This is a genomic window from Enterococcus sp. DIV1059_2 (assembly GCF_051713685.1).
Taxonomy (GTDB): Bacteria; Bacillota; Bacilli; order Lactobacillales; family Enterococcaceae; genus Enterococcus_D; species Enterococcus_D casseliflavus.
The window spans coordinates 3,211,803-3,269,473 of the sequence record NZ_JBIOQK010000001.1 but is presented as its reverse complement, the minus strand read 5'-3'; the positions used below and the strand labels follow the sequence as shown (position 1 = coordinate 3,269,473).

The window sequence follows — 57,671 nt, the reverse complement described above, 5'->3', positions numbered from 1 at the left end:
AGGGATCTACGATATTGCGATGCGTCTGAAGAATGACTATCAAAACATGCCATGGTTTATTTCCGAAAATGGCATGGGGGTGTCAGAGGAAGAACGGTTCATGGATGCCACGGGGCAAGTCAATGATACGTATCGGATTACCTTTGTTGAAGACCATTTGTGTCAGCTGCATCGCGCGATCAAAGATGGGTCACCTTGTTTCGGCTACCATATGTGGACCTTTATGGATTGCTGGAGCTGGTTGAACGCTTATAAAAACCGCTATGGTTTTTATCGAGTAGATTTGAAGAATAACTTCGAGCGTTATCCTAAAGCGTCCAGTTTTTGGTTGGCAGAAGTAGCTGCTAGAAATGCCATTGATTGATCAAAGTGTCCGATTAGAAGCAAAAATACCGCAGGAACATATTCCTGCGGATTTCTTTTGGGTATGAACATTTTACAAATACTTCTCACGAAAATCAGCGATGGCTTGGCGTGACGCGTAGATATTGCGTGCCAGCTTTTCATTTTTACTTAAAAAGACATAGAAAAGGACATCGACCGCTAATAGGTGGGCGATGATTGAATTGGTAGCGGCACTCCGCTGGTTGGCTTCTTTGGAACGGGACACTTGCAGGGGAACATCCGCCAACTTCGTCAACGGGTTGCTGCCAAAGCGGGTGAGTGACAGGATCGGAACGCCAAGATTTTTAGCGATTTCGGCTAAGTGAACCATCTCAGGCGTGTGTCCACTGTTGGAAATGACCCAGACCAGACTTTTTTTCTCGTTTTTGACAAGTTGCGGCAACAAGAGATTGTAGTCATTTTCAAACACGACGATCTTGCCTAAACGAGTCCATTTTTGCTGGATATCTTGTGCGATCAATGAGGAAGCACCGATTCCGCAGACAAAAATGCGTTCACGAGTCGCGATCAGTTCAGCGGCAGCCAACATCAGCTGTTCTTCTAATAATTGGGCCGTCTCATTCATGGTCACCTGGGCATTGTGGCTCAATTTTGAGGTGATGGCATGAAAGGGCTCGTTTAATTCAACATCGGCATAGCCTAAATGCTCATTGGCATTGTGGCGCAAGCCGGATTCGGCAGATAATTGTATTTTTAAATCTGTCAAACTAGCAAAGCCGGTTTTTTTCGCAAAACGTACAACGGTTGGTGCACTGATCCCAGTGGCTTCTGCTAATTGACTCGCAGTCATCGACGGCACTTTTTCAGGATTGGCCTCCATGAATGCGAAGAGTTTCTTCTCAGAAAGCGATAATTCATTTTTCATGCTCTCGATTCGGGAAAGAACGCTCATCCTTACACTTCCTTTAGATAGAGTAGTATCCTAAGTATAACATAAGTTTTGGAGGAGCTTTCAAAAGAAACGAAAAGAATAGGTAGATAAACTTGCTTTTTTACTTAGAATCAAGTAAAGTAATTACGTGTGAAAAGCACAGTACCTGTTACTTGGTTTAACGAATCACCAACGTTTTACTCAGTCGCAGGGGAAAAAGAAAAAGAGGTGAAAAACATGGCAATTTCAAAAGAACGCAAAAACGAAATCATCAACAAATTTGCACGTCATGAAGGAGATACTGGTTCTCCAGAAGTTCAAATCGCTGTTTTAACAGAAGAAATCAACCATTTGAACGAACATGCACGTATGCACAAAAAAGACCACCATTCATACCGTGGGTTGATGAAAAAAGTTGGACATCGTCGTAACTTATTAGCTTACCTACGTCAAAAAGACGTACAACGTTACCGCGAATTAATCCAAGCTTTAGGATTACGTCGTTAATCAAACAAAGAAAAGTGAGGTTCAACCCGAATCTCACTTTTTTGCTATGAATCACTGCGACTGGGCGGCGCAAGCCGCACAGAGCAGATGATGAATAGTACTAGGCGAGAGCAGCGAGCGTAGTGACCAAGCAGCGGAATCACTGCGACTGGGCGGCGCAAGCCGCACAGAGCAGATGATGAAAACTACTAGGCGAGAGCAGCGAGCGTAGTGACCAAGCAGCGGAATCACTGCGACTGCATTGTCGGCTAAAACAGCTGATGCAGTCTGACAGGTAAGCTCGAGCCATCTAAAAAGTGAAACACCGAAATAGCGGCCTTTTGACTGGTGAATCAAAAAGCGCAGCCAAAAAGAATTTTGGGTCCTTGTAAGCAGCATCCTACTAACCAAATGAAAGCAGCGGAACGACATTCCGATTTTTTCATTTGTTTAGTAGTGACTTGCTGGGATCCGATGAAAAGGAGCAGAACATGACAGAAAAACAAGTATTCAAAACAACTTGGGGCGGCCGCCCATTAGAAGTAGAAGTTGGCCAATTAGCCAAGCAAGCAAACGGAGCTGTATTGGTTCGTTATGGCGACACGGTTGTCCTAAGTGCAGCGGTTGCATCTAAGGAAGCAAAAGATACCGACTTTTTCCCATTAACGATCAATTACGAAGAAAAAATGTATGCCGTAGGGAAAGTACCTGGTGGCTTTATCAAACGTGAAGGACGTCCAAGTACGGAAGCAACATTGACTGCCCGCTTGATCGACCGTCCGATCCGTCCAATGTTTGCGGAAGGCTTCCGTAATGAAGTACAAGTTACAAACATCGTAATGAGCGTTGAACAAGATTGTACGCCTGCAATGGCAGCAATGTTAGGTTCTTCTTTAGCGTTATCTATTTCAGATATCCCGTTTGACGGACCGATCGCTGGTGTCGATGTCGGTCGGGTCAATGGCGAATATGTCTTGAATCCAACAGTAGAACAAGCAGAACAAACCGATATCGAATTGACAGTAGCTGGAACGAAAAAAGCCATCAACATGGTTGAATCAGGAGCGAAAGAAGTTTCTGAAGAAGACATGTTAGGTGCGTTATTATTTGGTTTTGATGCTATCAAAGAATTGGTTGCCTTCCAAGAAGAAGTTGTCGCAGCTGTGGGCAAACCAAAAATGGAAGTCAAATTGTTACAAGTAGATGCTGACTTGAAAAAAGAAATTTTCGACGGCTACTACCAAACAATGAAAACTGCTGTTATGACGGAAGAAAAATTGGCTCGTGAAGACGAGATCGATAAAGTCAAAGACACAGTGAAAGAAGTATATGCAGAAAAATTTGCTGGACATGAAGAGGAAGCACAATTCTTGAAAGAAGTGAAACAAATCGCAGAAGATCTTGAAAAAGATGTGGTTCGCGAATTGATCACCATCGACAAGATTCGTCCGGATGGCCGTCAATTAGACGAAATCCGTCCATTGGCATCAGAAGTTGGCTTATTGCCACGTGTTCATGGTTCTGGTCTATTTACTCGGGGACAAACCCAAGCCTTGTCTGCTTGTACGTTAGCACCTTTAGGTGAACACCAAATCATTGATGGATTAGGGGTTGAAGAATCAAAACGATTCATCCACCATTACAACTTCCCTCAATTTTCTGTTGGTTCGACTGGTCGTGCTGGCTCACCAGGACGTCGTGAAATCGGTCATGGTGCATTAGGCGAACGTGCTTTAGCACAAGTGATTCCTGATGAAACAGACTTCCCTTACACAATCCGTCTAGTTGCAGAAGTATTAGAATCAAATGGTTCTTCTTCTCAAGCAAGTATTTGTGCAGGAACCTTAGCGTTGATGGATGCAGGGGTGCCAATCAAAGCACCAGTTGCAGGTATCGCAATGGGACTTGTATCTGATGGTGAAAACTACACGATCTTAACGGATATCCAAGGCTTAGAAGATCACCTTGGCGATATGGACTTTAAAGTTGCTGGAACCAAAGATGGGATCACTGCGTTACAAATGGATATCAAGATCCAAGGAATCACTGAACAAATCTTGACAGAAGCATTAGATCAAGCGAAAAAAGCACGGATGGAAATCTTAAATGAATTGACATCAACATTGGCTGCTCCTCGTGAAGAGTTAAGCCAATACGCACCGAAGATCGAAATGATCCAAATCGATCCTGCGAAGATCAAAGATGTAATCGGTAAAGGCGGCGACACCATCAATGGCATCATTGATGAAACTGGCGTGAAAATCGATATCGATCAAGACGGAAAAGTTTCGATTGCTTCTGCTGATGCAGAAATGATCCAAAAAGCCATCAAGATCATTGAAGAATTGACGAAAGAAGTAAAAGTTGGCGAAGTGTACCTTGGGAAAGTTGTCCGTATTGAAAAATTCGGTGCGTTTGTCAACTTGATCAAAGGCAAAGACGGCTTAGTTCATATTTCACAACTTGCGAACGAACGGGTCAACAAAGTGGAAGACGTTGTCAAAGAAGGCGACGAAATCTTAGTGAAGGTTACAGAAATCGACAAACAAGGTCGTGTGAACCTTTCAAGAAAAGCACTATTGAACGAAGACAAAGCAGAAAAAAAATAAGCTGCTACTTCTAAATCATAAGCAAAGTCTAGGAAACTGGACTTTGCTTTTTTTGTGTCTAAGTAGCAGCTCTTCAAAAGGGTCTTACTTGACAGGAGTTATTTTTTGCGTTACCGCGAAAAATAAGAGATAATTCAGAATATTGTCTTTGCCATGCAAGCAATAATTCTAAGATGCCAAACGCATCTTATTTAGGATAAGGAGTACGATATGAAACAGACATTTCCAACCGATTTTTTATGGGGAGCATCGATTTCCGCGCACCAAACCGAAGGGGCATATCAAACCGACGGCAAGGGGCTGAGTGTCCAAGATACTCGTCCAAGAGACAACCACGAGATCGCTGATTTTACAGTGGCTGTCGACCATTACCACCAGTACAAAGAGGATATCGCCTTGTTAGCAGAAATGGGGATCAAAATTTTCCGCTTTTCGATCGCTTGGTCGCGAATTTTTCCAGAAGGGCGCGGTACCGTCAATCAAAAAGGATTGGATCATTACAGCGATGTCATTGATGAATTGCTGAAACACGGGATTCAGCCCTTTGTGACGTTGAACCATTTTGACTTGCCGCAAGCATTGGAAGACGAAGGCGGCTGGACAAAACGCAGCACCGTTGAGGCATTTACCGCATATACCAAAACGCTGTTTACGGCCTATGGGGATCGAGTGACGCACTGGCTGACGATCAATGAACCAAATATCATGCTGCTGGTGGATCAAAAAATATTAGGGAAAAAGATTCCATTATCAGAAAAATACCAGCAATTTCATCACCTGATGATCGCTGAAAAATATGCCTTCGAAGCGTGTCATGAAATCGTTCCAAATGGCAAAATCGGACCGGTGCCGAATATTTCGTTGGTCTATGCGGCGACTAGTCGACCAGAAGACAACCAAGCAGCGTTGTACTTCAACAGTGTCCGGAACTGGGCTTACCTTGATTTTGCCTGCTTCGGTCGTTACAACACGGTCTTTCAAGATTATTTGAACCAAAATGGGCTCACGATTGACTTTGGGCCTGAGGATGAGGCGTTGATGAAACGGGCTCTGCCTGACTTTGTCGCGATGAACTTCTACACCACAGTGACAGTGGAGCAGCCAACGGAAGCTGGGGATATGAAAAACGGTATCAGCGATCAGCAAAGTGAAGACATTATGGAGCGTGGTTTTTACAAAGGGTTCACCAATACGTTCTTGAAGAAAAATGCCTTCAATTGGACCATCGATCCCTTGGGGCTGAAAACGACGTTGCAGACTCTTTATGATCGTTACCACTTGCCGATCATCATTACCGAAAACGGCTTAGGGGCAGAAGATCATCTAGAAGCAGATGGCACGGTTCATGATCCGTACCGTATCGATTATTTGTCGCAGCATATCAGCCAATGCTTAGCCGCGATCAATGCTGGGGTGGATCTGATCGGATACAGTCCGTGGTCTGCCATTGATTTGATCAGTGTACATGAGGGGATTCGAAAACGGTATGGCTTCATTTACGTGGATCGCAATGATGCACAGGAAAAAGAACAAAAACGAGTGAGAAAAGACAGCTTTTATTGGTATCAAAAGCTGATTGAAGAAGGGGCGATCCCTTCGTTGGAGGAGTAACGATGACAAGTGTTTTTACCTTTTTAGAAACGCGTTTGATGCCGCCTTTGAATAAGTTGGCGAATTTACGCTTTATTCGCGCAATCATGCAAGCAGGGATCATTACGGTCCCTTTTACGATCGTCGGATCGATCTTTTTGATCATCAATAATTTACCGCAGATCATTCCACCACTGGCTGGCTTTTTCGAACAAACGATTTTACGATTTTCACCGCTTTATAGTGTCGTGACCACGATGTCTGTCGGCTCGATTGCTGTTTTTTATTGTTTAGCAACAGGGTATTATTTAACTGAGATTTATCATAAAGAAGATCATTTGACTATGAGCAGTTTTGTAGGGGCGTTATTAAGTTTGTTTGCCTTTTTAATGACGATCATTCAAGTCGACATTACCGATGGGGCAGCTCAATTGCTGCAGTCAGAAAGCGAAACCGCCATTGTTTACAATGGGATCGCCATAGGCGGTTGGATCACACGCTTTAGCGGGGTAGGCATCTTTATTGGGATCATCACCGCAGTGCTTGCTACGTCGGTCTATCGTTTTTGTGTAAGAAGAAAGATTACCATCCAGATGCCTGAAGGAGTTCCTGATGGAGTCAGCAAAGCATTTGCGTCATTGATCCCAGCGATTTTGATCGCCTTTTTGATGGTGGCGATCAACGGGGTACTGGCGGTTTTCCACACGGATCTTCACGGATTGCTGTCCAAACCATTTGAATTCGTGAAAGAGTTGACGGGTTCTTGGTTAGGAATCATCGTGATTATGCTCCTTATCCATCTCTTATGGGCAGTGGGGGTTCATGGGACGGCTGTTATTAAAAATAGTTTCATCAATCCCATCCTGTTGGTGGCTCTAACAGAAAATATCGATGGTGCCAATAATATTTTTGCTGGGGATTTCGTGAACATGTATATTTTTATGGGCGGCGCAGGCAGTACGCTTGGATTGGTTTTATTGATGCTGTTTGTGGCAAAATCACAACAGCTCAAAGTCTTAGGAAAAGCAGCGATCTTACCAGGACTTTTTAATATCAATGAACCAGTGATCTTCGGGGCACCGATCGTCTACAATCCGTATTTGATCATCCCCTTTATCATAACCCCTTTGATCAACGTCACGATTGCTTACTTTGCTAGCTCATTTGGCTTTGTCGATAAAGTCATTACTGGCATTCCCTGGATCTCACCAGTCGGAATTGGGGCGTTTTTAGGAACCGGTGGTGATTTCCGAGCCATCCTGATCGCTTTGATCAACTTAGGGGTTTCCATTCTCTGCTATTATCCATTCTTTAAGATGTACGATGGCAAACTCTACACGGAACAACTTGCCAATCACGCATAAATAGGAAAAAACAGCAAAACGCCCGTTGATGGACTTCTAGTGAAGTGCCAACAACGGGCGTTTTTCTAATGCAAGTAGTGATCACGTATGCAAAGACTGTTGATACAAGACGCAATCATCACAATCTTTGCGAGTTGGTTTGGCTTGATGGGGTGTTTCTTTGTGTAATGGCAAAAGCATACGCAACCCGTTTAAGATAACTAAGATCGTGCTTCCTTCATGACCCACGATCCCTAGAGGCAGCGTGAGAAATTCAAGGAAGTTTGAAGCAATCAGCAACAAGATGACACTGATAGAAAAGACGATGTTTTGTTTGATGATCCGCTGTAATTTTTTAGCCAAACGGTGACTGTCGACCAAGCGCAGCAAATCATTTTTCATCAAGACGATGTCCGCCACATCCATTGCGACGTCAGTTCCTTCGCCCATCGCGATTCCTACACTTGCGGTCGCTAAGGCGGGGGCATCATTGATCCCATCACCGACCATCGCATTGATTTTGTAGGTTTCTTTCATTTCTTTGATCCGAGTGGTTTTCTCATCAGGCAGGCAATCACTTTCGTAGTCAGACAAGCCGATTTCTGCTGCGATCACTTTAGCAGTACCTAAATGATCACCCGTCAGCATCGTCGTGTGAATTCCCTGCTCATTGAAGTAGGCAAGACTCTCGCGAGCTTCAGGACGGGGCTGATCCAATAGCGCTAAATACCCTGCTAACACACGGTCACGATTGATATAAATCAAGGTTTTTCCAGCTGCTTTCAATTCGTGGATGCGAGTTTGCTCACTGGCAGCAACAGAGGTTAGATCGACTTCTTTTCCAATCGTCCAATGGGCAGCTTGGTAAGTGGCGGCTAGACCGACCCCCGCTTGTTCTTCCACGGCTAATTCCAATGGCTTTTCATCATGAAAATACGCCAAGATCGCTTCAGCCAATGGGTGATTTGATTGTTTTTCCATCCCGACGATCAGTTGGGGAATAAAGGGTTCATCCAGCAACAGATGGACATCAGTGACAGCAGGTTTGCCACGAGTCAGCGTTCCGGTTTTGTCAAAAGCGATCGCTTTGACATTGGCAAAGGCATCCAAGGCTTGTCCGCCTTTGCATAAAACGCCCAAACGAGCAGCGTGAGAAATGGCTGCTAAGGTCGCAGGAGTAGCAGAGGCGACTAAGGCACAAGGAGATGCCACCACCAGTAAAACCATGCCGCGATAAAAGCTTTCTTGGAACCCCCAATTCGTGAAAAACGTACACAAAACGATCATTAGCGGAACGGCGATCAAGACGATCGGCACATAGATCCGTTCGATTTTTTCAATCAGGGTCGCCGTTTGACTTGGCATTTGCTGTGCTTCTTCCACCAATTGAATGATTTTTGCAAAGCGAGTGTTTTCACTCGTTTGGGTAACTTCAATGTACAATGGCTGCCCGAGGTTGATGGTTCCGCTAAAGACTTCACTGCCTAAACGTTTCTCGACAGGAATGGATTCGCCACTGATGGCCGCCTCATCAACGCTGCTGTTTCCTTGGATCACGATACCGTCGATCGGGATCGCACTGCCTTTTGCCACCATAATCGTATCTTTTAACTGAAGGGCTTCCACTGGTACTTCGACGAGCTCGCCACTTTCAATCATTTTTAAGGCAGTCGTTGGTTGCAGTGCCATTAATGAACTAATTTCTCGCGTACTTTTGTTGGTCGTATATTCCTCAAGGGCACCGCTCAAACAAAAGATAAAGGTCAACATCGCCCCTTCAAACCAATGACCAATGATACAGGCACCAATGGCGGCTAATGCCATCAATAGATCGACGTTTAACCGTTTGTCGTGCACCAATTCTTGCGTGCCTTCCCAGGTTTGTTTCCAACCACCAGCAAGAATCGCTAACAGATAAGGGACAAAGCTATAAGGAATGGAAAAAGATGCCATAAGAAAGCCAGTTGCCATCAATAGCAAACAAGCGATCGTTGAAAAAACAGCCGACGATTCTGATTTACTCATAAGAAACGCCTCCTTTTGAATGTAGTCTAGGAATGAAAAAACCGATCCTTTTCTCAAGAAATAATCGATTGTTCCTCCCTCAACTTGAGCATAGCACATTCGAAAACAAGATGGTAAAAAAACAACGTACCTGATAATGAAAGTGATTATCAAGTAGCGATTAAATAACATTACTATCCAAATGATAAATGGAAACTTACTATTATAGAAAAAAGAACACAAAAAAAGCAGTACAATAAAAAACGAATTGTACTGCTTTTGCTTATTCGATGTGGTAGTCAGCGATTGGATCGCTTAACGCAAACTATACGTTGCTAAGGGAATCTGACGTGCTTCACACCACTCTTTGACAGCGCCAGAAAAAATCAGCTGAACCTTGGTAAGGTCTTTGGTGCTTGTCTGTCCTGCCATTGTGTAGAGCAGCTGCAGCTGTTCCTTCCATGATTGTAAGGTGGCGATGGTTTCTTCTTTGCCTTTTGACAAAAGCAGCACGAGGATCGTGGCGGATAGTCCTACGCTATCGGCACCAAGGCAAAGTGCTTTGAAGATATCGTAAGCATCCCGAACTCCGCCTGAAGCGATGCGGGTAAAGGGCTGTTGGATCTCATTTGCTTCCAGCAAGGAAATCACGGTGGATTGACCAAAGGTGTCTAAATACGCCAATTCACGTTTTTTTCGACGAGCATTTTCGATTTGCGTAAAACTTGTGCCGCCGCTGCCAGCAACATCAATCGTTTGTACGCCGATCGCCAGTAACTGCTGGATCGTTTCTCGGGACATCCCAAAGCCGACCTCTTTTACGACAACCGGAACGGCAACAGAAGCCATCGTTTTTTCCAATAAGGACAGCCATTGGCTGAATTGACGATCGCCTTCTGGCATCACTAATTCTTGCGGTGCATTCAGATGGATCTGCAAGGCATCGGCACCAAAGAGCTCCACTGCCCGTTGTGCATTTTCAACGGGACTGCCCGCACCAATATTGGCTAGTAAGAAGCCGTTAGGATTGGCTTTGCGGACGATACGGAAAGAATCGGCGACACTTGGGTCTTTTAAGGCAGCCGAAACGGAGCCGGTTGCCATCATCAACTCACAGGCTTGTGCGATCTCTGCTAACTCTTGATTGATTTTTAAGGTTTTTTCACTGCCGCCTGTCATGGCATTGATGAAAAAAGGGCTGGAAAATGAGCGGTCAAAGACAGTCGTCGCAATTGACACATCAGCCACGTCAATTTGTGGAAACGACTGGTGAACCAAGCGAACTGCATCAAAATCGTTGCTGTGTTCTTTATGGAACGCTTTTGCTAAGGAAACATGTTCATCTTTTCGATTCATGATAGGTCCTCCCGGTAATGGTAAACATGCAGCGGCAAGGGGGTGATCTCGGCTTTTTCCCACGCACTCATCAATGGTAAAATACCGGTTTTTTGGTCAACGATCACGATACCGCAATCGCCGCCGCCGGCACCGGAAGATTTGGCTGCACCACAATAATTTTCTGCTAGATCACAAAGCTTTTTAAGTGCTGGAGTTTCAATCGGCACACCAGTCAGTGCGGACAACTCCCGCAGGAGCTTTCGATTTTCCGTGATCATTTTTTTGATCGTGCGACTGTCTTCATTTAAGAAGCCGTCGATCAATCGATTGACGCAGTCTTTGCTGGCTGCTAAAAAGGCCGCATAGGCGTTTTCTTTTTCTTCTTTGGATTGATAGACTTGATCCACTAAATCAGAGGTGGAGGCAGGAGAGCCTGTCCAGCCAATCAGCAGTCGAAGAGATTTCGGAACCGTCAAGGGACGGATCGATAATCCTGGCCAATCGAAAGCGATCAATTCTGTTAAGGTATGGTCTTTTTGTTTGGCTAAGACCCAGTCGTGATCGAAGGTTGAAAAAGCGATCCAGCCGCCATAACAAGAGGCCGCAATATCACCGCACGACCCATTGCCTTGAACAGCGAGATGGGCAAGAGCCGCAATTTTGAATTGGGTCAACCGATCCATTTCCATTTGATAGTACAGATTCAATGCTTTGACCGTGGCAACAGTCACGGCACCGCTGGAACCGAGGCCGTATTTGCGACCATTCGAGTTATCCAGTTCACTGGTCACTTTTAAATCGTAAAAGGAAAGGGGAATGCCTTTTTCTTGGGCATATTTTTCCGTCAGACGAATGGCTGCCAAAATATAGTGGAACGGGTTATCCCGGTGGTCTAAGACTAATTCGCCTTTGCGACGCGTCCAGCGAATCGGCAGGTCGCTGTATTGGGCAGACTGGATGCTGCCGTTTTTACGGGCCTCTTCAACAGTGACCGTGATAAATTGGTCAACGGCAACGATGATTGCAGGATGACCAGGTTCGACAACCGCATATTCACCAGCAATAAATAGTTTTCCAGGAACGGATAGTTCAATCATTTCGACACTCCTAATCGATGGCTTCTTAATGGCTTCTTAGTTGATGGCAGAAGATTCTTCCACCGGTAAAAAGGCTAATCCTTTGCCCGCATGAGCAGTTACTAATTGTTCTGAGGCAAAGTGAGCACTTAATTCACGTAAAATCCTTTGTTCTTCTTGTTTTTGGCATAAAACTTTGACATTGGGACCAGCATCCATCGTGAAATAGCAAGCCAATCCTTTTTTTCGCAGCATTCGGACACATTCCATAGCTCGTAAAGATTCAGAAGACCAATAAGTAAAAGGTGGTTCGGCGGCTAAGGTCGTTCCATGCATTTTCAAGGCGTTGGCCTCGGTCGTTTCACCTAAAGCAGTAAAGTCTTTTTCGGCAATCGCTTGTTTCATTTTCACGAGATCGCTCGCAGTGGCAGAAAGCCAGCCTGGATAAAAGCTCGAGGTTTCAACGGTTCGGCGCATCCCCTCACGACTGGAGACTTCTTTGGCTTGTGCATTGATCAAAATAAAGATCATACTCAATTCTTCTTCCCAGCCATTCGACGGCACTTGGGTGGCAAAAGAAGTCTCATCGGTGCCTTGATGCCATTCAGCAAAGCCACCGTAGATACTCCGACAAGCCGAACCAGAACCGCGACGGGCCAAACGGGATAGCTCTTGCTCCGACAAGTTTAAGTCCAGTGCTTCACTACAGGCACCCGCCAAGGCCGCTAATCCGCTGGCAGAAGAGGCAAGTCCAGCAGCGGTTGGGACGAAGTTTTGACTTTCCACCGTGGCATACCACGGGCAGTCCGCTTTTTTTCGTACCAGATCCAAAAAGTCCGCAACTTTTTTGGTGGCAGCGTCTGTTTGCACCACGCCATCCAGCGTAAAGCGATCCTGTGTAAAATCGGGTGAAAAAGCCACCGTTGTTTCTGTGTAAAAAGCATCGAGGGTCAGGGACAAACTATTGTTCATCGGTAAAATGAAGGTTTCGTCTTGTTTTCCCCAATACTTGATCAATGCGATATTCGTGTAGGCACGAGCCTTTCCCTTATACATGTTCATAAACTCCTAATCCTTGTATCCATGCCGCACGAGCGCCATCGGACAATAAAATACGGCTGATGTTCTCAGCCTGTTCCTTCGTTTTGGTTAGTGCGATCATACAGCCGCCTCGGCCCCCGCCGGTCAGCTTCGCCCCATAAGCCCCGTGTGCCAATGCTGAGGAAACCAACTGATCCAGTTGCTGATTGCTGACCCCTAACTGCTGCAGCGCCTGATGGGCATTGTTCATGCTTTCGCCTAATATTTCTAATTGATTGGCAATAATTGCCTCTTTGGCTCTTTTGGTTTCGATCCCTAAACGCTGGATCGCTTGACTGGCCAGCTGCTTGCTGGTTTCAAAAAGATGGGCGACACTTTTGACAGCTTCTCTCGTTTGCCCTTTGATACCAGTATCAGCGACGAGCAAATAACCGTCGATCGTGAGGGGAAACGAAGTGATGGGATGTCCTTTGATAAAGTAAATGGCATCCGTCCCGCTAGCTGCCGCAGCATCGATCCCGCTAGGATTGCCGTGAGCGATTTTTTCAGAAAAGTTGACATAGGTCATCAATTCTTCTTTTGTAAAGTCTTTTTTGATCCAATCAAAAAAAGCGCGAGTCAGTGCAACAGCGACCGCCGCGCTAGAACCCATTCCCCGTTCAGAAGGGATGGTGCTGACGATGGAGGTTGCAAAAGGACCCGTGTGGAAATCTTGTTGCAGACGATGCAGCAAGTCTTTGACATTTTTTAAGTGGCTGGGGACTTCTTCAAGCAGACCGTGATAGTAACTTGAAATCAAGGTGTTTGTTTCATTTGCTGTGATCTCGACTTGTACTTTTGCTCCCGCAAAAGGGAAAGCAATTGCTGGTTCACCGTAAACAACTGAATGTTCACCCATTAAGATGATTTTTCCTGTAGCTATGCCAGTACCAATTGACATTATTTTCCTCATTTCTCTAGGGAGCTTACCCCACATGATTCATTTATCGTTTGTCAGTCAATTGTAACTATCTCCTGACAAAAACACAATTTAATTAAAGATCCTTTCCTATTTTACTAGAAGAAGGCTCTTTCGTTAAGCATTCCGTATGAGATTTCAAAAAAAAGCAAAAATCTTTAAACTTTTATTGAAAAACTTCTTGATCTGTGCTTCAAAAGTTTCAGTTGACGGCACAAGATATAGTATTGTATAGTTGATATCGCAAATGCAACATACAATATTTAGTGATGAGTGAGTTGGGGGATATGAGCGTGATCGTATTAGCAGGAACGATTGGTGCCGGTAAATCAAGTTTGACCGCATTGATCGCCAATCATTTTGGCAGTCAAGCCTTTTATGAATCGATCGATGACAATGAAGTGTTACCATTATTTTATGCAGATCCAAATAAATATGCGTTTTTACTGCAAATCTATTTCTTAAATAAACGATTTGAAAGTATCAAGCAAGCTATGAAAGACGACAATAACGTCTTGGACCGTTCCATTTATGAGGATTCACTGTTGTTCCATTTAAATGCGGACCTTGGGCGAGCAACCGATACCGAAGTCAAAGTCTATGATGAATTGTTAGCCAATATGTTGGAAGAGCTGCCGTATGCAGCCCACAAAAAGCATCCAGATCTTTTGGTGCATATTCGCGTTTCTTTTGAAACGATGCTAGAGCGTATTGAAAAACGTGGGCGGGAATATGAGCAGTTGACCTTTGATCCTTCGTTATACGACTACTACAAAGAGTTGAACAAACGCTACGATCAATGGTACGAAGAATACAATGAGAGTCCAAAGATCCAGATCGATGGCGATCAATTCAATTTTGTCGAAGACCCGCAAGCGGCACAGGCCGTTTTAACAATGGTGGAAGATGCTTTGAAAGACGCCCGTAAATAGCAATAGCCGATACAGCCAGAAAAGTCCTTTGATTGGGCTTCTGGCTGTTTTCTTTTATAATAGAAGAAAGCAAGAGTGGAGGATGGACTGTGGAAAACAAACATGTCTTTTATGATGGAAACTATGAATGGATTCAAGTCGACCAGCAAGACGCAAAAAGCGTGATGGCACTACAAAAACAATATCATCTTTCGGATGAGATGCTTACGTATTCTCTAGATAAAAACGAACGCGCACGAGTCGAATACGATGCCGAAGAAGAAGCATTGCTGCTGGTTTTCAACGTACCTCAGCAAGAAAAGCGAGACAATCATTTTGAGACCAGCCCAATGACGTTTATTTTGAAAAAGAAGCAGATCTTTACTTTTGCCTCTCATGATACCCGTTATGTGATTCCGATGATGGAGCGCTTGATCCTGCAAAAGCCGCAGCAAACACCGCTGCACTTTTTGTTTCAAAGCTTATTCTTGATTTCAGGCACGTTTTTTCCGCTAGTCGAAGAAGTCAATAGTGAACGGATTCGCTTGAATCAGCGACTACGGGAAAAAACCACCAATAAAAACCTGCTGCAAATGTCCGATTTGGAAGTCGGTTTAGTCTTTTTAGTGTCTGCTACGAAACAAAATGCGGTCCTCTTGGAGCAGATCAAAGCGTTATCCATTTATCGCTTGATGGATGATGACGAGCGGGAACAGCTGGATGATGCCCTGATCGAAGCCAAACAGGCAGTGGAAATGACGTTGCTGGCTTTTCAAATTTTAGAGCAACTATCTGGAACCTATAATAATCTGTTAAACAATAACTTGAATGATACCATGAAGTTTTTGACCGTTTGGTCTCTCTTATTGACTGTGCCTTCCATCGTCACCAGTTTCTTTGGCATGAATGTTCCACTGCCTTTTACCAATAGTATTTTCGGTTGGGGGATTGCCTTATTGATCAGTTTAGTGTTATCCATCTGGATGTTGATTGCTTTATGGCGCAGAATTCGTTAATCGATCACCAAACCAAGACCGGCGGCGATGACCAAGGCTTGTTCTTGATCGACCGTTAGCCCCCGCAATTGTTCAAAGGACAACGCGATCTTTTGAAATTGATTGGTCCGAAAATCTAAAGTTGCTAATTTTGTGTGAAACCAGTTGCTATTGTTCAACTGGTTTTCTTGTAGCGTCAAGTGTTTCCAATCCATTTCATAAAACTCACTGTCGTTTAGCTGGCACTGACGAAACAGCATCGTCCGTAAATTGGTGTTGCTAAAAGAAGCAAAGTTCGCCACGCAATCTTCAAAGGTGCAGTCACGGAAATAGCTTTCCGCAAAATTGGTGCCAGTCAATTTACATTGTTTAAAGTGAACCCGATGGAAGCTGGCGCCAAAACATTCCAGATTAGAAAAATCGCAATTCTCAAAAAGAACGTTTTGGCATTCCCATTGACTCAAGCGTGTTTTTTGCATCGTCACTTTCTTGAAATGACATTGCTTCAAGATGAGATTTTTGCAAGCATCATAGCTATAGTCACCGCCTTCGAAGAAAGCACCTTCGAAAAGCAGTTCTTCTTCTAAATAAAAATCCTGTGGCTCTAATGCCGACAATAAGGGCGGTAGTGGCAATACGATTTTTTTCTTCATCAAGATCCCATCCTATCTGTTTTTCTCTTCAGTATAACACGGCGAATCGCTGCCGCAATAGGTACGAAAAAGCAGTAGAATATTGTGAAATTTATTCAATCGGTTTGCAGAATGCTTTTATAACAAGGAAAATCCTTGGGTTTAAATACATAATTTTTCACAATCTTTTTGCTTGCAAGACGAAAATAATTTTGATATAGAAAATTAACCCGCTGAAAGTGACGTATATCAACGAAAAACTGTCATAAATTTTTAAAATCGCGAAAAAGTTGATAGTTTTCAAATTCACAAGCAAGCTATAATGACAATGTAAACAAAAGGAGGAAATTTTCCATGACAAAAACAGTTATTATCGGTGCAAACCACGCGGGGATTGCTGCTGCCAATACACTATTAGATAACTACAAAGACCAAGAGGTCGTAATGATCGACCGTAATACAAACTTAAGCTACCTAGGTTGTGGGACTGCTTTATGGGTTGGACGTCAAATCGATTCATATGAAGGCTTGTTCTATACAAAACGTGAAGATTTTGAAGCAAAAGGTGCAAAAATCCATATGGAAACAGTGGTTGACCATATCGATTTTGAGAAAAAAGAAGTGCACGCTGTAACCAATGACGGTGAAACGATCGTTGAATCTTATGATAAAGTTGTCATCGCAACTGGTTCGGTACCGATTTCACCAAAAGTACCTGGACGTGACTTGAAAAACATCCATTTCTTGAAAAAATTCCAAGACGGACAAACGGTTGATAAAGAGCTAGCATCAGAAGACGTGAAAAACGTTGCCGTTATCGGTGCTGGTTACATCGGTGTTGAAATTGCTGAAGCAGCAAAACGCCGTGGCAAAAATGTGTTGCTTTTTGATGCAGCGACACGGGCATTGCCAAACTACTATGACAAATGGTTTACAGAAGATATGGACAAAAACTTAGCTGACAATGGCATTGAATTGCATTTCGGTGAATTAGCACGTGAATACAAAGGAACAGAGAAAGTAGAAGCAGTTGTAACAGACAACGGCGAATACCCAGTTGATCTAGTGATCAACGCGATCGGTTTCTTACCAAACAACGAGCTAGGCAAAGATCATTTGGAATTGTTTGCTAACGGCGCGTACTTAGTGGACCGCCATCAACGGACAAGCGATGCCGATGTTTACGCAGTCGGTGACTGTGCAACGGTGTACTCAAATGCTTTGCAACAAACAACGTATATCGCATTAGCAACGAATGCCGTACGTTCAGGGATCGTCGCTGCCCATAATATCGGCGGAACGTCTCTAGAATCAACAGGTGTTCAAGGATCAAACGGGATTTCGATCTTCGGCTACAACATGGTTTCAACGGGCTTGTCAGTCGAAGCTGCCGAACGTAATGGCATGAAAGTGAAATACTCTGATTACGAAGATACCCAAAAACCAGGCTTCATGAAAGAAAATGCGACAGTTAAGATCCGCATCGTCTATGAAGAAGAAACACGCCGCATCGTTGGTGCACAAATGGCGTCACGTACATCTGAAATCGCAATGGGCATCCACATGTTCTCACTAGCGATCGAAGAAGGCGTAACGATCGACAAGATGAAGCTATTAGATATCTTCTTCTTGCCTCACTTCAACCAACCATACAACTACATCACGATGGCTGCATTGAAAGCAGAATAAGAAACACGAAAGTCGGAGCGTATGCTCCGGCTTTTTTTTGAAACAATCATGAAAACTGTTGACAATAAGAGAAAAAAGCAGTATACTATAAAAGTTGAGAAATAAAAGCAGAAGCACCCGCTTCTCGCCTGAGTGAAGATATCGCTGGGCAGAATAGGATTCCTACCATTTATTTGTGTGGAGTACGTGCGGGTTCGTGAAGAACTCGTTTTTTTATTGTCTGATTTCGAATCGACAAGCTTTTCTTTCTCTCAAAAAACTCGGAGGTGAATGACCATAGCAAAGGATATGATGGTAAACGACGGCATTCGTGCACGTGAATTGCGTTTGATTGATCAAAACGGCGAACAACTTGGTGTAAAGAGTAAAGCTGAAGCATTGCAAATTGCAGAACGAGCAAACCTTGATGTGGTATTGGTGGCACCAAATGCTAAGCCGCCAGTAGCAAGAATTATGGATTACGGGAAATTCCGCTTTGAGCAACAGAAAAAAGACCGTGAAGCTCGTAAGAAACAAAAAGTAATCAACATTAAAGAGGTTCGTTTAAGTCCAACGATCGACGTCAATGATTTCAACACAAAATTGCGTAATGCACGTAAATTCCTTGAAAAAGGGGACAAAGTGAAAGCTTCGATCCGTTTCAAAGGCCGTGCCATTACCCATAAAGAAATTGGTCAGAAAGTGTTAGATCGTTTGGCGGAAGAAACTGCTGATTTGGCAACTGTTGAGCAAAAGCCAAAAATGGATGGCCGCAGTATGTTCTTAGTATTAGCACCAAAAAACGATAAATAATGACTCACTGAGTTTCAGTTTAAAGTCAGATAACGAAAGATTTTGAGGAGGAAATTAGTTATGCCAAAACAAAAAACACACCGCGGATTAGCAAAACGCGTAAAACGCACTGGCGGCGGCGGATTGAAACGCTTCCGTGCCTTTACCAGTCACCGTTTCCACGGCAAAACAAAAAAACAACGTCGTCAATTGCGTAAAGCTTCAATGGTTTCAGCTGGCGATTACAAACGTATCCGTCAACAACTAGCACGCATGAAATAATTGCGTAACCCAAGCTTCACGTATACAAACAATTATCGATTTTCATATTAGGAGGAATTATACATGGCACGTGTTAAAGGTGGAACAGTAACTCGTAAACGTCGTAAAAAAGTGCTTAAATTAGCAAAAGGTTACTACGGTTCTAAACACACTCTATTTAAAACAGCAAAAGAACAAGTAATGAATTCATACAACTACGCATACCGCGATCGTCGTCAAAAGAAACGCGACTTCCGCAAATTGTGGATCGCTCGTATCAACGCAGCGGCTCGTATGAATGGCTTAAGCTACTCAAAATTGATGCACGGCTTGAAATTAGCTGAAATCGACATCAACCGCAAAATGTTAGCTGACTTGGCTGTAAACGATGCAGCAGCATTTACTGCATTAGCTGACCAAGCAAAAGACGCTTTAAACAAATAATCAATCGTTGGCAACAACGTTAGCCCCGCTCTTTGAGCGGGGTTTTTTTATAAACTTTTTTACAAAACAGTGCGATCCTTTACTGATGTACTTTCTTTAGTACGCAAATCAAAGGAATAAAGCGTGATTCTTGATTAGAAATTTTTTATTAAACATAGAAATCAAGCGGATAAATATATAAAGAAACTGATCGATTTTTTCGCATAATTTAAGGTGTCGGAAGTAGTTTATTGTTAATAAATAGGTCGTTATTTACTGTAAAAAATAAAAATAAAAGTATTTTTTGACAAATAAATACCGAAATAATATAATTATTGTGAATATTGGATTAACATTAAGTCATTATCAGCAGTCGATGTACAATGTTTTATGGCTGTGTCAATGGCTTTCTTAGTTCGAAAAGAGGATGATACAAGGAGGTTATGGAAAGAACATTGGATAATCAATGTGATTCGGGTTTTGCAAAATATATGGAATACATAGAAAATTAGAATTTTTAATAGGTACATTTTTCAGAATATTCAAAAAAATACTCGCCATAGGAATAGGACAGGATGAATAAACTGATTCAAAATGGGAGTAGATGAAAAATGAAAAAGCGTTTGTTGGTTTTATGGAGTGTATTGGGGTTATTGATTCCTTATTTTTTACCAGCATCCATCGTTGTAGCAGAGGAAATTGAAACAAGCAGAGGAATTTACTTTTTATCTGAGCCAACAGAACAAGTAGATTTCTCGACTGAGAAAGAGCAACTGTCTGAGATTTTTCAAGAGGAAGACTGGGTATTTTTAAATCCAATCAATATTCACTTTTATGTAGAAGGACAGTTGGATTACCAAAAATATTTCCCCGTTTTTAAAGATGGGGACTTTCATCAATTGATTGATGAAAGCAGTTGGCAACTGGCACCATCAGAAGTAGCTGACTTTATCCAAAATCATAGTAAAACGACAAAACCAACCTCACCTATGACCTTTATTATTGTCAACTATGCTTGGTATGGTTTTTTTGATGAAACTTGGTACGACCTGTATTTGAACGAACCAGCTGATTTATCTGAATTGCTTTCCGATTTGGAGGAAACGATAATTATTCGAGATTTATTTACTGATTATCAGGACCAAGTAAAGCAAGAACAGTCAATTCAAAAAGCACTTGAATCTTCACAACAAAGTACATCCTCTAGAGAAGAAACCAATCACGATTTTTCGACTAGTACAGAATCGCAGGAAAACAAACAATCGGAAGAGTCAAAAGAAAATGTTGAAGGGGTTAGTATGGATGAAAATTCTGAGGATGCGACATCTAGTGATTCTGATAAAAGTGACAAAAAATCGGAATCTGATGAAGAAGTATACTCAGAACCAAATGAAGTAAATGGTGAAAATTCTTATACCACAATAAGACACGCTGATTTCGATGAATTATTTAGAAGTAATTTGCAGAGTGAATGGGGTGATAAGGATTATACGAATAATTTGAACTTAGAAACAGACATACGCTCAGAAAGAAACCAACATACTCTTTTAAAACAAGAAGCATACTTCCTAGTTCTGTCTAAAGACGGGAAATATTCATATGGAAAAACTGTGTATCTTCCTTCTTCAGGTGGAAGTATTTCTAGCTCACGATTTTCGCTTACAGGGGGAGAGCCTGGAGCAAATCGAGTAAGATACAAATTGAGTCAAAGCTATTTTTTTACAATGCGACCAGAATTCCACGAGTTTTATAAAGACATTCCAAGAGGCTATGACCCATGTGCAGATAAAGATATAAACTACTTTTTAAATTGGATCAATTATTGGTCGGAAGATGAAATCACTATTATAGAAAAAGAGTTTATGGCGCTTGATCACTATGTGAGAAGATTGAATAAAGGAATAGATGACCGTTTTGAAGAAAAAGATCATACGAAGGATTTGGAAGCGGAAAGTGATATTCGTGTATCTGGTACACAGTATTTTCTTTTAAAAGAAGAAAGTTATTTTCTGATACGTTCTAAGGACGGGAAATATTCATATGGCAAATCGATTCGCCGAATGCCTTCAGGAATAAATTTGGACAGACCTCGCTTTACGCTTACAGGAGGAGAGCCTGGAGCAAACCAAATCAGGTATAAATTGAGTCAAAGCTATACCTTTGCAATGCGATCAGAATTTCACGAGTTTTATAAAGACATTCCAAGAGGTTATGACCCATGTGCAGATAAAGATTTAAACTACTTTTTAAATTGGATCAATCATTGGTCGGAAGATAAAATCACTATTATAGAAAAAGAGTTTATGGCGCTTGATCACTATGTGAGAAGGTTGAATAAAGGAATAGATGATCGTTTTGAAGAAAAAGATCATACGAAGGATTTGGAAGCGGAAAGTGATATTCGTGTATCTGGTACACAGTATTTTCTTTTAAAAGAAGAAAGTTATTTCTTAATACGTTCTAGGGACGGAAAATATTCCTATGGGAAATCAATTCGCCGAATGCCTTCAGGAGTAGGACTAGAAAGACCTCGTTTTACGCTTACAGGAGGAGAGCCTGGAGCAAACCAAATCAGGTATAAATCAAGTCAAAGCTATTACTTTACCATGCGACCAGAATTTTTTGAATTTTATAAAGATGTTCCAAGCGGCTATGATCCGTGTGCAGACAAGGACTTAAACTATTTTTTGAATTGGATTAATCACTGGTCAGAAGATGAAATCAGTATTGTTATTCCGAACAGTATTGATTTGCTTGTTGCTAAAAAGAATAATCATATCCAACCTTGGCGTTTCTTTAACGAGGGTCGTCGATCTATCAAAAACCAATATTTTTCACTTACACTAGATGAGACAACCAGACTAGATTTTGATATGAGAGGAAGATCAGGTCAAAGATTAACAGTCTATCAAGAAAATGAAACGAAGGTATTTGATCGAAAGTACTCAGGCTCTAACAATACCGTTACCCTTGATTTACCTGCTGGCAGCTACTATATTGCGATGACGGATATTACGGCTGAAACAACGCTACAAATCAGGCGACACCAGTTCAATGATTTCCAGCTTTCAATTGATACCAATCCCGAGCGAACACATATCTACTTAAATGGTGTGTTTCATCAAGAATTGACCGACATATATGCTCCCCACCATCGACCGCTTCAATTACCAACAGCAGTAAGTGTTTCAAATACGTTAAATTCAGTTTGGCGAACCTCGCGAGGAAGCCATCCAGTTTTAGATGCAATGTTTGGTAAAAACTACTTATTGGGCACCAATTTAAGAGAGCAAACATTTCCTACTGTTGGTAATCTGCCGTTAGGAAGTACGTCCCTTTCGGCGCCGTTGCAATATGTAGGAAATGGTCAGTTCTATACAGATGCTCAAATAGTCAATTTTGGTCCACAACAACGATTTGTGATCACCGGGTCAACCTTACTTCTAGCGATGGCAGGAACGCTGGTCGTTTACTATGCAGCACATCTGATCCATACCAATCAGCTACAATTAACAACCCCGTCTATTTTTCGAGAATTTGAAACTGGTAGTTGGGAAGAGCTTGAAAAATTCACCTACCACGGGATCGTTTCTTATGAGGGGAAAACCTATGGAGTAAACGATGAGACGGGTGAAATTAAAAACACCGAAACTGGAGAAGAACTGCCTAAAAGTGTTATCCCAGATGATATTCGAAAATCTGCTGCAGGTGCCAGTAAATTGGCTATCAATAAGATTTTGTCAGATCTTAAGAGATTAGGAATTGATAATATTGAGGATGAATATGAATGGTATACATTCAAAGACTTAGTCCAAGACGAGTTGGAAGGATATGGCAACAAACGAGGACATACAATTGAAAAACATGTAATGAAGTCGGATGCATACTTGAAAAATCGTCTGAATACAGACAATCTCTTATTTAGTTCCACCTACTATGGGGTAGTGGAAGCATTGATTGCCATCAATGTGACCAAGCTGAAACATCCAGAAGTTTTTCAGAATGTGGGTAAACAGGAGGGGCAATTTGTAAAGACGTCGTTTGCATTGGGGAAAGGTTATAGTAATAATGGTCTTTGGAATCTTTTAAGGAATAATCAGCTGTTTTTGATGCCTTCATCTTCTGAAAAAGGATTTAGAGTATTGACGAGTTATCCTGTTTATAGAATGGGTGACTAGAACATTGGAAAGGAAGAAAATAAATGCGCAACTTATATTATGAAGACATAGAGGAAAAAGATTTAGAGTATGGACAAAGTCTACTAGACTGGTATGCCGAAATGGAAAAAAAAGAAGGAAAGTACTATCAAGGTCAGAAGGAGACCTATACAGCCAATCAAGATCAAGAGAATCAAGACTATATTTTCTACCTTGAGGGGTGGAGATATGGTTATGATGGAGAAACACCAGAGAAGCTCGAAAAAGATATCCATGGGCTTCGTTATCAATTTGTCCACAGAGAAGGAGACCAATGGACGCCAGAACAGGAAAAAGAAAGGGAGTTGCTCTTTGCGGAAACAATCATGGTGAAGGGGTCTTATATTGAACGTTTTAAAGATAGTATTTCTTATTTATTTTGTTGTTTTGAACCAGTGATATGGGTAGAAGATAAAAAATTCTCCGGTACTGAAACAGTTGCTGAGAAGCATAAATCAGAAAAATATGATGGGTTTCGTCATTTATTTTATGAAGATATTGAGACGGTTTCTATAAAAGAACTGAAAGAGTGGTATACGTTTTATAAGCAGTGGCTTATTGATCAAAACCAATGGTTCATAGAAAAAAGAAGGTATAATAAGGCGATAAACAGGACGGTAGCTGTTCAATACCATAGACGAGAAATTCAAGCAAAGTCACAGCCAGAATGGGAGGCGGAGCTCAAGAAAGTCGGCTATCTCTTTAGTCATAAACCAGAAAATAGTTGGACTGAACAGCGAAGCACCAAGCTATTTGAAGTGATTGATGAAAGTGGTACAGTGATCAAGTATGTCTTTTTAGGCATTCGAGAAGACATTATTGATTTGCCAAATAACCAGGGCGCAAATGAATGGCTTTAGCGCCAAAAGATAGAGTGTTGATCGGTACCGGGAATTACTACCAAAGAAAGGAAACAAATGCGCAACGTATATTATGAAGACATAGAGGAAAAAGATTTAGAGTATGGACAAAGTCTACTAGACTGGTATGCCGAAATGGAGAAAAAAGAAGGAAAGTACTATCAAGGACAGAAGGAGACCTATACAGCCAATCAAGATCAAGAGAATCAAGACTATATTTTTTATCTTGAAGGGTGGAGGTATTTCTTCGACGCAAAAACACCAAAGCTGCTGGAAAAACACATTCGAAGGCTTCGTTATCAATTCGTCCACAGAGAACAAGAACAGTGGACGCCAGAACAGAAAAAAGAAAAAGAGTTGTTATTTGCGGAAACGATTCTGGTGAGGGGATCTTATATTGAACGTTTTAAAGACAGTATTGATTATTTATTTTATTGCTTTGAACCGATTATTAGGATAGAGAATAAAAATTTTTCCAATGATGACAATTCAGGTTCTCCCATGCAATCAGCTGCTGAGGAGCAAGAGAAAAAAGAAGAATATGATGGGTTCCGCCATTTGTTTTACGAAGACATTGAAACGGTCTCTATCAAAGAACTGGAAGAGTGGCATACGTTTTATAAGCAATGGCTTATTGATCAAAACCAATGGTTCTTAGAAAAAAGAAGGTATAATAAGGCGATAAACAGAACAGTAGCTGTTCAATACCATAAACGAGAAATTCAAGCAAAAACGCAGCCAGAATGGGAGGCAGAGCTCAAGAAAGTCGGCTATCTCTTTAGTCACAAACCAGAAAACGGCTGGACCGAACAGCGAAGTACCAAGTTATTTAAAGTGATTGATGAAAGTGGCACGGTGATCAACTATGTCTTTCTAGGCATTCGAGAAGACATTATTGATTTGCCGAATAACGAGGGCGCAAATGTGTGGTTGTATAGTCAAGATATAGAGTGTTGATCGGGAGCTGAAATTACTACAAAGGAAGAAAATAAATGCGCAACGTATATTATGAAGACATAGAGGAAAAAGATTTAACATATATGCAAAACCTACTAAACTGGTATGCCGAAATGGAGAAAAAAGAAGGTAAGTACTATCAAGGCCAGAAGGAGACCTATACAGCTAATCAAGATCAAGAGAATCAAGACTATATTTTCTATCTTGAGGGATGGAGATATGGTTATGATGAAGAAACACCAGAGAAGTTAGAAAAGCATATCCGACCACTCTATTATCAATTTGTCCACAGAAAAGGAGACCAATGGACGCCAGAACAGGAAAAGGAGCGAGAGCTTTTATTTGCGGAAACAATTTTAGTGAAGGGCTCACCTATTGAACGTTTTAAAGATTGTATCACCTACTTATTTTGTTGTTTTGAACCGATTATTAGGATAGAGAATAAAAATTTCTCCAATGATGATAATTCAGGTTCTCCCATTCAATCAGCTGCTGAGGAGCAAGAGAAAAAAGAAGAATATGATGGGTTCCGCCATTTATTTTACGAAGATATTGAAACGGTCTCTATCAAAGAACTGGAAGAGTGGCGTACGTTTTATAAGCAGTGGCTTATTGATCAAAACCAATGGTTCATAGAAAAAAGAAGGTATAATAAGGCGATAAACAGAACAGTAGCTGTTCAATACCATAAACGAGAAATTCAAGCAAAGACGCAGCCAGAGTGGGAGGCGGAGCTCAAGAAAGTCGGCTATCTCTTTAGTCATAAACCAGAAAACGGCTGGACCGAACAGCGAAGCACCAAGCTATTTGAAGTGATTGATGAAAGTGGCACGGTGATCAACTACGTCTTTCTAGGCATTCGAGAAGACATTATTGATTTGCCAAATAACGAGGGCGCAAATGAATGGCTTTAGCGCCAAAAGATAGAGTGTTGATGGGGAGCTGAAATTACTACAAAGGAAGAAAATAAATGCGCAACGTATATTATGAAGACATAGAGGAAAAAGATTTAGAGTATGGACAAAGTCTACTAGACTGGTATGTGGACACAACGGATAAAGAAAGCGGATACTTTCGTGGACAAAAAGAGCAGTTTACTGTTAATCAAGATAAAGAGAAATATGAGTGTGATTTCTATCTTGAGGGGAGAAAGTATTTTTGTGACGAAGATACCACAGAGCAAATAGAAAAACAACTTTCGTCCTTACGTTTTCAATTTGTCCACAAAGAAGGTGAAAACTGGACACCAGATCATAAAAAAGAACGGGAACTTTTATTCGCAGAAACAATTTTTGTGAAAGCCTCCTTTATTGACCAATTCAGACGTAGAGATAGAGATGGCTATTTGTTTTATTGTTTTGAGCCGAGAATCCATCCATTGAAAAAATGTATAGTTAAGGACCGTGCCTATATAAACTATTTTATGGAGAGAGATAGGAGAAGTGTATCGTTTGAATTTCAACCCATTCGCTGTCGAAGCTTATTTTTACGAAGACATCGAAACAATCTCAGTGAAAGAACTTGAAGAATGGCAGGTGTTTTATGAAAAATGGCTGCAAAAACAAAATGCTTATTTTATGGATAAAAAAGAATACTATCCAGGAATGGAAAAACCGTTCGCTATCAAGTACCATAAGCGAGAGATCCAAGCCGCGACGCAATCCGAGTGGGAAGCTGAGTTAGAAAAAGTCGGTTATTTATTCAGTCATAAGCTAGAAAACGGCTGGACAGAGCAACGCCAAGCAAAGCTTTTTCGGGTGATTGATGAAGGCACCAATACCAGCGGCTATCTGTTTTTAGGCGTGCGAGAAGATATCATTGAGGTTGAGAATACGGAAGAAAAGTAATCGCTTGGAATCAAGACAGGTTGGAGGTGCTCAGCCTGTCTTTAAACGGTAAGGATACGGCAACAGACGCGGACATACAATTGAAAAACATGTAATGAAGTCGGATGCATACTTGAAAAATCGTCTGAATACAGACAACCTCCTATTTAGTTCAACTTACTATGGGGTAGTGGAAGCATTGATCGCCATCAATATGACCAAGCTTAAACATCCAGAAGTTTTTCAGAATGTAGGTAAACAGAAAGGGCAATTTATTGAAACCCCCGTTAAGCTAGGGAGAGGTTTTACACAAAGTAATATTCCTGTATCTCCATTATACAACAATCAACTATATCTAAGGCCTTCTACTAGCGACAAAGGCTTCAGAGTATTGACTAGTTATCCTGTATTTAAAGTAGGGGATTAAAAACAGTAATTGAAAGGAACGACTTCAGTGCAAAGATTATATATGGAAGATATAAAAGAAATGAGCATCCAAAATGTTCTGGAGTTGAATGAATGGTATAAAAAATTAGGGGGAAAAGAAAGTTGCTACTTACTAGATAAGAAAAATTTTTTCACTGCAAATCGAACGAAGCAAAATCAAGAATATGAGTTTGTTTTTAGGAAAAGGCTTTATTTTTATCCATTTAACACACTAGGAGAATTAACAGAATATGCAACAAAGCATAAGTGCTATTTTGAATATCGAGGGAGTAATGAATCTACAAAAGAGCAGGAAAAAGAACGAGAAATGTCTTTTACAACAGTATCTTTCTGCAAAGATTCATTTTCAGAAACCCATAAGGATACTTTGATTTATCCCTTCTATCATTTTGAGATGGAAATCATTCCCAAGACAAAAACTAGCTCTGACTATGACTTTTTTAAAGAGTACATTTCAGATGATACACAGAATTTAGCTCCTAGTGATGAGGTACAATGTGTGCGCAGCTTATTCTATGAAGACATTGAAACGATGACAATAAAAAATGCTGAAGAATGGCAGAAATTTTATGATCAGTGGATTCAGAAACAAAATGCCCATTTTCTTGATCGAAAAGAATACTATCCAAATATAAAGCAGACCGTTGCTATTCAGTACCATAAACTGGAAATTCAAGCCTTCTCGCAAGAAGAGTTGGAAATGGAGCTCAAGAAAGTGGGGTATCTTTTTAGCCATAAACCAGAGAATGGCTGGACAGAGCAACGTAATACCAAACTTTTTAAGATTGTCGATGAAGCAAGTAAACCTATCAGCTATCTGTTTCTCGGCGTGCGAGAAGATATCATTGAATTGAAAAAATAAACAACTTGTGACGAGCCCTTAAATGGAGTCAGTTAAAAAACTAAAAACCCTTCTTTTCCCTAAAATCCTTCAATCTTTTTTTATCCAAATCAAAAGAAATTTCTGTTTAAAACCGCTAATTCTAGCGGTTTTTTTTGTTTGTTCAGAAGAAAGCGACAGGAGATAAGCATTTTTATCAGAATTTTGTCCTTTTCTTTTAAAGACCCAATGGAGAACCCAGTTTCTTTTAAAAAGCTGTGCCAGTTTTTTTAGAATTTGAGAGCCAAAATGCCAACATTTTGGAGAAAATCTACTATCACTGACTATTGAATCCGTTCTCATCGCCGAATTCACACAAATAATCAGAATTTTTCAATACCAAATAAGACCGAAATAAAAATTTTCCAGGCTGATTTTGTCAGTTACTCAGAGCTGATTTATTTCATAATCATAGTAAATCAAGAGGCACTTTAGGAGTGATGATTATGTAGATTGAAAAAATGTTGGATTGTTTTGTTGCTAGATAAGAATAAGAAAGAAGGTTCAATAATGAAACCAAAGAAAAAAATGATAACCAAATTTGTTATTGCCACGTCACTTTTCACTGCAGGAAGCATCGTTGTGCCCGTTGTGGGATCTGTTTCTGCTTATGCTGCAACGACCGGGCCTGTTGCAGATAATACAACTGATCGTTCCATTACCCTGTGGAAATATGAAGTGAAAGATTTATCTGAACTTGGCGACCGTGGCGACGGGGAAAAAGAAGATGTTACGAAGACACCGCTAGCAGGGATCAAATTCCGCATACAACGGGTAACGGCAATCGGCGATGCTGCTTTAACGAATCCATTAGATCAAAAAGAAGGAACAGATTATACGATTGACAACACATTTACTGCTCAAACAGTAACGACAGGAGCAGATGGGTCTGTCAAAGCGAATTTGGGTAGCGGCAATGCGGCAGATGGCATTTATTTAGTTACCGAATTAGAAGATGATCGAGGTGAATCTCCTAAAGTAGCAAAACCAGCAGATCCATTCTTCGTGCAAGTGCCGCAAACAGACCGCGATGATCTAGGCTCATTAATCTATGATGTAGTTGTTCAACCGAAGAACCTGATGGAATCGTTGCTTGAACCAGATAAGACTGTTGAAGAAGGAAAAGGATTCTCCAACAAAGCAGGAAATCATTTCACTTGGGAAGCTAACGCGTCGCTACCAAGCGGCCTTTATCAAGTAGCTTCACAAGATATGGTCATCACTCCTGTCTATGATAAAGATGGCAATCAAATTGCGGATATTCCAGTCTCTGCAGGCGACGAAATTTACGCTGACTACTATACGATCCGTGATACATTGAACGAAAAAATTATGTTGGATGGGTTAGCTGTTAATACGAAGACAGATTCCAGTGACTGGGTAGCACTACAATTAGGTACAGATTATACTGTTACACTGAATGGTGCTAATGTGACTACACATCCAATCACTGACCAATCTGAGAATGAAAAACCAGTTACTGTAAGTTTGACTGAAGCTGGAATGAAGAAAGTCACTCAAAATGGAGATACTCAAATCCAAGTTGTTTTTGAAACCCATACGGATGAAGACTTCAACGGAACCATTCTTAACCACATGGATGTTGCCTACTTAACTCCGGGGTTAAAACCTGTCGATGTACCTTCAGAGGATGACCCAGAATACTACACAGGCGGATTTGACATCAAGAAGACGGCAGAAGACGAAGCTAAATTGTTAGCAGGGGCAGAATTCCATCTTGCAACAAGTGAAGAAGATGCGAAAGCCAATAAATTCTTAGCTTCTGATGGTAAGTCTTATACATTGAATAACGATGGCTCAGTTTCTGGCCTGCCAGATGGCGTAACTCTTTTGAAAGCAACTTCTGATGCGCAAGGTTTGGCAGAATTTAATGGGTTGGCGTTGAACTGGTATACCGACACAGACGGTGACGGACAACAAGATATCGGTACAGAACCAACTTTTGATGCAGATGATATCAAACGTGACTACTGGGTAGTGGAAACAAAAGCGCCAGATGGTTATGAATTATTGAAAAAACCGCAACAAATCACGGTCAATTTAGCAAGTGAAACCAATGACCAAATCGAAGCAAGAATCATCAATAAAACGAAGACTGATTTACCATTCACCGGGGGCGCTGGAACGACCTTGTTGATCGCCATTGCAATCGGCGCCATCACGATTGGTACAGCTGCAGTAGTGATTGATAAAAAACGTCAAACAAACTAAAAGGAGTTCAAATGGAAAGAATGAGGTGACTTAAGTCATGAACAAACTTAAATTAAATACACTTGTCGCCGTTCTGTTTCCGGTTGTACTCGCTTTGTTGTTTATCTGGGCTATCCCATCTGCAACTACGCTAAAGGCAGATGATGGCAAAGCTGCTTCAGCTAATGAGAATTCCAATGCGGAGGTGATCGTTGTTCCGACAACTGTGACGGATAAAAGCTTACAAGAGCTAACGAATGAGGATTATTCTGCTGAAGATTCCTTGAATAAGCCCATTTATTTTAGTGAAGCTACGTCAAAGGAAGTAGGAACTACTGCTACTTCTCCTATTAAAATGGGAGAAGGAAAAGTTAGTGTGAAAACAGGAACAGCATCTTTTGACACGAATGATAACCCTGGTTACGACTCAAACGAGACAAATACGATTGTTCGTTCCCATGATCAAGTGATTTATCTTGTATCTTTTACAATTCAAAATGATACGAAAGATCAAAATTATACAAACATTCGTTATCGTTTAAAAGCAACCCTACCGAATGCCATCACAAAAGATGCCAATGGAGTCCCTCAAGTCAATGGCGAAATCGCTAATGGGAACTACTATGACAATGCTTCAAATGATGGAACTCAATATTCTGAAGGGGTCATGGAATCAGTTATCAGCGATACCGGACAAATCTTTGTTCCAGTTGTCGTGAATGTTTTTGACGCCAAACATGGAACCCCAATTGAACCAACCTTTGAATTGACTATTCTTGATGCTGAAAATCTGGATGGTGGTGTAACGGAAATCGTTAATAATGTGTATGACACTGAGTTTAACGTACCTCAAACATCTGTATCTGCTAAGCCATCTGTACAGATTCAATTGGTTGCGGGGGATCGAAAAAAAGGAACAGAAGTATTTGGTGGAAGCAACGCTAATCTAGATGCATACGATGTAGGCGCAGTGACAATCTTGCGTCCGTTGGAAGGAAGAGCTACCGGCGATTATCGAGGAGCATCTTTTCCAAGTGGACCCATTACTTACACAATTAAGCAAAAGGGAACGTATCAAGTTAATGGAAGTTCCACGACGAATAATTTAACCACTGCTCAGTACACTAATTACTCAATCGGAGCTTATGCACCAGCAACTTATCAGCGGACACAAGCATTTACCAAAAACGTTGGGACGGTAAATACCAATGTATTTACTGCACCGTTAGCGACTCCCAACGCCAGCACTGGTGAGATTTATTCCACACAACCAAAAGGAGTGCTGGAAGAGATTGGTGTCTATGAATCAGGTAACTTTAATGTTACCACGAATGGAAATGTCACTAACTCCGACTATGCTGGGGTGGTCAATCCATATACGTACCTCATGACTGGAAATAGAACCACTAGTAGCTCATCCAAAGCGTTTTCGAGTTTAGAGCTCATTATGTCTTGGGACCGTACCCAAACAGAAGCGCTTGCCCGAGCAAACAATTGGAATAGATACGATATGAGCTTTTATGTGGATTCTGTTTCCTATGATGGGGTGACAACTTCCAACAATTCAAGTATTTCATATCCTAACATTGTCGCAGCATCCGGGGCGTATGTTTGTGGTCCAGTATTTGCAAAAGCTGGCACCTCTGATATGCATAGTTGGTTGACTAATTTATCACTAAATCAAACTAGTATTTCAACTAACACAGGAAATGCCCGCTTGTCTTCTGGCGATTCAATCGTTGCTTTTGATTTCATCGGTACAACCAATGATGCCGTCTTTGAAGAAGATACTATACTAATGTGGGATCCAAGCGCTTTAGAATATGATACTTCAAGACCCTCTACTGTTGATCCTATTACTGATAAACCTAGATTTATGTATGGCGTTGCAAAGAATTTTTCAAATACTGCTCCTGTAACGATGAAAGTCCAATCTTTTAGCGTGACACAGCAACTGTACAACTGGTATGCCACACCAGAAGAGGCTGTAGCTAGTGGAGGAGAAATATCTGCCGTTGCTGCTTATGTAAAAACATCGGTCCCGACAGGGTGGAAAGGTATGCCGAGAATTCCATTGACAGTTATTCAAAAGCAACCTGGTAATATTACGCCTGCAGGTAACCCGTTAGTCCTGTTGAGTACGCATCAATTTAAAGATTACAATGGGAATGTTCTCTATGATCCTTTAGCTGGCACGACTGGGACATACCTCCCAACCCAATATAATTCTAATGGAGTAGCAACCTCTATTCCGATGACCTATTATTGTATTTTTGGTGAATCAGCTTATGTGAATCCTTTCAGTATTTTAACTAAGACAGAAGTTGAAAAAGAACTTTATGATACATCTGAAACGATTTCTATTAAAGTAACTGGAACATTGACTGGCACAAGCACAGTTGACTATGACGGTGCACTGACGACTACCCTACCAAAAGGTATCAATTACGAAGCAAATTCTAGTAAGGATGCAAAAGGAAATAGTCTTCCAGAACCGACTATTACAAATAATGCGGACGGAACGACAAAACTTCGCTGGTCCTTCTCAGACATGCCATTGACAACTGGGGTAGAAGTTAATTTCAAAGCAGCTTCTGAATTTCCAAAGCTTAGTTTTGATTCCAGTGGTTTTACCGGTAACTTAACAGTATCTACTGTTGGAGAAATGTGGCGATCAGGTGATTCGTCGGTGAAAGATGAAACCGACGAAACAATTCGTTCCTCTTCGGATACCTTCAAAGAAAAATTGATCCAACAAGTGATCGTCAGCAAAACTGGTGACAAAAAACTTATTGAAGTTGGTGATGATACACCAGTTGGAGTAACCGATGCTATCAAGTATACGATGACGACGAAAAACGAATCTGCACAACCGATTAAAGATGTTCGAATCAGCGATGTTCTTCCATATGATGGTGACTCAAGAGGCACGATCTTCCACGGAAGTTACAAGGTGACAGAAGTAGCGGTTGATGATCCAAATGCAAAAATCTATTTCACAAATGAGACAGTGAGTGAAACAACTGATCCTAATGATATTAACGATTGGACACTGTATTCAAGTAATTCTGACATCTCAAAAGCCAAAGGATTTTTAGTGACGACAGAGTCACTACCAGTTGGTGACACGATCACCCTGACAGTCACCATTGATCCAAGTGGGCAAGAGCCAGGAGATGTTTTGGTCAATAATATTCGGTTCAATTCTTATTTGGACATGGATGTTCGCTCGCAGAATTTTGAAACCACCGTCTACGGTCGTGATCTTACCGGTGTGGCTTGGTATGACGATAACTTAGATGGCTTGATCGGCAATTTGGCAAATGGCACCAAGGAATTGGCTGCCCAAGACATTCCAGTCAAGCTTTATCGCACAAGCTTTGTAGAGGAAACGTACCAAAACGAGTTAGTCAAGGAAAGCTTATCGGGGGAAAAGTTCGTTGATGACTCGGGGAATTCATTGATCAAGACCGATGCAACTGGGAAATATATTTTCCAAAACTTGCCAGAAGGCGAGTACATTGCTGAATTTGTGGTTGGTGATCAAGTGGTTCAAAAGAAATTTGCAGTAACGACTCCTTTGGTTGGAGACGATCCTACACTAAACTCCAAAGCGGATCAAGATACATTTAAAACAGCAGCGTATGATTTGCCAGAATTAACAGATTTAGCGGCAGATGAAAATCTGAAAGAGCATGTTCACCATGTGACAGATGTCAACATCGGCTTGATCCGCCTGTCTACTATTCGGTTATTTAAATACGAAACAGGAACTGCCGTTGATGCAAATGGAGATGGAAAGTTAAGTGATGTCGAAAAAGCTTCAGGAAAAGCGTTAGCTGATGCCACCTTTGATCTATACAAAGGCAATGATCAAACGGAAAAAGTCGGTAGTGCAACCACCGATGCAAGCGGCTATTTGAACTTCACGGGTATCCAACCAGGCGAATACAATCTTGTAGAGACAAAAGCACCTGCCGGATACGAATTGATCAAAAAACCAATCAAAGTCACGATTGGTGAGGGAAATCAAACCATCATGGTTTATCAAGAAAACGATAAAACGACTGAATTGCCTCAAGCAGGGGTTAACGGACCGATGGTTTGGCTCGTAGGAATTGCCTGTGCATTTGGTTTGGCAGGTATCTGGGCGTTGTATTACTACTATGATCAGCTTAGAAAGAAAGGAGCGTAAGTAAATGAAAAAAATATCGGTTTTCTTTCTCGCGTTCCTCTTTCTATTAGGGCTAGGGGTATCTTCGATTCCAGCACATGCTGCTGAAGCAAGCAATGAATCCTATGCGATTTCAATTTTGAAATATAAGTTAAGTGATTCTACGGTTCTTTCTTCTGAGTTGCCTATGGATGGAACGAAAGTCGATCAAGTCGTAGATGAAAACGGCAATGTTCTTGCTCCTTTACCAGGAATCTCTTATGAGATCACGAGGGTATCACCTGTCCAAGGACAATCGACCTTTGAACCAGTCGTCGGAGAAGATGCTTTTTCAATAACCGTCACCACCGATCAAAATGGATTGGCACGGGTTGCTGATTTAGCTAGTGGGACCTATCAAGTCATTGAAAAAGACAATCAATTGTTGAAATCAGTGATGGACCCAGTCATTGTGGAGGTTCCTTTGCCACAACGGGAAGGGGAGGCGTTAAAAGAAGTCTTTCTCTATCCTAAATCAAGTGTGGTGGATGCAACAGGAACGACCCCTCCAGGAACCACTCCTGATGGGGGCACGCAACGGCTGCCGCAAACGAGTGGAAATATCGGAAATGCGCAACCATTGTACCTTATTCTAGTGTTTATCATTAGTATGGGCGCGATTGGGATAAGGGCTCTGAAGACGAAACACAACAAGTTTTAATGGCTCGTTAGGCAGGGCAGTCCTAAAAAAACTGTCCTGCTTTTTTCAATAAAGGTACTTAGTTATAAAAAAACAGATACATACAAATTGACCGAAACATAAACAGTCGGGTCAAAGATGGGAAAGGAGAAAAAATGAGGCAACGTCAACCAAGAAAAAAGCACTCATTCTTAATGATTTTTGCCATTACTATGATAACGGTTGGGTTCCTCGTACTTCTTTATCCAATCATCGGCAATTATTTATCCAATCGAGAACGAAGCCAAGCAGAGGTCGCTTATGACCAAACCATGGAAAAAATGAGTGAGCAGGAAAAAAAAGCACAATACGAGTTAGCACAAAAGTATAACGAGTATATTTTTGCGAAGCAGCAAGGAGAAAATCCTGAACCGGTCGTTTATGAAAGTGCCTTGAAAAATCAATCTGGTGTCATGGGAACCGTTGATATTCCAGCAATTGATATTAAAGAGATGCCCTTTTATCATGGTACTTCTTATAAAACCCTTGATAAGGGCTTAGGGCATTTCGAACCAACGTCGATCCCGATCGGCGGTGAAAATACCCGCTCTGTGATAACAGGACACAGCGGGGTGAAAAATCAGGTCCTATTTACGGATGTACGAAATCTAGTAGAAGGCGATTTGTTTTTTATCAATATTTTAGGAGAACGGTTGGCCTATCAGATCACTTCATTTGAAGAAATCTTACCAAGTGAAGTGGAGAAAGTAAAAATCAACTCGGGGAAAGATGAAGTGACTTTACTCACGTGTACCCCACCTGGAATCAACACTTACCGCTTGCTGGTTACAGGAAAAAGAGTGCCATATAGCTATGCGATACAAAAGAAGGTAACCAAGCGTAACGTGTGGAGCTACCAAAATATCGTTTTAGGGACACTTGCGATCAACCTGGTTCTTTTCTTGATCCTGATCATGGTTTACCGCTATTGGTTACGCTATTTTCGTTCGCCAGATCCGAAACGATCCGAGCGAGGACGCAAAAATCTGAAACGACTCTTCTTTGTGACGAAAACGTATTTTGCACTCGTCTTTCTTAGCATGTTGGCGATTTTAGCGGTTGCCTTTTATGGGTACTTACAAATGCAGCAAGAAACCGCAACAGCTGCCGTTGATGTAGGGGTTGAAGAGACGTTGAGTGACTACAATTTGAGTAAGATACAACGTGCTGATTATGAAGAAAAACAAATTGCCAGTGTGAATGTGGCGGATTATGCAAGTGCCAAGAGCGCATTGCAGCTTTCAACAAACAACTGGGGAATCGGGAAGCTCGTGATCCCAGAGCAATCGATTGATTTGCCGATACTCGCTGGATTAGCCAACCAAAATTTATTAACGGGGGCAGCAACATTTCGCCAAGAACAGCAATTAGGAAAAGACAACTACGTTTTGCTCGCCCATAACATTTATGAACAAGATGTACTGATGCATCGCATCAAGTTTTTAGAAGAAGGGGACAAGATCTATACGACCGATTTTAAAGATGTCTATATCTATACGGTCTCTCTCAATAAAGTGGTCGAAGAAACAGAGGTTTCTTACATTGAAAAAAACAAACCAGGAGCCTCGCCGATCCTCACGCTTTTGCGATGTGAGGGGAATATAGGAACGCCTTATCGACGAGTCGTTCAAGGAGAATTGCAGGCGGTGGAATCGATTCAGGGAATGACGAAAGCAGAAATGGCTACCATGGGTCTGAAGCAATCGACCGAAAAGTCCACTGGGAAAATCGTTGAAGAAAATCCAATTTCATTTTTTCAAAGCTTTGCCATGATCGTTGCTGCACGGTTCGTCAAAGATCCGCTTCAGACGATGTTACCGATGTTTTTGTTCTTTATGCTCCCGATCTTATTCTTTAGTATTATCCGTTAATCGTTCAGCGGCAAGAAAAATGTGAAAAGTTCCCTCTGTCAGAAAAGTGTTAATCAAAGAAAGGAAAAAAGAAGGTGCAACCATGAAAAAAAAGACCATTGCTGTTTGTACAGCCTTATTCGGATTACTAGTGATCCAAAATGGGATCGGTCAGCCGTTACATGCGGAAGACCAATCCGCTGCGGAAGCAACTGATGCCAGTGTTCTGGAGCTTCCCGAAGAAACAGTGCCATCTAGTACGGAAAGTATGGAAGTTCCGATGAGCTCAGAAGAAGTGACCGTGCCAAGTACCGTGCCAAGTGAAGAAGTTCCCGCTACTTCTTCAGAAGATAGTCAGGAGACCGTCAGCTCAGCGCCAGTTGAATCAGAAACAACTCCTACTAGCTCTGAAAGTTCCACCAGTCAATCGACTGAAGCAAGTACTGCTCCTAGCGAAACGTCAACACCGACGGAAACAAGTGAATCAACGACACCGAGCTCGGAACCAACTTCTTCCAGTACGAGTAATGTTTCGTCTTCTTCAAAAGAACCAACGGCAACTACGCCAAGTTCTACGGAAACGTCTACCGAAGCTGTTGCCGATGAAGAACTAGAAAAAGACAAGAAACCAGCGGCGTCTAGTTCACCAGCAAAACAAGAGCAAAGCGTTGCCCTTCCTGCTAATACCCAATCAGAGACATTCAATAAAGAGCGTTTGCCTGAGTCAGCCGTTTCACAACTCTTGTCTGAGATCAATGGGACCACGCTAGATGATTCCCTCCGAGTAAGTGAGGTTGCTGAAACGGATCTAAAAGGCTTTGAACTGCCGCTTTTAAAGACATTCACAGATAAGAGTAAAGCCATTTTGATTTATGAAGGCATCAAGCAAGTGGGGCTTTTCGAACTCAGTAACGAAAAAAATGAGGATGGAAAAAAGATCCCTCTAGAAAGCACGGAAGTTCTCATCAATACCCTGTTGGAGAATCTCTTTGATCAATCACTGAAAACGAGCCATAAAGAAGAAATTCCTCGTGAAGAAAAACAAGCGGGAGACTTGTTGTACCATCAGGGAAAACTGCTGGGCTTGTATTTAGGCGGTGACCATTACGTAACGGTTGGAGAACCGACAACCAAAGAAATCGAAGAACACTCAGAGTTGGCTAACCAGAAGGTTGCAAAGATTGGTCTTCTTTCAAAAGAGAAATTGGCGGATGAATCATTAACTGTTCAGCGGCTTGCTGAGAACAAGCTGACAACCTATGGCAAAGAAGTGGAAAAAGCGTACCCTGCTTCAATGGATTTCTCCGAAAACGCTCAAACACAAACATTCATTCAAGCCATTGCAAAATCGGCACAAAAGTTAGGTCTTGATTACGATGTCTTTGCTTCGGTAATGATTGCGCAAGCGATTTTAGAAAGCGGCTCGGGAACCAGCGCATTATCAAGTGCACCAAACTATAATTTATTTGGAGTAAAGGGAAGTTATCAAGGAGCATCAGTGAGTTTTGCTACCCAAGAAGACCGTGGAAATGGGGAGTTGTATACAATTCAAGCTGCTTTTCGCAAATACCCTAGTTATGCACAATCCCTTGGTGACTATGTCAGCTTGCTTCGAGGAGGCATTCAGGGCAATGAACTGTTTTATCAAGACACGTGGCGTTCCACTGCCAAAAACTATTTGCGAGCGGCAGATGCCCTCACCGGGAAGTATGCGACGGACACGACCTATAATCAAAAAATCAGTTCTTTGATCGCTGCGTACCACTTAACCCAATATGATCAACCCTTGAGTGCAAGTACGACATCAACCAGTAGCATCATGGTAGGAAAAGAGAAAATTCCAGAAACCTATCGAAAGGAAATGACGTATCCCGACTATGATGGGAAAAATTACAATGTATCGGGATCCTATCCCGTGGGGCAATGTACCTGGTATGCCTACAATCGTGTGGCGCAATTAGGGAAATCAGTTGATGACTATATGGGAAATGGTGGCGAGTGGGGGGCAACTGCGAAGCGTCTAGGCTACGAAACAAGTCAAGTACCTAAAGCAGGATGGCTTATTTCATTTACCCCTGGAACAGCCGGATCTGATCCGAATTACGGACACGTTGCTTTTGTTGAAGCGGTGACCGATGAAGGAATCTTGATCTCCGAAGGAAATGTCGTCGGCGGCACAAAAATCTCTTATCGGGTCATTGGCAATGATTTAGCCTATTCGGAGTTAGTGACCTATGTGGAACCTAAGTAAAACAGAAAAAGAAAAGGTTGCCGCCAATCACAAAATGACCTTCGCTTATGTTTTACTCTTACTCATCGGCGTCGTCAGTGTGAGCCTTATTGCTTTCTTTTTTACGCAGTATAGTATTCATCCAGTGGCTGGCAGCTCGATGGAACCGACTATTAAAGATGGTCAACAGGTAGCTATCAAAAAAACACAAACCTTACAACGTTATGCAACCGTTGCGTTTTCCGCTTTCAGTGAGGAAGGAATGTTTATCAAGCGAATCATTGGGGTGCCAGGAGATAAACTTATTGTTCAAAACGATGTGCTGATTCTTGACTTTGAAACAGAGTCAGCCTTTGCTTCTACGATTCAAGTAAAACTACAAGCCAACGTTGCTGAGCAATTAAAAGAATTGCATGAAATTCCTGCAGGCTATTATTTTGTTCTGGGGGATCATATGGCTGTCTCAAAAGACAGTCGCAGCTTTGGCTTAATCAAAAAAACGCAAGTGGAAGGCATCTTAACTGCTATTCTGCCAAGCGTAAAAGGAGGTCGTCAAGTGTTGATTATAAAAGGAATCGCGATAGGAGTAATCCTTTTGGTATTTGGAATTTTAGCTAGTCGCTTCCTGATTCATTATCGGATGGAACAAGCAAAAAAACTGACAGGTCATCCAGCTGTTTTTTACAAGAAACTACAAATATTAAAGCAACTGGAAACGCAGAAAACGACCCTGTTTTTAATGATAACCACCCTCTTAATGGGCGTCGTCGTTTTTTTACTGATGGTTTCTTTGTTCCAAGTTGAAAATCAGTTTCTTCAACGAAACGAGCAAGTAACACAATTGGAAAAAGAGGTTCAGAAAATAAAAACTCAACAAAATGAAGTGCTGTCCAAGGTTACTGTTCGCTCGTATCCAGAAGAAGGCATTGGACTTACTGACATCTCTTGGGAAGCACTAACGAAAAGTCAAGAGCAAGAAGCCCTGCAACCGAAAATTGAAACGGAGCTGACACAAAAGCTCGTCCCTTATTTTGGCTTAACACAAGCAATTATTTCATTAGATGTTCCTTCCCAAACATTGTCGATCGCCATGACAGGAGCGACTGAGAATGAAGAAAACCGCAAAAAAATCGAGGACAATATCACCGCTTTTGTAGCAGAATCCAAAGAAATTCCGAAGCTCATGCAGATTACGATCGAAATTCAAATGACCACTGAGAAAGAAACTGAAACAATCTATGAAGAGATTTTTCTTCGTGAGAAGGATACCGATGCATTTTCTAAAGTAGAAAAAAATGAAGTGAACGAACAGAAAGGAAAAGGATAATTATGGCAAAAAATAAAGACAGCTGGTTTTTCACAAAAAATATCATTGATGAAATCAACAGTGTGCCAGATGAACTGCTTTCACTGGATCAAGAAGAAACGGCGGATTTCCCAATATTAGGGGACAACCGAATCGCGCAGGAGCTTGTTCATGAACGCTTACTCGCAGAAAAACACTTGGATGATCAACAAACAACGACTGACGAAATGCCAGATCTTGAAGAGGGGGGAGCTGTGGATAAGACCAGCCAAGCATTAGAGGCAAAAGAAGATTCCGTTGTCATGGAAGAAGCCAATGACGAAACCGAATCCGTACCACAGGAAGACCTAAAATCAGAGATTCAAGCATTCGAACAACAACTTGCCGACTTACAAGCAGCGCTTGAAAAAGCGGAAGAAGAAAAACAAATGGCGATAGAAGAACAACACTTGCTCGAAAGGCAAAATCAAGAATTACAAAAAGAAATGATGCTAAAAGTTGTGAAAATGGATGAGCTACAAGGACATGTTGACTTGATGGAACAACAAGCAACGACGTTTCATGAGACAAATACACAGTTAGAACAAACCATGAACATTCAGCAGGCAGAAATATTTGAAGGAGTAAAACAAATGGAGGAGATGCGTATGAAACTTGAAACGACAAAAGAAGAGCTACAACGAGTACTTGAAGAAAAAACAGCCTTATCAAATGAGTTGCTTCATGCTCTTGGAGAAAACCAACAGTTACGAACGCAATTAAAGGAAAGTGAACAACAAGCGGAACAATTGATCGAAACCAGTCAGCTGCTGCAAGCAGCCACAAAAGAAAATCAAAAGCTGCAAAAAGAAATCAGTCAACTGGAAGAACCCTTGGAACAAATCGCACAATTAAGTGCTGAAAAAAATGCGCTAACGATTCAATTAGTCAAAGCTACTGAAGAAGCCGCTTCTTATCAATCGCAATACGAAGAAAAAGAACGGGTATTTAATGAGCAGTTTTCCCAATTAGAACAAAGCAATGCTGAATTAGCAGCGCTGCAAAGTCGTATCGAGTCGGGAGAATTTTTACAAGGAAGTGAGTACGACTTGTATGTAGAGGCACAGGAAAAAATCAATCAACTCATTCAACAAAACGAGCAGCTGACAAAGGAGATCGAGTATTCGCAAAAAGAAATCGGCGAGGTTTTGTTGACCGCCAAAAAACAAGCGAGTCGGACCTTAGAAGAAGCGCAAACAGAAGCCGATCATTTGATCAAAGCGGCCAAACTAGAATTAGAAGGTATGGAAAACAAAGCGCGTAAAATTTTGATTGAAATTGATGAATCCAAAGAGACCGTGTCATCCATGTATAGCGATCTTCAAGAGAAAGTTCGGCAATTGGCCTCAGGCAACTTGCAAGTGGACTTTGATAAAAGTGATCCGCAAGCAGAGCAGATGGAAAACTAGTGTAGAAAAAGTGAAGTGATAAATGATCATTTTAGAAAACTACTTCATCAGGCGCAGCAGATTGCGGGGATGAAATCAAAGGAATACCGATGGCAGGGGGAAGCGAGGATAACGCTTAATCAAGAAGAGAGTAAAAAATGGGAAGAGGAAAAGATGAATCGTTGTTTTTAACGGTAGGGGAGGATATCAAATGAGCCAGCTATTTCAAATAAATAATATGAATGATTATTTAAATTACTATAGGGACAAAGTGAATGATCCTCGTTTTTCAGATAATTTGCCTCATGTGAAAGAACGGATTCTTCAGATTTGTGGTGAGCTGGAAGAACAGATCGATCAAATCAATAGTGGAAATTTTTTTCAACAATGGGCAAATATCAATAGTTTAGAGGCACAAATTTTGATTCTGCTTGAATTGAGTGAGATCACAACCAAAAAAGAGAAGCGGGTCTTCACTGAAGAAGAAGTGGTGAAAACGGCGAAAAAGGACTGTCAAACGTATTTTAAAGAGAAATGTGGGATGACTTTGGTTGATACTACGCCGCATTCTCTCCATTTTTCCATAAGCTAGAGGGCGTACTACTGAGATATGATTGTTGGACATCGAAAGAAAGGTGAAGGGGAAAATAACATAAATATTCTTTGGGAAAGCAACAAGTCAGAAGAAAGTGTGCTTGTTCATACGGATCGGGTGTTAAAAAAGCACGTTATTTTTTATGGATAATAGGCTCAAAGATGATTGGCTTTGGTTTTCAGACAATTATTAAGTAATTATTAAGTCTGGTTTATAAGGAAAAATGTATCGAAAGTAAAATGAGTTATTTATTTTTTTTAAATAGTAATTTCTTAGCCTTCATCTATTTGTAAAAAAGCAGTTTGAACTTTTGTCCTCAGATTATTCAAAAGTTTAACCTGTTTTTTTTTCATTTTCCTTAAAGCAAATAGGTTGAATTGCTATAGGTATGCTGCTATATACTAATTCCTACTAAATTAAGGGGGCTTCTATGTGCTAGATTCTTTTTTAAGAGGACAGGATCGCTTAGTGCAAAAGTTTTTTTTATTCTATTATCGCTCATACCAAGACACCTATACCTATAAAGATGTTGTTGATGAATTAAATATCTCATATCCTGTGTTAAATAACGTGCTAGAGCAAGTGGATACCATTCAAAAGGGGTATCCTGAATTTACTATGTCTAGAGATAACAAAGTAATCAAAGTCACTTTTTCCGAAAAGTTTTTATACAATAAAATTCGAGTCAATTTAACCAAATCTACGCTGCTTTTCATCATCTGGGATGCTATTTTTTATCAAAAGTTCAAGACACTGGAAGCCTTTAGTCAAAGTCAATATGTGAGTGGACGGACCGTGCAACGGCAGATCGGGACCTTTGCGCCAATTTTGGAACATTACAAATTGGATTTGAATTTAAAAAGGTCAGAATACTTGGGTGGGGAAGAGTACCGCATTCGCTATTTCTTCCACAGCTTTTATTGGCATGTGTATGATGAGATCGAAAGCAACCGACCGCCAATCGTTGAGCAAAGTGCGACAGACCTGTACCAAGCTTTATCCATCTATTTTCCTTTTCTACGGCATGCAGCAAAGGAACGCTTCATTAATCTGTTGGCTGTTTCTGTCACGAGAATAAAACAAGGAAATCTCATCAAAGAGATACCAGAAAGTGTCAAGAAGTTTTATAACCCTTTTATGGATCAGATCACCTTTGATAAAGAGCTTTTGCTGCCTTTTTTCGAAGCAAATCGCATTTATGAAAAAGATTTGCCAAAGGAAGAGCTGATCTATCATTTCTATATGTTTACGGTAGGGCAAAGCTATTCCCAAGAGTCTTTGAGTCAGCTTCGTCTTCAATCACCAATGTATATGAACGATTATCGTGTGTTTATAGATGACTGGATCACTTTGATTGAAAAACAAATCCATTTTTCTTTTGGATCCAATGAACGAAAGCTGCTTTTTATCAATGCTACCTATATTTTTTCTTTTCTTTTGACGTTTGGTTTAGGGAATAAAATTGATTCCTTTGGGGATTACATCACCCTTTCAGAAGTCGAAAGGCAATACCATTATTGGTTTACTGTATTAGAAAAAATCTCTCGTAAGCATGAAGTGGAAAATAAAGCATGGCTAAATATTCTCAATTCCAATTCCTTTAAATATTATGCTTCGCAGATTCTTTACTATATTTTATCTGATTACGATACTCCAGTCAGGGTAACGATCGAATCAAAAAGTCGGGGGATTGAAGAAGAAGTCCAAAAGCAAAAGCTGGTGCGGATGAGCCCCCGCCCAATCAACATTGTAAGGATCAAAGATTTTCCAGATGTCATTATTTCGGATTACGCAATCGATATCTCGAAGTACTATACGAAAAATCAACCCCATCTTTACCAATGGGGAGAAAAGCAATACCTTTCTGATTGGAATCGCGTGATCAATTATATCGATAAAGTAAGGGATGAAAAATACTATCGTTTATTAAGTGATGATTAGGGGAAATAGAAGAAACAGTTTTCTATTTCATTGAGCAAGATCAGCGGTTTGACTTGTCTTGCTCAATTTTTTGTGAAGTAAGGAAACATTTAATGGGCTTTTTGTTCTAACCGCATCTATCTTAGGAATAGAAATGTTCGTGTCAGGAGTTTGTGAGGACCATTGAATTGAAAAAAAGGGTGCAGCTACTCATTTATGAAAAGCAGCTACACCCTGTATTTTTTGTCAGCGCATCAGTAAATGCGGCAGTGTACTAAGCCATGCGATGATGCCGACGATCAAGATAAAGACCACGACGATGACTGCTGTTGAAAGGAAATCTTTTTTGACGTCGCGCTTTTTTCTAATGGCATCGAGGTCTTGATTTTCCATGAAGGCAACGATCTCTTTATACGTTTTGATATTTTGGGTTTTCTTGATTTTTTCGATCTTTAATGCGGCATACATGGAGACGAGCCAAAAACATAGAGGCGGGACAATCCACCAGTATCCGGGTAAATAAAGAGCAGGCCCAACAGAGAGTGCGGTCAATAGTATAAAAAGCAGCATCATTTTTGTGTAACGATCCATTTCTGTTTTCTCAATCGTTTCTTTCATTTGTTCAACATCCCCTTTGACTAATTCATCTAAAGAAACATCAAATAGAACACTGAGCAATAATAAATTGTGAACATCAGGATAGCTTTTTTCATTCTCCCAATTGGAGATCGTTTGTCGGGAGACATAGAGTTTTTCTGCCAGCCCTTCCTGAGAGAGACTTAATCGTTCCCGATGTTTTTTTATTTGTTTGCTTAAGTTCATTTTATCCGCTCCTTCTACCATTAGTTTAGGCCAATGTCTGCATTCTAACGATCAAATGTCTTTGACAATGCCTTGAAATCAAGTGTCAAAATGTTTTTACAGTTGGGTTTGGGGTGTTTACATAGCAGTACAGCGTTGATTTTCTTCCGTTACCAAGCGACGGTCAACTTGGTTATTGTTTTTTTATAGACATACCTGGTGGTTTCTAAAAAAAAGAAAAAAGATGGCGAGTCTTTGCTGATTTTAAGTGTTTGTCCTTGTCTATTATTCATTCATTTCGCAAAGATGGGAAGAGGAGAAAACAACTAAGCGTGTGAAAGATTCATTTTTCCATTAGTGGATCTTTAAAGGTACCTGTGTGTTGAAAATGGAGCCCTTCAGAAGACACCTCTATTTGTTGGTTCTGTTTTAGAAGAAAATCGACTGTTGGTAAGCATATCTCCCCATAAAAATGTCTGCTTTGTGCTATACTGAGGCTTTGTAAAAATAAGTTTGTACAAGCAAGCAGCAACGGTTTTTTCATTGATTGCTTGCAAGAAGGAGCGTATACGCAGTGAAAAAACTAAAGGTTCAAGATTTAATTGCAGTAGGGATCTATACAGCGATCTATTTTCTTTTAATGAGCGTCTGTCTATTGATTTTGCGTTTTGTGATCCCAGGTTTTCATAATTTATTTATTCCAGCAGTCACCGCTTTGTTTTCTGGCATTATCTATCTGATTTTATTGAATAAAGTACCGAAATTTGGCGCAATCACCATTATGGGTACCGTGGTAGGGCTCTTTTTTTTGATTTCAGGACATTTTCCATTGGCCTTTTTGCCCAATATGATTTGTGCCTTAGCAGCTGATTTGATCCAATACAAAACAAAGCTCAAAGGAAACGTTCGCGTACTGGCGAGTTATATCGTCTTTAGTTTTGGCTTGATGGGTCCGATCTTACCCCTGTGGTTTATGAAAAATGCCTACATCGATTCATTAGTGACTCGCGGAAAAGATGAAACCTACATTGCCGGCGTGTTTGCTCATACCTCCAATTTGATGTTAGGGCTTTGTGCATTGGCGGTTTTGATTGGTGCGGTGGCTGGTTTAGGTATCGGCAGTCGCTTGATGGAAAAACATTTTCAACCAACGATCCAATCGCATAAAGGGTGAGGAATGTGTCGAAAACAAGGTTTGATCCCCGCAGCAAATTAGCGGTGATTCTCTTTGCTAGTTTTACTATGATGGTGACCATCAGCTGGATCGATGAGTTTGCCTTTGTCACTTTCTTACTGCTGCTATTTATAGTCAGCGGCTTTTGGAAAAAAGGCTTGCTGCTCTATGGCGTGTTTGTTTTGCTGACACTGGCAGATAGTTTTTTGTTTCGCCAAGGCAACCACGTACTAATCGTGTTGCTGGATTTCTTTTCCGTCGGTTATCGCCGCTTATTGCCAACGATCATGGCGGCGGCTTTTGCCATTAGCGGGACGAAAAACAGTGAGTGGATGGCTGCGCTGCAAAAAATGCACGTGCCCAACGTATTATTAGTCCCGCTGGCAGTCTTATTTCGTTTTTTTCCCACATTGGTACAAGATTTCAAAAGTATTCGCCAAGCGATGCGCTTTCGCGGCATCTCGCTGTCGGCAAGATCGATCTTGCTTCATCCACTGCAAAGTGCGGAGTATTTTTTGATCCCATTACTGATGTCGGCTGAAAAGACCGCAACCGAACTGTCGGCTACGGCGCTGGTTCGCGGGTTAGCATCAGAAACTCCCCATACCACCGTCCACGAACTGAAGCTGCGCTGGTGGGATGGCTTGGTCTTTTTAGCATTATGCGGCTTTATCGTGAAAAGGATGTGGCTTGGATGATCACATTAGAACAAGTGTCAGTGAAACGAGAAAATCGGACCGTATTATCTGAGCTCTCTTTGACGGTCGCAGCTGGGGAAGTCATCGTTTTGTGCGGCGCTAGCGGCAGCGGCAAATCGACCTTGCTCAATGTTTTGAATGGCTTGATCCCTGAGCTGTATCCCGCCGAAGTGCAAGGAAAGATCCGTGTCGGAGAAACAGACTTGCCAGTTGCCGATTTCTCCCATTATGCCCAGACGATTGGCGTCGTCTTTCAAAACCCCAAGACGCAATTTTTCACCACGGATGTCTATTCGGAGTTGGCTTTTTCGATGGAAAATGCGGGCGTCGCACCAGAAAACATTCGGCAGCGAATCACCGAAGTAGCACAGCAGTTTTCCCTGACCCCGTTGCTTGATGCTAGTGTCTTTGACCTATCTGGTGGGGAGAAGCAGCTGATTGCTCTCGCTGCAGCCACGATGTTGCCCCATGATGTGTTCTTATTGGATGAGCCTTCCAGTAATTTGGATCAAGAAGCGATCCAAAAGTTGACTCAAGGATTGGCTTCTTTAAAACAACAAGGGAAAACCATTGTGATCGCCGAACACCGCTTGGCGTATTTGGCGCCACTGGCAGATCGCTTCTGTCTATTAGAAGCAGGACGATTGCGGGCGTCTTATCCAGCAGCTCAGCTTTTGTCACTGCCCGAGGAGGCAATTCACGAGTTGGGATTGCGAAAAGTAGGCGAGGCGGCATTGGAAACTCAGCACTGCCGAGAATCTTTGCCAGAAAAGTCTGGATTAAGGGCAACGCATCTGCAGATCAAGCAATCGAAACGCTCAGCAAACAGCAGAAATTGGGCGCTTAATTTGCCTGAACTACAATTGCCGACGAAGCAAGCTGTGGGGATCGTTGGACCAAATGGTGCTGGCAAAAGTACGTTGGTGCAAGTCCTGTCAGGATTGAAAAAATGCCCAGAAGCAGTATTTGCCATCAATGGACAAAAGCGGACCCAAAAGCAGCTGCTGCAGGAAAGCTTTCTTGTGATGCAGGATGTCAACTTGCAGCTGTTTTTTGAAACGGTGGAAAAAGAGCTGCTGATCAAAGCCCAAAACCCAGCTCGTTTTGAAGAAATTGTCTCATTGTTGCACTTAACACCACTCCTTGCCCGACATCCGCAAAGCTTGTCAGGAGGGGAAAAACAACGAGTTGCCATCGGCAGTGCCCTGCTTTCTGGTAAACGCTTGTTGTTTTTCGATGAACCAACGAGTGGGTTAGATTTGCAGCAAATGGAAGAAGTCGCAAAACTGTTGCGAACAGTCGCTAAGGAAGTTGATTTATTAGCGGTGATCAGTCATGATCGTGAGTTTTTAGCTGAAACATGTCCTTACGTGCTTCAACTCCAACAAGGGGAACTCGTTGGCACGTATCAGCTAGCAAAAAATATGGAATAAATGAAAGACGGAGTGGACCTTGGTTCATGCCGTCTTTTTTTGTTGAACATGAAAAAATCTTCATGATTTTTTTCTTTCAATCAGTTAGGAAGTTTCGAAAAAATCCGTTATGATAGAAGCAAAACAGGAGGAGGAGTGCATATGGCCTTGAAGATCTTGCTAGTAGAAGACGAAGAAAGTTTAGCCAGTTTTATTCAGACCGAATTGACTTTTGAGGGATATGACACGGTCTGGGCCAAAGATGGGCAAGAGGCATTGACCTTGTTCAATCAGCAAGCAAATGCCTTTGATCTGATTTTATTGGATTGGATGCTGCCAATCTATGACGGCATCACAGTGGCGCGGCGGATACGCAAAGAAAGCGACATCCCGATTTTGATGATGACCGCCAGAAATCAAACCGCCGATGTGGTGACGGGGCTTGATGTCGGATTAGATGATTATTTAACGAAACCTTTTGAAATCGAAGAACTGTTTGCCAGAATTCGGGTGATCGAGCGGCGGTTGCAACGAGAAGCCAAACAACAAAAGAACCAGCAAAACCAATTAGTGGCGGGGGAGCTGATGATGGACATCGCCAAGCACTTGGTTCAGGTTGCCGGTGAAACCATTGAGTTGACGCCCAAAGAGTTTGGCATTTTATATGAATTGATGAAAGAACCCGAGGTCGTCAAAACGAGAGATGACCTATTGAATGAGATTTGGGGCTATGAATACGACGGCCAAACGAATGTTGTAGATGTCTATATCCGCACACTGAGGAACAAGCTGGATGTTTGCGGCAAAGGCAAAATGATCGCAACCGTTCGTGGATTAGGCTATGTCTTGAGGACCGATCATGAAGAATAAATCAGCCAACCAACGTAGAAAAACAGCCCAATTTCAATTGACGAGCCGCTTTTCCTTGATTCTCTTTGGTCTGCTGATTCTCTTCAATCTGCTGTTTATTTTATTATCCGTAGGTTATTTGTTTGAACATATCGAAAATCGTGCCAGCAACATCCTTGAAGCCATCGAAAAAGGTGAGGCATCAGGGGATGCCTGGGACTTTCTCGTCAATGCCTATGTCTCGGCAGATGAAGAAGACGCCCTGCAAGTGATCTTAGCCGATGGCAGTGTCGTTTCATCAGAAGATGCGGAAGAGATTTTTGCCGATATCAATCAAGGGCGAGTGATTCCTTTTCTCGAAGACATCGTTTTTACAGAGGAGGGCATCTATTACACGAAAACCCAAGAAGTCGATGGGGATCAGGTGACGATCGCTATCAATGGGGAGGATAGTGTGGAATTAGCCTATGGCCTCTTTATGATCAGCAGTTTCTTGAATCTGATCGCTGTTGTCGTGGGCAGTCTGCTGATTTATTGGAGTGTCGGGAAATGGAGTCAGAAGCTTACTGGTATGGCGCAAGAAATTGCTGCCATTGAACAAAGTCGAACAGGAGAACTGACGGTTTCTGAAGAGCCCATCGAGATTCGTTCGGTGGCATTGGCCTTTAATAAATTATTGAAAGAACAGCGAGAGACGATCGAGCGGGAAAAACGGTTCGTTGCCGATGCTTCCCATGAGCTGCGAACACCTTTAGCTGCGATTCGCGGACATGTCCAATTGATCCAGCGGCGTGGAACCAAACATCCCGAAGTCATTCCTTCCTCAATGGCGTTTATCGACAAAGAGTCGAAGCGTTTGGAAACATTGAGCAATCAATTGTTGGACCTAGAAAAAAATCAATCCCAAGATGAAATGACCTTTGTTGATGTTTCCCAGATCGTCCGAGAAGAGTGTGAAAAACAAGCGACGATCGTTCCGCAATCGATTGAATATTTTGTGGAGAACCAATGTATGAAACGTGGGCATAAACGTGACTTCCAGCAAATCATCCAAAACCTGTTAGAAAATGCCGCGAAGTATTCACCTGCCGATCAGCCGATTCATGTGACCTTGACGCAAGAGCAGAGACAGATGTCTTTGACCGTCGCCGATTTTGGCATTGGGATTCCCGATGATAAGAAAGCCTTGATTTTCGAACGGTTCTATCGAGTAGAAGATTCTCGTTCAAGCCAGATTGCTGGTTCAGGCATCGGGCTTTCACTGGTAAAACAGCTGGCAGACAAGTATCATGCCAAAATTACCGTGACAGACAATCAACCGCAAGGCAGTATCTTTAAACTTGCCTTTCCAAATGAAAGAGAAAGATGAAGATTTTTTTAGATTTTCTTCAAGCATTTTTGATTCTTTTTCATGAGGAACTTGTTATTCTAAATATATAGAAAAAAGGAATACACAAACAATTGGAGGAATGAAACATGAAAAAAACAACTATTTTATTCGGAATTGCCGCATTAGGATTATTGGCAGGATGTACACAAAACAACACTGGAAATTCAGAACCTGCGCAAAACAGCAGCTCAAGCACAGCAGTTGCCTCATCAAGTGAAACAACGTCGTCACAAGCAACAGACAGCTCTTCAAGCAGTGCAGCGATCGCCAACGGCGGCTTACCTACAGTGACCGTAGAAGAAGCGATCCAAATATTCCAAGACAAATACCCAGATGCAGCGATCACTTCGATTGATTTGGATACTTCTTTTGGCAATTACTTCTACCAAGTAGAAGGCGTGGATGACACGAATGAGTTTGAATTAAAGATTGATGCAGAAACCAAAGAAACTTCTGAAGAAAGAACGGAAAAATTGGATGCCGATGAACAAAACGGTGTCAAAAAAGATGCCGATCAATTGGACCTAACCAACTTGCTTTCATTGGAAGAAATTTCTGATATCGCCGTGAAAGAAGCTGGCGGTGGTCAAGCAACAGATTGGTCATTAGACAAAGAAATGAATGTAACCTATTGGGAAGTCAAGGTAGAAGATGGCAACAAACAAACAGATGTGAAAATCAATGCCCAAACAGGTGAAGTACTAGAAACCGAATTGGATGACTAATCCTGTTTCGCAGTAAAAAAGATAAGCCGCTATCGTCTATGCGCAAAAGACGATAACGGCTTATTTTTTTACGTATGCTGTTTGACTTCAGTTAACGGTTTGACGCGACCACCAATTTTATCTGCAAATGCTTCGGACTGCTTCCGATCTTCAAAGACCCATAACTTGTCTGGAATTTTTTCACGAGTGCGACGACCATCTTTGCCAATGTAACCATGCAAAACTTTAATCACGTACATCGCCATCATCCTTCCCTGAAATTACTTTTGATTATACGAAAGCCGTTTCAAAAAGCAAGGATTTTGACTTAAATGAGTGATCAGAATTGATTATTCCCCTGACAGGGCAGCATAATCAGCAAATCGTTGATGGATTTCAGGAAAACTACGCTTCAGCTGCACGATGCGATTGGTCTCTTTTGCTAAAAAACAATGCTTTGAAGTCCCCGTCGTTGCCAACTGACCATCGCTAGTTTTGTAGATCTCATAGCGAAAATCCAAACGCGTGCCAGTATATTTGTCGACCAAAACATCGATTCGCACCTCATCTTCGTAGCGAATCATCGTTTTGTATTGCGCACTGACTTCCAGCACGGGAACGATCAAGCCCGCTTCTTCGATGGTATGATACGGTAAATCCAAAAACGCGAGTAATTCCACGCGGGCCTCTTCAAACCAGCGGATATAATTGGCATGATGGATGATCGCCATTTGATCGGTCTCATAGTAGTGTGGTTGACGGATATAGCCTGAATATAAAGACATAAAAACAGCTCCTTTCATAGAAACAAAACCTTCGTTATTCAGCATAACGCAAAAAGGAAGAAAAGCAAACAGAAGGAGAGCTTCTTTGTGTTGACCACTAGAGAAAATGCTACTAGAGAGCAGCGGAGTGAAAAAGACAGTGAAACACCTTGACTTTTTCATAGCTTTCTTGTAGTTTATAGATAATATCAAAAATCAGTGAAGGATCGAGTACTTTATTCTACTCCTTAAAAGAGAAAACTGCCCCGGCTGAAAGCAGTTTAGGACGTGTAAAGGAAAGACAATCTGGAGATGAACAGAAGAAAAGCTGTTCCGTGACCGAGCGTTAATCGAGCGAAGGAGAAGAACATTTCTCGAATTTAGGTGGTACCGCGTGTAATCAAAACTCGCCCTTGTATAAAAAAACAAGGGCGAGTTTTTTGCTGTGAATCACTGCGACTGGTCCGCAAAGCGGAACAGAGCAGATGATGAACAGTACTAGGCGACCACAGGGAGCGTAGTAACCGAACTAGGAATCACGTTGATTGACGCAGGAAGTGAGACATGAAAGCTGTACCTGGCATTTTTGCTTTGTTCAATTGCAGTCGAAGCCAACGAAATGATGACCAGCAACCAACGGCAAAGAGCGCAATAACCCAAAAGTCAAACACGAGAACAACCCACCCACATCAATGAGCAACAAGCAATAGGTGAATAAGCAAACAAGCAATGAAAGCAAAGAACATGGGCAACCATGAAACAAATAGGAGGATGCATACGATGAGTTACCAACGTCCAAAAGGAACCAACGATATTTTGCCAGGAGAATCCGAAAAATGGCAATTTGTGGAAGAAACAGCACGCTTAGTGTTTCGCGATTATCAATTCAACGAAATTCGGACACCGATTTTTGAGCACTTTGAAGTGATCGCCCGCAGTGTCGGGGACACAACGGATATCGTTTCAAAAGAAATGTATGATTTCTACGATAAAGGAGAGCGTCATGTGACGTTGCGTCCAGAAGGCACCGCACCGATCGCTCGTTCTTATGTCGAAAACAAACTATTCGGACCAGAACATACGAAGCCTTATAAAGTGTTTTACATGGGACCAATGTTCCGTTATGAACGTCCGCAAAAAGGCCGTTTGCGTCAATTCCACCAAATCGGTGTCGAAGTTTTCGGTTCAGCAAATCCAGCGACCGATGTTGAGACAATGGCGATGGCAATGGATTTTTATCGTCAATTAGGACTGAGTCAATTGCGCTTGGTCATCAATTCATTAGGCGACAAAGAAACACGCCAAAACTATCGCCAAGCGTTGATCGACTATCTAGCGCCCCATGAAGCGGAGCTTAGTGAGGATTCAAAACGCCGCTTGCATGAAAATCCTTTGCGGGTCCTTGACAGCAAGGACAAGCGAGACCAAAAATTCGTGGCGGATGCACCATCGATCCTAGACTACTTAACACCAGATGCCAAGGCACATTTTGAAACCGTAACGAGTATGCTGGATGCGTTGGAGATCCCTTATGAGATCGATTCAAACATGGTGCGCGGTCTGGATTATTATACCCACACGATTTTTGAGATCATGAGTGAGGCACCAAAAATGGGGGCGCAAGCCACCATCTGTGCCGGCGGTCGTTACAATCATTTAGTGGAAGAGCTAGGCGGACCAGAAACACCTGGTTTTGGTTTTGCTTTAGGGATCGAACGTTTATTGATCACTATGGAAGCCGAAGAAGTTGTGATTCCTGCTTTGAATGAGTTAGATGCGTATGTGGTTGGTTTGGGACAAGAAACCAATTTAGAAGCGCTGAAAGTCGTGCAAGCGATTCGTAATTTCGGTTTTTCTGCCGATCGTGATTTCATGGATCGTAAAGCCAAAGCCCAGTTTAAATCTGCTGATAAACAAGGAGCACGGTTGGTTCTGACTCTAGGCGAAACAGAATTAGCAGAACAAGTGATCAATATCAAATCCATGGCAAGCCGTGAAGAAAAACAATTTCCGTTAGCGGATCTTTATGCCCGCTTCGATGAGATCTACGATGAAATGACAACCAAAATGTTTGAGTGAGGAGAAAAAGAATGACAAAACGTACAGTATATTGCGGGTTAGTAAATGAGACCCATTTAAACCAGACAGTAACTCTAAAAGGCTGGGTGCAAAAGCGCCGTGACTTAGGGGGCGTAATCTTTATTGACTTGCGCGACCGAGAAGGGATCGTGCAAATCGTCTTCAATCCTGAGGTTTCGAAAGAAGCCTGGGAAATCGCGGACAAATGCCGCAGTGAATATGTGTTAGAAGTAACAGGTCAAGTCATCAATCGTGCACCAGAAGCCATCAATCCGAAAATGGTGACAGGTGCCTATGAAGTGATGATCAGCGAAATCACGATTTTAAACACTGCAAAAACACCAGCCTTTTTGATTGAAGATGATCAAACCGTTGGCGATGAGATTCGCATGAAATACCGTTATTTAGACTTGCGTCGTCCAAAAATGACGAACAACATCGTGATGCGGGCGAAAACGACGCAAGCGATCCGCAATTTCTTAGATACGAACGACTTCTTGGATATCGAAACACCTTATCTAGGAAAATCAACACCAGAGGGTGCGCGGGATTATTTGGTTCCTTCACGGATCTATCCAGGTCATTTCTATGCGTTGCCGCAATCACCACAAATTTTTAAACAGTTATTGATGGGTGCTGGCTTCGATCGCTACTATCAAATCGTACGTTGCTTCCGTGACGAAGATTTGCGGGGCGACCGTCAACCAGAATTTACCCAAGTCGATATCGAAACCTCTTTCTTGACGGCAGAAGAAATCCAAACCTATACGGAAGAGCTGTTGGCAAAAGTGATGCGAGAAGTCAAAGGCATCGAAGTTACCTTGCCATTCCCACGGATGACCTATGATGAGGCAATGGGACGCTACGGCAGTGACAAACCAGATACACGGTTTGACATGGAGCTTATCGACTTATCTGAAGTTGTGAAAGACGTTGATTTTAAAGTCTTCCAAATGGCTCTTGAAAAAGGCGGCGTTGTGAAAGTCTTGAACGCCAAAGGGGCTGCAGACAAATACTCCAGAAAAGACATGGACAATCTAGGCCATTACGCTGGTCAATTTGGTGCCAAAGGATTGGCATGGGTCAAAGTTGAAGAAGATGGATTGAAAGGACCGATCGCTAAATTCTTGACAGAAGCGACCGACGCGATCATTGCAGCAGCCAATGCGGAAGTTGGCGATATTCTGATGTTTGGTGCCGATTCCTTTGCGATCGTTTCAGCAACGTTAGGTGCGATCCGTAATAAATTAGGAAAAGAATTAGGCTTGATCGACGAGAGCAAATTCAACTTCCTATGGGTTACTGACTGGCCGCAATTTGAATACGATGAAGAAGCAGGTCGCTATGTTTCTGCTCACCATCCGTTCACATTGCCAAAAGAAAGCGATCTGCCGTTGTTAACGACAGACCCTTCAAAAGTCTATGCGCAAGCCTACGATATCGTGCTAAACGGTTACGAGCTAGGTGGCGGATCATTGCGTATCCATACACGGGAAGTGCAAGAGCAAATGTTTGAAGCGCTAGGCTTCTCACGTCGCGAGATGCAAAATCAATTTGGCTTCTTATTGGATGCTTTGGATTATGGTTTCCCACCACATGGCGGCATCGCCCTTGGGTTAGACCGGTTAGTGATGCTCTTGGCTGGTGAAGAAAACATTCGCGAAGTCATTGCTTTCCCTAAAAATGGGAAAGCAGCTGATCCAATGTCTCAAGCGCCAAGTACCGTTTCGCCAATGCAATTGTTTGACTTGAACATCGATGTAACAACGGTTGAAGAAAACGAATAAGCGTTAAACCATGATGAAATGAGTGATGAAATAGAAATTGGTGAATGAATGAAAAAAGTTCATGAGAATTCACCCATTTCTTTCATTGCTCGTTTCTTTTTTTATGAGCTGAAGTATAATAAAGGCAAATCAAAAAAGTGAGGCTATGAAATGCAATGACTCCTCTGTTTAAATGGCTCCCTCATCCAGAATACGCCAACAAACTTTCGTTTTCGATCGTCTATGCGCTGCTGGCATCGATTGCGGTCAATTTCTTCTATCAACCAGGTAATATTTATTCCAGCGGCATTACGGGTGTCGCTCAGATCATCACCACGATCTCAAGAGAAGGGCTCGGGTTTTATATCCCCTTATCCCTTGCGCTATTATTGTTGAATGTGCCATTATTTTTTCTAGGTTGGTTTAAGATCGGCCACAAGTTTACGATTTTTACTGGAATTACTGTTTTACTCACCTCCTTATTCGTGCAAATTTTACCCGAAGAAACCGTTACGACGGACCCGATGATCTGTGCGATTTTCGGTGGTGCCATCAACGGGGTGGGGATCGGCTATGCTTTGAAGAATGGTCTTTCTTCAGGAGGGCTGGATTTTGTCAGCATTGCCATCCGCAAACGGACAGGGAAGACGATCGGCTCGATATCGATTTTCTTTAACATTGTTATTTTGTTCGCCGCAGGGATCTTGTTTGGCTGGCAATATGCGTTGTATAGTGCGATCGCGATTTTTGTCAGTGGAAAAGTGACGGATGCGGTCTTTACGAAGCAAAAGAAAATGCAGGTGACGATCATCACCCGCAACCCAGAAGAAGTCATTCAAACGATCCAAAAACATATGCGGCGAGGGATTACCATCATCAATGAAGCCGAAGGGGCGTACAAGCATGACAAACAAACGGTTTTGCTGACGGTAGTGACACGCTTTGAACTGCCGATGCTGCGCAGTGCCATGAAAGAAGCCGATCCAAAAGCCTTTGTCAGTATTGCAGAAAATGTCCAGATTTTGGGTCGCTTT

At 41.9% G+C, this 57,671-nt stretch carries 47 protein-coding genes and 2 other annotated features (2 of these 49 cut by a window edge); of the genes, 37 read left to right on the top strand and 10 right to left on the bottom strand.

Annotated elements, in window-relative coordinates:
- Nucleotides 1-364, top strand: partial view of a glycoside hydrolase family 1 protein gene (locus IGI72_RS15455; protein ID WP_438754732.1) — the end only. 1,022 nt of this gene lie to the left of the window's left edge; the window shows 364 of its 1,386 coding nt (coding positions 1,023-1,386); the start codon falls outside the window, past its left edge; it ends in the stop codon at nt 362-364.
- A 72-nt stretch (nt 365-436) separates the two neighbouring features.
- On the opposite strand, the gene IGI72_RS15450 is transcribed toward IGI72_RS15455, so the two are convergent.
- The gene (locus tag IGI72_RS15450; protein WP_005228070.1) at nt 437-1,297 is read right to left on the bottom strand and encodes a MurR/RpiR family transcriptional regulator; all 861 of its coding nucleotides are present in this window, start codon (nt 1,295-1,297) and stop codon (nt 437-439) included.
- A 216-nt stretch (nt 1,298-1,513) separates the two neighbouring features.
- Here IGI72_RS15450 and rpsO point away from each other — a divergent pair, with 216 nt between their 5' ends.
- From rpsO to celB, 4 genes are all read left to right on the top strand, one after another.
- Nucleotides 1,514-1,783: a 30S ribosomal protein S15 gene (rpsO, locus tag IGI72_RS15445; protein WP_005228072.1), complete on the top strand. Its 270-nt coding sequence runs from the start codon at nt 1,514-1,516 to the stop codon at nt 1,781-1,783.
- A gap of 470 nt (nt 1,784-2,253) precedes the next feature.
- Nucleotides 2,254-4,371, top strand: a complete 2,118-nt coding sequence (pnp, locus tag IGI72_RS15440; protein ID WP_005231801.1) for a polyribonucleotide nucleotidyltransferase — start codon at nt 2,254-2,256, stop codon at nt 4,369-4,371.
- Nucleotides 4,372-4,581: 210 nt separating this feature from the next.
- Entirely contained in the window at nt 4,582-5,982 is a 1,401-nt protein-coding gene (locus IGI72_RS15435) for a glycoside hydrolase family 1 protein (RefSeq protein ID WP_438754731.1), read from the top strand.
- A gap of 2 nt (nt 5,983-5,984) precedes the next feature.
- Nucleotides 5,985-7,325, top strand: coding sequence for a PTS cellobiose transporter subunit IIC (gene celB / locus IGI72_RS15430; RefSeq protein ID WP_005228080.1), 1,341 nt, complete (start codon nt 5,985-5,987; stop codon nt 7,323-7,325).
- Between the two features lie 81 nt (nt 7,326-7,406).
- Here celB and IGI72_RS15425 read toward each other — a convergent pair whose 3' ends face one another.
- From IGI72_RS15425 to mvk, 5 genes are all read right to left on the bottom strand, one after another.
- Complete coding sequence (locus IGI72_RS15425) at nt 7,407-9,329, bottom strand: heavy metal translocating P-type ATPase (protein ID WP_438754730.1); 1,923 nt, start codon at nt 9,327-9,329, stop codon at nt 7,407-7,409.
- A gap of 294 nt (nt 9,330-9,623) precedes the next feature.
- Nucleotides 9,624-10,664 (bottom strand): type 2 isopentenyl-diphosphate Delta-isomerase, encoded by a 1,041-nt coding sequence (gene fni, locus IGI72_RS15420; RefSeq protein WP_270266809.1) that lies wholly within the window; start codon nt 10,662-10,664, stop codon nt 9,624-9,626.
- A complete protein-coding gene (locus tag IGI72_RS15415) occupies nt 10,661-11,743 on the bottom strand; it encodes a phosphomevalonate kinase (protein WP_016609860.1) in 1,083 nt (360 codons plus the stop codon). The genes fni and IGI72_RS15415 overlap by 4 nt, the downstream gene beginning before the upstream one ends.
- A 36-nt stretch (nt 11,744-11,779) precedes the next feature.
- Entirely contained in the window at nt 11,780-12,778 is a 999-nt protein-coding gene (gene mvaD / locus IGI72_RS15410) for a diphosphomevalonate decarboxylase (RefSeq protein ID WP_438754729.1), read from the bottom strand.
- Complete coding sequence (gene mvk / locus IGI72_RS15405; RefSeq protein ID WP_015510390.1) at nt 12,771-13,703, bottom strand: mevalonate kinase; 933 nt, start codon at nt 13,701-13,703, stop codon at nt 12,771-12,773. Before mvk ends, mvaD begins: the two co-directional genes overlap by 8 nt.
- Before the next feature lie 305 nt (nt 13,704-14,008).
- On the opposite strand from mvk, the gene IGI72_RS15400 reads away from it, so the two are divergent.
- Both IGI72_RS15400 and IGI72_RS15395 read left to right on the top strand, forming a co-directional pair.
- Nucleotides 14,009-14,653: a deoxynucleoside kinase gene (locus IGI72_RS15400; protein WP_010749130.1), complete on the top strand. Its 645-nt coding sequence runs from the start codon at nt 14,009-14,011 to the stop codon at nt 14,651-14,653.
- An 89-nt stretch (nt 14,654-14,742) separates the two neighbouring features.
- Nucleotides 14,743-15,648 (top strand): magnesium transporter CorA family protein, encoded by a 906-nt coding sequence (locus tag IGI72_RS15395; protein WP_060791518.1) that lies wholly within the window; start codon nt 14,743-14,745, stop codon nt 15,646-15,648.
- On the opposite strand, the gene IGI72_RS15390 is transcribed toward IGI72_RS15395, so the two are convergent.
- A complete protein-coding gene (locus tag IGI72_RS15390) occupies nt 15,645-16,280 on the bottom strand; it encodes a pentapeptide repeat-containing protein (protein ID WP_010749132.1) in 636 nt (211 codons plus the stop codon). The genes IGI72_RS15395 and IGI72_RS15390 overlap by 4 nt on opposite strands.
- Before the next feature lie 333 nt (nt 16,281-16,613).
- On the opposite strand from IGI72_RS15390, the gene nox reads away from it, so the two are divergent.
- The 21 genes from nox to IGI72_RS15285 all read left to right on the top strand — a co-directional run bounded on the left by nox (nt 16,614) and on the right by IGI72_RS15285 (nt 45,021).
- Nucleotides 16,614-17,948, top strand: a complete 1,335-nt coding sequence (gene nox / locus IGI72_RS15385; protein ID WP_005228102.1) for a H2O-forming NADH oxidase — start codon at nt 16,614-16,616, stop codon at nt 17,946-17,948.
- A gap of 99 nt (nt 17,949-18,047) precedes the next feature.
- Nucleotides 18,048-18,171: a sequence feature (ribosomal protein L20 leader region), on the top strand.
- Nucleotides 18,172-18,218: 47 nt separating this feature from the next.
- On the top strand, nt 18,219-18,740 hold the full coding sequence (gene infC / locus IGI72_RS15380; RefSeq protein WP_005228103.1) for a translation initiation factor IF-3: 522 nt from the start codon (nt 18,219-18,221) through the stop codon (nt 18,738-18,740).
- Nucleotides 18,741-18,800: 60 nt separating this feature from the next.
- Nucleotides 18,801-19,001: a 50S ribosomal protein L35 gene (gene rpmI / locus IGI72_RS15375; RefSeq protein ID WP_003128650.1), complete on the top strand. Its 201-nt coding sequence runs from the start codon at nt 18,801-18,803 to the stop codon at nt 18,999-19,001.
- Between the two features lie 63 nt (nt 19,002-19,064).
- On the top strand, nt 19,065-19,424 hold the full coding sequence (gene rplT / locus IGI72_RS15370; RefSeq protein WP_010749133.1) for a 50S ribosomal protein L20: 360 nt from the start codon (nt 19,065-19,067) through the stop codon (nt 19,422-19,424).
- 590 nt (nt 19,425-20,014) lie between these two features.
- Nucleotides 20,015-23,581 (top strand): RNase A-like domain-containing protein, encoded by a 3,567-nt coding sequence (locus IGI72_RS15365; protein WP_438754728.1) that lies wholly within the window; start codon nt 20,015-20,017, stop codon nt 23,579-23,581.
- Nucleotides 23,582-23,682: 101 nt separating this feature from the next.
- Nucleotides 23,683-24,459: a hypothetical protein gene (locus IGI72_RS15360; RefSeq protein ID WP_438754727.1), complete on the top strand. Its 777-nt coding sequence runs from the start codon at nt 23,683-23,685 to the stop codon at nt 24,457-24,459.
- A 57-nt stretch (nt 24,460-24,516) separates the two neighbouring features.
- Nucleotides 24,517-25,416 (top strand): hypothetical protein, encoded by a 900-nt coding sequence (locus IGI72_RS15355; RefSeq protein ID WP_438754726.1) that lies wholly within the window; start codon nt 24,517-24,519, stop codon nt 25,414-25,416.
- 35 nt (nt 25,417-25,451) lie between these two features.
- Nucleotides 25,452-26,330: a hypothetical protein gene (locus IGI72_RS15350; RefSeq protein WP_438754725.1), complete on the top strand. Its 879-nt coding sequence runs from the start codon at nt 25,452-25,454 to the stop codon at nt 26,328-26,330.
- A gap of 56 nt (nt 26,331-26,386) precedes the next feature.
- Nucleotides 26,387-26,941, top strand: coding sequence for a hypothetical protein (locus IGI72_RS15345; protein ID WP_438754724.1), 555 nt, complete (start codon nt 26,387-26,389; stop codon nt 26,939-26,941).
- Nucleotides 26,928-27,263: a hypothetical protein gene (locus tag IGI72_RS15340; protein ID WP_438754723.1), complete on the top strand. Its 336-nt coding sequence runs from the start codon at nt 26,928-26,930 to the stop codon at nt 27,261-27,263. Before IGI72_RS15345 ends, IGI72_RS15340 begins: the two co-directional genes overlap by 14 nt.
- A gap of 79 nt (nt 27,264-27,342) precedes the next feature.
- The gene (locus IGI72_RS15335; RefSeq protein WP_438755110.1) at nt 27,343-27,669 is read left to right on the top strand and encodes an RNase A-like domain-containing protein; all 327 of its coding nucleotides are present in this window, start codon (nt 27,343-27,345) and stop codon (nt 27,667-27,669) included.
- Nucleotides 27,670-27,696: 27 nt separating this feature from the next.
- Nucleotides 27,697-28,551, top strand: a complete 855-nt coding sequence (locus IGI72_RS15330) for a hypothetical protein (protein WP_438754722.1) — start codon at nt 27,697-27,699, stop codon at nt 28,549-28,551.
- 528 nt (nt 28,552-29,079) lie between these two features.
- A complete protein-coding gene (locus IGI72_RS15325; protein ID WP_438754721.1) occupies nt 29,080-30,801 on the top strand; it encodes a SpaH/EbpB family LPXTG-anchored major pilin in 1,722 nt (573 codons plus the stop codon).
- 37 nt (nt 30,802-30,838) lie between these two features.
- Nucleotides 30,839-34,975, top strand: a complete 4,137-nt coding sequence (locus IGI72_RS15320; RefSeq protein ID WP_438754720.1) for a SpaA isopeptide-forming pilin-related protein — start codon at nt 30,839-30,841, stop codon at nt 34,973-34,975.
- 4 nt (nt 34,976-34,979) lie between these two features.
- On the top strand, nt 34,980-35,654 hold the full coding sequence (locus IGI72_RS15315; protein WP_156236563.1) for a pilin N-terminal domain-containing protein: 675 nt from the start codon (nt 34,980-34,982) through the stop codon (nt 35,652-35,654).
- A 134-nt stretch (nt 35,655-35,788) separates the two neighbouring features.
- Nucleotides 35,789-37,543 (top strand): class C sortase, encoded by a 1,755-nt coding sequence (locus IGI72_RS15310; RefSeq protein ID WP_438754719.1) that lies wholly within the window; start codon nt 35,789-35,791, stop codon nt 37,541-37,543.
- Nucleotides 37,544-37,625: 82 nt separating this feature from the next.
- Nucleotides 37,626-39,773 (top strand): glucosaminidase domain-containing protein, encoded by a 2,148-nt coding sequence (locus tag IGI72_RS15305; protein WP_438754718.1) that lies wholly within the window; start codon nt 37,626-37,628, stop codon nt 39,771-39,773.
- Nucleotides 39,757-41,079: a signal peptidase I gene (gene lepB, locus IGI72_RS15300; protein WP_438754717.1), complete on the top strand. Its 1,323-nt coding sequence runs from the start codon at nt 39,757-39,759 to the stop codon at nt 41,077-41,079. The genes IGI72_RS15305 and lepB overlap by 17 nt, the downstream gene beginning before the upstream one ends.
- A 2-nt stretch (nt 41,080-41,081) precedes the next feature.
- Nucleotides 41,082-42,506 (top strand): hypothetical protein, encoded by a 1,425-nt coding sequence (locus tag IGI72_RS15295; protein WP_438754716.1) that lies wholly within the window; start codon nt 41,082-41,084, stop codon nt 42,504-42,506.
- A 190-nt stretch (nt 42,507-42,696) separates the two neighbouring features.
- Complete coding sequence (locus IGI72_RS15290; protein WP_128487591.1) at nt 42,697-43,077, top strand: DUF7006 family protein; 381 nt, start codon at nt 42,697-42,699, stop codon at nt 43,075-43,077.
- 471 nt (nt 43,078-43,548) lie between these two features.
- Nucleotides 43,549-45,021, top strand: coding sequence for a helix-turn-helix domain-containing protein (locus tag IGI72_RS15285; protein ID WP_438754715.1), 1,473 nt, complete (start codon nt 43,549-43,551; stop codon nt 45,019-45,021).
- 225 nt (nt 45,022-45,246) lie between these two features.
- On the opposite strand, the gene IGI72_RS15280 is transcribed toward IGI72_RS15285, so the two are convergent.
- Nucleotides 45,247-45,822, bottom strand: a complete 576-nt coding sequence (locus IGI72_RS15280) for a helix-turn-helix transcriptional regulator (RefSeq protein ID WP_159160685.1) — start codon at nt 45,820-45,822, stop codon at nt 45,247-45,249.
- Between the two features lie 553 nt (nt 45,823-46,375).
- Here IGI72_RS15280 and IGI72_RS15275 point away from each other — a divergent pair.
- The 6 genes from IGI72_RS15275 to IGI72_RS15250 all read left to right on the top strand — a co-directional run bounded on the left by IGI72_RS15275 (nt 46,376) and on the right by IGI72_RS15250 (nt 52,049).
- Nucleotides 46,376-46,975: an MptD family putative ECF transporter S component gene (locus tag IGI72_RS15275; protein ID WP_438754714.1), complete on the top strand. Its 600-nt coding sequence runs from the start codon at nt 46,376-46,378 to the stop codon at nt 46,973-46,975.
- A complete protein-coding gene (locus IGI72_RS15270; RefSeq protein WP_438754713.1) occupies nt 46,972-47,673 on the top strand; it encodes an energy-coupling factor transporter transmembrane component T in 702 nt (233 codons plus the stop codon). The genes IGI72_RS15275 and IGI72_RS15270 overlap by 4 nt, the downstream gene beginning before the upstream one ends.
- Nucleotides 47,670-49,106 carry an ABC transporter ATP-binding protein gene (locus IGI72_RS15265; RefSeq protein WP_128487601.1) on the top strand — a complete coding sequence of 479 codons (1,437 nt, stop codon included), beginning with the start codon at nt 47,670-47,672 and terminating at the stop codon, nt 49,104-49,106. The genes IGI72_RS15270 and IGI72_RS15265 overlap by 4 nt, the downstream gene beginning before the upstream one ends.
- Before the next feature lie 141 nt (nt 49,107-49,247).
- A complete protein-coding gene (locus IGI72_RS15260) occupies nt 49,248-49,955 on the top strand; it encodes a response regulator transcription factor (RefSeq protein WP_008379528.1) in 708 nt (235 codons plus the stop codon).
- Nucleotides 49,945-51,303: a sensor histidine kinase gene (locus tag IGI72_RS15255; RefSeq protein WP_060791497.1), complete on the top strand. Its 1,359-nt coding sequence runs from the start codon at nt 49,945-49,947 to the stop codon at nt 51,301-51,303. Before IGI72_RS15260 ends, IGI72_RS15255 begins: the two co-directional genes overlap by 11 nt.
- 107 nt (nt 51,304-51,410) lie before the next feature.
- Nucleotides 51,411-52,049, top strand: a complete 639-nt coding sequence (locus IGI72_RS15250) for a PepSY domain-containing protein (protein ID WP_010750007.1) — start codon at nt 51,411-51,413, stop codon at nt 52,047-52,049.
- Nucleotides 52,050-52,117: 68 nt separating this feature from the next.
- On the opposite strand, the gene IGI72_RS15245 is transcribed toward IGI72_RS15250, so the two are convergent.
- Together IGI72_RS15245 and IGI72_RS15240 are read right to left on the bottom strand one after the other, a co-directional pair.
- Nucleotides 52,118-52,288 (bottom strand): hypothetical protein, encoded by a 171-nt coding sequence (locus IGI72_RS15245; RefSeq protein ID WP_008379536.1) that lies wholly within the window; start codon nt 52,286-52,288, stop codon nt 52,118-52,120.
- A gap of 90 nt (nt 52,289-52,378) precedes the next feature.
- The gene (locus tag IGI72_RS15240) at nt 52,379-52,813 is read right to left on the bottom strand and encodes an acyl-CoA thioesterase (RefSeq protein WP_008379539.1); all 435 of its coding nucleotides are present in this window, start codon (nt 52,811-52,813) and stop codon (nt 52,379-52,381) included.
- Nucleotides 52,814-53,002: 189 nt separating this feature from the next.
- Nucleotides 53,003-53,210: a binding site (T-box leader), on the top strand.
- Nucleotides 53,211-53,572: 362 nt separating this feature from the next.
- On the opposite strand from IGI72_RS15240, the gene hisS reads away from it, so the two are divergent.
- The 3 genes from hisS to IGI72_RS15225 form a co-directional block, all read left to right on the top strand.
- On the top strand, nt 53,573-54,871 hold the full coding sequence (gene hisS / locus IGI72_RS15235) for a histidine--tRNA ligase (RefSeq protein ID WP_060791494.1): 1,299 nt from the start codon (nt 53,573-53,575) through the stop codon (nt 54,869-54,871).
- A gap of 11 nt (nt 54,872-54,882) precedes the next feature.
- Nucleotides 54,883-56,658 (top strand): aspartate--tRNA ligase, encoded by a 1,776-nt coding sequence (aspS, locus tag IGI72_RS15230; RefSeq protein WP_015510364.1) that lies wholly within the window; start codon nt 54,883-54,885, stop codon nt 56,656-56,658.
- Nucleotides 56,659-56,813: 155 nt separating this feature from the next.
- Nucleotides 56,814-57,671: the 5' portion of a YitT family protein gene (locus IGI72_RS15225; RefSeq protein ID WP_010750004.1), read on the top strand. It continues 18 nt past the right edge of the window; the window shows 858 of its 876 coding nt (coding positions 1-858); its start codon is at nt 56,814-56,816; its stop codon lies off the right edge, out of view.

What these genes read in the sequence shown, in the direction of transcription:
- IGI72_RS15450 (WP_005228070.1), bottom strand. Translation starts at nt 1,297, where the DNA reads ATGAGCGTTCTTTCCCGAATCGAGAGCATGAAAAATGAATTATCGCTT.
- rpsO (WP_005228072.1), top strand. Translation starts at nt 1,514, where the DNA reads ATGGCAATTTCAAAAGAACGCAAAAACGAAATCATCAACAAATTTGCA.
- pnp (WP_005231801.1), top strand. Translation starts at nt 2,254, where the DNA reads ATGACAGAAAAACAAGTATTCAAAACAACTTGGGGCGGCCGCCCATTA.
- IGI72_RS15435 (WP_438754731.1), top strand. Translation starts at nt 4,582, where the DNA reads ATGAAACAGACATTTCCAACCGATTTTTTATGGGGAGCATCGATTTCC.
- celB (WP_005228080.1), top strand. Translation starts at nt 5,985, where the DNA reads ATGACAAGTGTTTTTACCTTTTTAGAAACGCGTTTGATGCCGCCTTTG.
- IGI72_RS15425 (WP_438754730.1), bottom strand. Translation starts at nt 9,329, where the DNA reads ATGAGTAAATCAGAATCGTCGGCTGTTTTTTCAACGATCGCTTGTTTG.
- fni (WP_270266809.1), bottom strand. Translation starts at nt 10,664, where the DNA reads ATGAATCGAAAAGATGAACATGTTTCCTTAGCAAAAGCGTTCCATAAA.
- IGI72_RS15415 (WP_016609860.1), bottom strand. Translation starts at nt 11,743, where the DNA reads ATGATTGAACTATCCGTTCCTGGAAAACTATTTATTGCTGGTGAATAT.
- mvaD (WP_438754729.1), bottom strand. Translation starts at nt 12,778, where the DNA reads ATGTATAAGGGAAAGGCTCGTGCCTACACGAATATCGCATTGATCAAG.
- mvk (WP_015510390.1), bottom strand. Translation starts at nt 13,703, where the DNA reads ATGTCAATTGGTACTGGCATAGCTACAGGAAAAATCATCTTAATGGGT.
- IGI72_RS15400 (WP_010749130.1), top strand. Translation starts at nt 14,009, where the DNA reads ATGAGCGTGATCGTATTAGCAGGAACGATTGGTGCCGGTAAATCAAGT.
- IGI72_RS15390 (WP_010749132.1), bottom strand. Translation starts at nt 16,280, where the DNA reads ATGAAGAAAAAAATCGTATTGCCACTACCGCCCTTATTGTCGGCATTA.
- nox (WP_005228102.1), top strand. Translation starts at nt 16,614, where the DNA reads ATGACAAAAACAGTTATTATCGGTGCAAACCACGCGGGGATTGCTGCT.
- infC (WP_005228103.1), top strand. Translation starts at nt 18,219, where the DNA reads ATGACCATAGCAAAGGATATGATGGTAAACGACGGCATTCGTGCACGT.
- rpmI (WP_003128650.1), top strand. Translation starts at nt 18,801, where the DNA reads ATGCCAAAACAAAAAACACACCGCGGATTAGCAAAACGCGTAAAACGC.
- rplT (WP_010749133.1), top strand. Translation starts at nt 19,065, where the DNA reads ATGGCACGTGTTAAAGGTGGAACAGTAACTCGTAAACGTCGTAAAAAA.
- IGI72_RS15365 (WP_438754728.1), top strand. Translation starts at nt 20,015, where the DNA reads ATGAAAAAGCGTTTGTTGGTTTTATGGAGTGTATTGGGGTTATTGATT.
- IGI72_RS15360 (WP_438754727.1), top strand. Translation starts at nt 23,683, where the DNA reads ATGGAAAAAAAAGAAGGAAAGTACTATCAAGGTCAGAAGGAGACCTAT.
- IGI72_RS15355 (WP_438754726.1), top strand. Translation starts at nt 24,517, where the DNA reads ATGCGCAACGTATATTATGAAGACATAGAGGAAAAAGATTTAGAGTAT.
- IGI72_RS15350 (WP_438754725.1), top strand. Translation starts at nt 25,452, where the DNA reads ATGCGCAACGTATATTATGAAGACATAGAGGAAAAAGATTTAACATAT.
- IGI72_RS15345 (WP_438754724.1), top strand. Translation starts at nt 26,387, where the DNA reads ATGCGCAACGTATATTATGAAGACATAGAGGAAAAAGATTTAGAGTAT.
- IGI72_RS15325 (WP_438754721.1), top strand. Translation starts at nt 29,080, where the DNA reads ATGAAACCAAAGAAAAAAATGATAACCAAATTTGTTATTGCCACGTCA.
- IGI72_RS15320 (WP_438754720.1), top strand. Translation starts at nt 30,839, where the DNA reads ATGAACAAACTTAAATTAAATACACTTGTCGCCGTTCTGTTTCCGGTT.
- IGI72_RS15315 (WP_156236563.1), top strand. Translation starts at nt 34,980, where the DNA reads ATGAAAAAAATATCGGTTTTCTTTCTCGCGTTCCTCTTTCTATTAGGG.
- IGI72_RS15310 (WP_438754719.1), top strand. Translation starts at nt 35,789, where the DNA reads ATGAGGCAACGTCAACCAAGAAAAAAGCACTCATTCTTAATGATTTTT.
- IGI72_RS15305 (WP_438754718.1), top strand. Translation starts at nt 37,626, where the DNA reads ATGAAAAAAAAGACCATTGCTGTTTGTACAGCCTTATTCGGATTACTA.
- lepB (WP_438754717.1), top strand. Translation starts at nt 39,757, where the DNA reads ATGTGGAACCTAAGTAAAACAGAAAAAGAAAAGGTTGCCGCCAATCAC.
- IGI72_RS15295 (WP_438754716.1), top strand. Translation starts at nt 41,082, where the DNA reads ATGGCAAAAAATAAAGACAGCTGGTTTTTCACAAAAAATATCATTGAT.
- IGI72_RS15290 (WP_128487591.1), top strand. Translation starts at nt 42,697, where the DNA reads ATGAGCCAGCTATTTCAAATAAATAATATGAATGATTATTTAAATTAC.
- IGI72_RS15280 (WP_159160685.1), bottom strand. Translation starts at nt 45,822, where the DNA reads ATGAACTTAAGCAAACAAATAAAAAAACATCGGGAACGATTAAGTCTC.
- IGI72_RS15265 (WP_128487601.1), top strand. Translation starts at nt 47,670, where the DNA reads ATGATCACATTAGAACAAGTGTCAGTGAAACGAGAAAATCGGACCGTA.
- IGI72_RS15260 (WP_008379528.1), top strand. Translation starts at nt 49,248, where the DNA reads ATGGCCTTGAAGATCTTGCTAGTAGAAGACGAAGAAAGTTTAGCCAGT.
- IGI72_RS15255 (WP_060791497.1), top strand. Translation starts at nt 49,945, where the DNA reads ATGAAGAATAAATCAGCCAACCAACGTAGAAAAACAGCCCAATTTCAA.
- IGI72_RS15250 (WP_010750007.1), top strand. Translation starts at nt 51,411, where the DNA reads ATGAAAAAAACAACTATTTTATTCGGAATTGCCGCATTAGGATTATTG.
- IGI72_RS15245 (WP_008379536.1), bottom strand. Translation starts at nt 52,288, where the DNA reads ATGTACGTGATTAAAGTTTTGCATGGTTACATTGGCAAAGATGGTCGT.
- IGI72_RS15240 (WP_008379539.1), bottom strand. Translation starts at nt 52,813, where the DNA reads ATGTCTTTATATTCAGGCTATATCCGTCAACCACACTACTATGAGACC.
- hisS (WP_060791494.1), top strand. Translation starts at nt 53,573, where the DNA reads ATGAGTTACCAACGTCCAAAAGGAACCAACGATATTTTGCCAGGAGAA.
- aspS (WP_015510364.1), top strand. Translation starts at nt 54,883, where the DNA reads ATGACAAAACGTACAGTATATTGCGGGTTAGTAAATGAGACCCATTTA.